The following is a 57,671-nucleotide window of genomic DNA, read 5'->3' on the forward strand; positions in this document are numbered from 1 at the left end:
ACAGCGGCGGCCACATGGGTGGTAACGGTGGCGGCCACACGGGTGGTGGAGCCAGCAGACCTGCTCCTACCCCGCAGAATCATCAACAGACATCAAATGGAGATGGTTCTGTGGATTTGCATTTTTGTGGTACGAGCGACGGGAATGAGTTCACTCCCTGTTAGCTGTAAATAAACAATTGAAAGGACAAAGATGGAGAAGGTGTTGCATAAGACGCTGCGGGCGGTTCTAGCGCTCGTGGCTGCTGTAGCGGCCCTGGCCACCGGAACGATCACCGCTCATGCGGATTCTGGCCCTGGGCTGGTGCATGGGTATTACGTGTCCCCTATCTCCATGGGACCGCACTTTATAAACTCGCGAGGCGCTGCCGTAGGCATAGTCACCATGGATGGGGGCAACCCCGTTTATTGCATTGAATTCGGAGAAGTGTCTCCTCTGCGCATGCGGTGATGATCCCTGAAACGGGAAGGATTGAGCTCTTTTACTTGGACGGATTTCAGAAGCATGACGTTGTCTTTTTGCGGAAATTGAGGAATTGAATGTCGGGCGCTCTAAAGCTATCATCACCCAGAACACCAGGCTTCTGTGCAAGAGCTGCCACCCGATCTGGCACCTCTTCGCAATTCGACAGGACAACGATTTCAACCAGTTCATGCTTCAGAAAGACCGGGACGAGGAGGACAAGGTCAATGACCGTTGAACTCGTACGCGGATTCGCGGGAGCCCCGCATATCGAGGCCAATGACATTGCATCGTTCAACACGGGCATAGTGGGCCCGGGGGATTACGTGCTCAACACCAAGGGGCTGCTCAAGGCAAGTATGAGCAACGCCAACACGTTCGTGCTCGCAAGCGGCGACCTGATCATGCAAGGCCGCCATGTGACCTCGTCTCCTCGACCTCGGCGACTGTTGTTTCCGGCGCCCGGGGGGTGAAGAGGAACGACCTTGCCGTTTGCCGGTACTCAAGAGCGTCCAACGGCGTCGAGACGGCGGAGCTGAAGATCCTCCAGGGGACCGTCACGCAGGGAACGCCAGCCGACCCCGAATATCAGGAGGGTCGCATAATCGAAGGCGCAACCGTCTCGGACATGCCCTTGTACCGTATCCCGATCTCCAGCATCACTCCTGGCGCGCCCATCCCTCTCTACAACCGCATACCCAGCCCGTAATCCACACTGTGCCGGTCACGGTTGTGAACAGCGCCTACGGCGGCATTTTCGCTGTCCGGGCCGGGGCGGTCGCCCAGCTGACCATCAACTGGAGATCGGCGAACGGGGACTCATGGGACTCGGGAGGCATGGGCCACCTGCCTGATGATTGGAGGCCCGCCATGACCGTCATCCATCCATACCAGGGTAGGGACGGGAGCAGCCAGCGGCAGATCACCATTGACACGAACGGTGCCATAAGCTACCAGAATTTCGGCAGCAGTCAGAATACCGGCGGCTTTTCCACCTCCCTCACCTACCTTCTGGCATAGATCGACTGCCAGCAGCTAACGGCCCACCACAGGGGCCGCTTCCGCTGACTTCTTCATCCACGCGGCATGGCTATCTGAACAGGCCGGCTCTACCGTCCCAATGCGATCAGATACGAAATGTTAATGAGAGCGCCCTTGTTGATGGGCTTGTTCATCCTGACGGTTAGACACTTCGCCCCCGGCACATAGTCGCAGGCGATCGCGGATGTTGTCGAGGGGTCCGCCCGATTCGACAGCATGACTGCCATGAACCTGCGGATAAGTGTCTGTTGTTTCGTATCCAGCTAAAACCCACACGGTGGCCACGTCTGAAAGCATGGTTTCCCGTGTGGGTTTTCCTACAGGCTTGAAAGGCAGTATCGCTTATGTTCGACTCGTTGACGGGTGGTCTTATCTCCGACGCGGTGGTGATTGCTCTGTTTGGCCTGATCGTGAAGATCTGGCCGGGAGGGCTCAGTGCTCTGGCCGCATGGCTCTACTCGCACGTCGACCCGGGGCGTCTCCCATATGATTCCGCCGTGAACCGGCGCTGGCGTGAGACCGGCGATCTGCGCAGGCAGACCGCGCAGGTGCAGGACCAGCTCAGGGAGATCCGCAAGGATTCCATCAGGAACACCCTGGCCAGTCTCATGGAGCAGCGTGGCGGCCAGAGCTCGAAGGTTCGCTACGAACTGTCGGAGCTTGAATCCCTGGATGCCCACTGCTGGGTCATGCAGGAGGCGGGGGACTATCTGGCCCAGCGCCACGGGGAGGGGCGGTCATGAGCAGGCGAACCGTCCTGACCGTCCTGGGCGTCGTTGCCTGCCTGTGCCTGGCATCCGCAGCCGTCTTCGGGCTGGCCCTCCTGCTCGGGTGGGCTCTTCGGAGCCTGCTGAGAGTCCTGGTCTTCTTCCTGCTGGCGGCAGTCTGAGTGCCTTCCACTGTTTTTTATTCATGGCCATCCTCAACCGGGGTTGGTCTTTTCCATGCCCGGAGAAGGGCGGAAAGGCGGGTTGTCATGGCCGGCCGGCAAGTGCACGAACACCAGCCGCAGGGGGAGAGCCTGCCACCCGAAGGCGTGCCGGTCGTCTCCTCCGAGGAAGCCGCCCAGGCTCTGGAAGGGGGACGGGACAATGGCTGACCTGTGCGTCCTGATCGAGCGTATGCGCCACGGGGGCAATTACGCGGGCATGTACGGGGAGCTCTTCGACCGTTTGCAGATAGCCATCTGCGACCAGAACCCATACAGATAAAGGAAGTCAAAATAACCAATACGCCAATGCCAGAGCATATGGCCACCTGAGGTGAAGAGTTCTATCATATACGCGATTAGGCGAAGGTAGCAGGGGTGTGAGCTGTCAAGACCGCCGCCCAGGCAGCCCGTGCAGTCATCTCCATCAGTGCGGCCACCATCGGCATGGTCAACTGGCCGCTGGTGGCCGGGACTGCCGCATTGGCCGCGATCGCCAGTGTGCTCACAAGCATCGCCGGCGTGTCAGAGGTGCGTGATAGCCAATAAGTAGCGCGGCGTAGTTCTCGCAAGCTAGAAGTGCCTTAGTACAGGGAAAGTGTAGTTTCCCTTCTGTTCCGGGATACTGGAGCGAGGGGCGATTTTTGCATTCTGGACTGGTGCGGTATGTGTTCAAACGTGAGGTGTTTTCCTCGCTGCATAGATGGCAGATACCGAAGATGCTCTGTCTATTCACACCAAGAAACTTACCATCGGATGCTGTAAAGTTACCTATCCCAAGTAGTCGGTGAGTGTATTGCTGACTTTGCCTTTGAGGGCGTGGTAGGTCATATCGTAGTAGTAGATCATCTGCTTATATACTCAAGTTCCTGGCTGGCCGGGCATTGCTGGAGTCAGGAGCCACGTTAACAAGCTTAAGCCCAATACATTTAGGTTCAGCATTCCCCCGAGTTGGAGGGCACAGAGCAATACCAAGCTCTTATAATGAGGGCATACTAGAAGGAATGACATGTACAAGAAGGCAGAGAAGATATACGAAGCAATAGGGGCAGACCATCGTGCCGCGTCGATTCTGCCTGAGCTGGACTACACCATGCTCCTAGGAGTATCTGTTTACTGTTTCAATCGCTGCCAGACATTTATCATTGAATTATTACGATCCCAAGGCATTGGCCTTGAATGGGCAATACTCACCGACTACACGGCTGGTAAATTATGCCCATACATTGAGCAGCATATTGATGATAAAGAATATGTTAGTCCCAAACTTCTTGGCGATTATAAGGTGCTCTGTGACCAGCGCAATCGAATCATCCACGGTTTCCCCGTAACTGATGAAGAGACGGGGGAACAGAGGTTATCTACTAAAGGAAAAGGCAAATCAGGTAGTCAGTTCCCTATCAACACGCAGTATATGGAGGAGTTTATACGGCGAGTGACCGATTTCGAGTACCGATTAGACGAGGTAAGAACTTTTATGCGTGAGTTTGGAGACTACAAGTTATAAAACAATGCTCTACACTCCAGACGGCATCAGCCAGATACCCAACAAACATTCAGATTACATTCCAGCGCCCTAAGACCGCAAAGCGAGGCTGACCATCTTCCTGCATAAACAACTGGACCAGGCCATCGACCAGGAACACCAACCCGATAGCAACAAACACAAACAAGAACAGTTCAAAGCGCTACACCAACAGATCCGTCAAGACCTCACCACGACACAGCGCCAGAAAAGCGGACATCATCCGACTCGAACGCTAATATCACACTCACAACTCCTGAAGCCGGGCCACCAGATCCGCATGCTGCCTCTCCAGACCGGCAATATCCTCATCAACCCTCCCGATCCGTGCTAGCAGGAGTTCCGGTGTTTCATCCGGCAGGAGGTTGGCGCCCAACTTCTCGGCCAGGATGTCCTTTCGTCTGTCGAGAGAGTGCTGGTATCGCATGGCGGTGTTTACGTCCGCGTGTCCCGCGGCATCCATGAGTTCCCTGATTGTGGCCCCTTCTGCAGCAAGCCAAGTCAACCCGGTATGCCGTAGATCATGGAAACGGAGGTCCGGTCGGCCGGCCTGGTCCCGTGCCTGTGAATACCAGGAGCGTAGTGAATTCGGGTGGATGGGTTTGGTGGGGTCTTCACGTTCTGGGAAAAGCCAAGCGTCCTTCTCAGATCGGACCTGTTCATCCAGGAACTGTTGGAGGAGCGGTAGCAGTTGCGGTGGTATCCGCTCGTCCCTGATGCTGTTGTCGGTCTTGGGAGTATCGGTGAGTCTCTCGTTATCCATGGTCGCCCTGCCTCGTCTGATGTGCAGGGTGCGTGTTTTCGGATCTATGTCGCGGCGTTGGAGGGCGCACACCTCGCCTATGCGCAGTCGGTCCCCGAACACGGCCAGGTAGATGCTCATCCGGTAGCGTTCCGGCATGGCATCATAGATGGCCTTGACCTCTTCCGGCGTGGCCGGGACTGTCTTTGATTTCCTTTCGGGTTTCGGCAGTGACTTAGTGCAGGGGTATGCGGGTATCAGGGGTGGCTCCCCGTGCAGGCCGGGCTGGCTCGCGGTCCGGAGGATGGATTTCAGGGCCTTGTATGCATTGGCCTTCATGGCCTGCTGGTCGGAAGGCATCGAAGCCAGCCACTGATTGATGCCGGCCTGGGTTATGTCGATGAGCCTCGTGTTCCCGAACCAGGCGAGGATGTGGTTCTCGACGTCCTTGCGAAGCCGGTACTTGGTTCCTGCCTTCAGAGATCTCCCTTTGAATGTGCGATTCTCCAGCCACTCGGGGAAGTACTCTCCCAGATTGATCCTCTTTGATTTTGCTTTATGCTGAGTGGTCTGGGGAGGCTCCCATATCCCGATTTGAATTCTCTTCTCGGCATCATTCAGCCAAGCCTGTGCTTCCGCAGCCGCATCCAAGGGGAATGACTTGCTTTGCCTGTTGGTCAGACCGTGCCATTTATCGAAGGCCTATACTGGGGTCGGGTAACTTGCCACTATCCGAGTCGGGTTCTCTTTGCTGGGCCGGTACTTGAGATTGCCGAATCGTCTTATCCTGTCCACCTGTACATCTAAACGACCCATCTCATACCCGATAAAACCAATCAAAACAGCTCTAAACCGATTAGAGTCTTCTGACTGCATGCCAGCAATAAAGCCAATTATCACAACAAAAAAGCCACCCAGGGTTAATTGGATGGCTTGTTTTGGTGGAGCTGCGGGGAATTGAACCCCGGTCCGGTGACCGCACCCTCAGTCTTCTACGTGCGTAGTCTGCTGGCCTTTGTGGCTATCTGTCTGCCCCCGCCTGTGTCGCAGACAACTGGTGGCGGGCATAGCCGCAGAAAAAGTCCCCGAACCGCCCTGTGGCGCAGCAGTTCAGGCAAGTCTTCTTAATGACGCTCAGCATCCCCCCGAAGGCGAAGGGGAGTGAACGGAGCAGCTGCTCACTGGTTAATCCTGGCGCGAAGCTCAGGCAGCGAGAGCGAACTCAGTGCGGTTAGATTTAGCACTTGTTGTTTGCGGGAGGACATTAACGAGCGGACCCCCACGTTCTCGGCACGCTTCCCTGCGACGAACAGGTCACCGTCGAAACCGATCAGCCCCAATCTTGAATTATCAAGCCCCGCTGGTGCCATTACGGACCAGCCTCGTAAGTATACAACAGATGGACGTTGCAGATATTCCGCTTCTCTCTCGGCATTGACCGCGATCCTGGTCAAGCCACAGAGCCTAGTCGACTGGTGGCATAGTCGCTGAAGGCATGCACCTCATCCACATCTTCGTAGAAGGCCTCCCGCTTGGTGTCGTTGAAGAGGAAGATGTTGAAACGGGGCATGTCATCCCCGGCAAAGGGGATGAAGCGCAGGCCATCGCCAGGGTGCACGCCGGCCGAGGTGATCAGGCTGCAGACCAGACCGGATGTGGTCACCATCTTCAGGGTTTCTACGTCGGAGACCTCAACCAGATGACTGACTGGTTTAGACAGGTGAATCAGACGTTCGGCAGCCTGGGCATGGACGAAATCGCGGTTGAGGGTCGTGAAAGGAACGTCCCCGGGAAGCATGGACAGATCCTCGGGGTGCAGACTGGTCATTCCTGCCGTGCCCAACCGTTCGGCCATGGACTGGGTGCAGACCATGCCGAAGGGGAAGGATGTCAGCTTGGTCGTTTCAACGCCATCCACGCTCAAAGACTCGTCGACACTGGCCACCGCCCCGTAGTCCACACGATGGGCCTCTATCTGACTCAGCAACTTTTGAGACCCTATGGTTTCTACGGTCGTGTTCTTGTCTGGTTCGCACTGCTCTTGCCGCCCTTGCCCGGAGCTCAGCAGCGATGAGATGATGGGCGGCAGGCCGATGGTGCGCCGTCGGATCCCATTCCTCGCAGCCAGGGCCTCGGGCAGGGTGTTGATCAGGTCCAGGGCCTGGCCGACGTGGTCCACCACTGTTCTTCCGGATTGGGTGAGCTGTGTGCCGTCGCCAGCACCGAAGCGCTTCCTCTGGACCAGCTTGGTTCCCAGACGCATTTCCAGTCTTCTGATGGCCTGCGAGACCGCAGGTTGGGAGATGCCTGCCTCCAACGCGACATCGGTGAAACTGCCGTACCGGGCCAGCATGGTAAGCAGCTCGAGGTCGCGGACATTATCCATATAGGTCATGAGCCGCTTCCCTTGATTGATGCTCGGATTATTGCTTATCCGTCAACTTTGGCGAAAAACTACTCACTACCACACTATCATCGTCACTTGGACTTGAGAAGATCGACACTTGAAATATTGCCAGGGCCCGACTCATGACTGAGGTCCGGCCGCCACGATCATCGGTTATCAATCGTGTCGGCCGGACCCCAACCTCAATGTCGCAATATGCGAAGGAGCTGGTTTCGCTCAGGCATCGTAGTGCCACTGGGCCTTGGCCACGGCGGCGTCCACATCTTCAATCGGCTCCCGGTTCAGACCCTCTTGGACGGCCTGTGCAGCCACAGCAGCGGCGACCCGATGCGAGATCTCTTTGAGATCGGCCACCGGCGGCAACACGGCGGTGCCAGGCTTGTCCACGTCAATCATGTCGGAGATGGCGTAGGCTGCAGCCAACAGCATTCCCTTGCTGACCAGCCGAGCCTTGGCGACGATGGCTCCGAAGCAGATGCCAGGATACATAAGTGCGTTGTTGCCTTGTCCGATGGAATAGGTGACCCCCTGGTAGTCAACCGGCTTTGAGGGAGTGCCGGTGATGACGAAGCCACGGCCGCGGGTCCAGGCAATCACATCCGCAGCCTTGGCCTCTGCCAGTTCCGTGGGGTTGGAGATGGGACAGATCAGCGGCCGCTCCACGTGCCTGGCCATGGCCTCAACAACATCCCGGTCGAAGGCTCCGGGCCTGGTCGAGGTGCCGATGAGCACCGTGGGTTGGAAGGCGTCGACAACCTGTGCCAGCGAGGTCTTGTCGGTGACCGAGGCGAACTCATCCGGCTTGCGGGCATATCGTGTTTGCCCCTCAGTCAGATCATCCTGATCCTGCTCAATCAAACCCTGACGGTCGAAGAGCAGGACCCTGCTCCGCGCGGTCTCGGGATCCATGCCCTGGCGGATGGTCAGGTCATCCACGATCTGATCAGCGATGCCCACGCCGGCGGTCCCTGCACCGAAGACCATGATCCTGGTGTCCTTGGGGTCGGTTCCGGCGATTTTTCTGGCGGCAATCAGTGCGGCTAGGACGGTCACGCCAGTGCCCTGGATGTCGTCGTTCAGAGTCAGGATCCGGTCCTGATAGCGTTTGAGGACGGGCGCCGCCTCGGGCCTGCCGAAGTCCTCCCAGTGAATCAGGGCCTGCGGGTAGCGTTGCAGGACCTGCTGAACGAAGTCATCGATAAAGTCGTCGTAGCGCTGTCCTCTGACCCTGGCGAAGTGGTTGCCCACATAATCAGGATTGTCCAGGAGGGCCTGACGGTTGGTGCCGACATCCACCATGACCGGAAGAACCCGGGATGGGTCAATGTTGGCGGCGGCGGTGTAGACCGCCAGCTTGCCCGTCAGAATCTCAGCGCCCTGAGCGCCCCAGTCGCCGATGCCAAGAATGCCTTCCGCGTCGGTGCAGACCACCAGGTCGACAGGTCGGTCGCCTGCATATTGGTCCAGGGCGTCGCCGATCCCCTCGGGATGATCAATGGAAATGTAAGCCACGTCGCTGCCCGAATAGAACTCGTCATAGCGTTGGATGGATTGTGCCACGGTGGGGGCGTAGACGATGGGCATGTACTCAGTCAGGTGCTTATCCATGCTCCTGTAGAAGAGCCGGCGGTCGGTGCGGCAGATGCTCATCAGATAGAGCCGCTTGTCCAAGTCGGTGGGTTGGGCCAGGAAGCGGCCGTAAACGATGCGCTCGCGCTGTTCGTCATCTTGCACGGCAGCAGGCAGCAGACCGTCCAGCTTTAGCTCGCGCCGTTGTTCATAGTCGAATCCTAGTCCCCGGTTGGCATAGGAATCGTTGATGGTGTCGAATCCTGTCATGGTCTCACTTGTCCTTCACGATTGGGGCCGGCCGCGTTGCCGGACCTCTGCAAACAGCCTAGAAAAACCTCTTGCCGACCGCCAAATAAGCATCGTCTATATGCTGCCAAGGGCCTATTTACCCTTGTTTGACGGGTCTGGAGGCCCTAGACAGCCGCCAGCTATGGCGCACCCTCATATATGCGGCGCTTATTTGTAGCCTTTGTCCCCTGCCGCATAGCATAAGTCCACATGAGCATGCCGACGAGGAGGCCGGCGGTTTCCGGGCAGATATACGCCGGATCATGAGCGAAGGAGCAATGATGGGTGAAACAGTAAGAACGGGTGAGGGCAGGGGAGACCCCCAGGCAGGGGCTAGCCAGCCTTTCAATACGGGCCAACTGGTCAAGGCTCTCATCTGCGTGGCGGTAGGGCTGGTCATCTTCCTCATACCGCCTCCCCAGGGACTGACTCCCCAGGGCATGCATATGCTAGGAGTCTTTGTGGGCACCATCCTAGGGCTGATTCTGCAGCCTCTGCCTACATCAGCGGTGGCTATCATTGGCATGACCGTGGGGATGCTGACTGGGGCCCTGGACCCCAAGAAGGCAGCTTTCAACGGACTAGGCAGTGCCTCCATCTGGCTGATAGTGGCGGCCTTCTTCATTGCCCAGGGATTTGTCTCCACCGGACTGGGCCGGAGGATCGCTTTGGTCTTTCTTTCCCGATTGGGCAAGTCCAGTCTGGGCATAGCCTACGGGCTCTCGGCCGCCGACCTGGTCCTGGCTCCGGCCACTCCTTCAAACACGGCTCGTCTGGGCGGCATTCTTTTCCCGATCATCACCTCCATCAGCGACGTGCAGGATTCAAAACCGGACACGGACGAGTCCCGGCGACGCATCGGCGCTTACTTGGCGATCACGGCCAACAATGTCAACGCCATTACATCGGCCATGTTCCTGACGGCTATGGCGGCAGGCCCTGTCGTAGGACAGCTGGCGCAGAAATTCCATGTGGACATCGGGTGGGGCACCTGGGCCCTGGCCGGTATCGTGCCCGGCCTGATCTGCCTGATCATCATCCCTGCCTTGATCTATCGCATCTTTCCGCCCACCCTGCGGAACGTTCCTCAGGCTCAGGAGGATGCCAAGGATGAACTCAAGGGACTTGGCCCGCTGAGCATGCACGAGTGGATCATGGCTGTGACCTTCCTGGTCATGCTGGTCCTCTGGGCGACCGGCTCGGTGATCCATATCAATTCCACCACCGTGGCCTTCCTGGGCGTGGCCGTGCTGCTGTGCACCAAGATCATCACCTGGCAGGACATGGTCGCCAACAAGTCCGCCTGGTCCACGCTGATTTTCTTCGGTGTTCTGGTAGGCATGGCTGAACCCCTGAATACCCTTGGCGTCACCACCTGGGCAGGGGAGATCATCGCCGGGCTGGTCAAGGGCATGCCTTGGGTGTTGGTCTTGGTTATTTTGACGGTCTTCTACTTCTTCATCCACTACATGTTCGCTTCTGAGCTGGCCCAGGTGGCGGCCATCTACACGCTCTTCGTCAGCGTGGCCGTGGCTGCCGGGGTACCCGCCATGCCTGCAGCGCTGATGCTGGGATGCGCCAGCGGTCTAATCGGTGCCATGACCCATTACGCCTCCGGACCGGCGGCCTTGATTTACGGTGCCGGATACGTCAAGACCTCTGAGTTCCTGCGTATTGGCCTGATCTGCGGATTGGTGACTGTGGCTATCTTCCTGACCGTGGGCCTGGGCTGGTGGCGGCTCATAGGCATCTGGTAAATCGCGATTCCGCAGATATAAATCTGGCCCCGTCCAGTCGACAGTTCGACAGGGCGGGACCAAATCATGCTCCGAGAGAGAGGTAGGGGATCATTGGCCCTGCTGACCCAGATAGTCGGGGATATGTTCGGGATATTCGGGCCAGGCGCCCTGCTGGGTGCAGACAAAGGCTGCAGTGTTGACGGCAGCCCGGTGAGCCTGAGTCAGGGAGGCCCCCAACAGGCGGTTGATGGCGAAGGTGCCGGAGAAGGCATCACCGGCCCCGACCGTGTCGGCCACGGTGATTTCAGGCGTGGGCAGGTGTGAGGACTGGCCGTCTGCCAGGTAGATTGTGCTGTAGTCGCTGCCGGCGGTCAGCACGATGGTGTCCAGGTGCCACTGGTCCATGAACCAGCGGCAGAGCTCGTCGTCGGTGGCTCCGGGAACGTGGAACATGTCGCGCAGGGTGACCAGCTCCTCGTCGTTGAGCTTGAAGACCGTGGTCATGTCCAGCAGTTCCTGGATCAGATCCTTGCTGTAGAAGGTGCCTCGCAGGTTGATGTCGAAGAAGCGCATGGCATGGCTCTTGGTGTGGCGCAGGACTTGCAGGCAGGTCTCGCGGGACTGGCTGTTGCGCATGCTCAGCGTGCCATAGCAGACGGCATCGGCCTTGCTGGCCAGTCCGGCCAGGTTATCCGTGTACTCCAGATGATCCCAGGCCACATCCGGTTTGAAGACGTACTGGGGGATGCCCTCGGTCAGCTGGACCTCGACGGTGCTGGTGGGGTGGTCGTTGTGCTGCAGCACGGCATCGACGCCGGCCTGGTGAACAGCCTCCTCAAGCTCCCGGCCCAGGTCGTCGCGTCCAACGGCGCTGATGGCATAGCCTTCCGCTCCGTTCTTGGCTGCATGGTAGCTGAAGTTGACCGGTGCGCCACCGGCCCGCTTGCCTGTAGGCAGGACATCCCAGAGGATCTCGCCGATGCTGAGGACCATGGGTTTACTGGTCATGGTGTTCCTTTCCTGATGACGGGTGATGCGCCCGCCTTGTGCTTGTTGATTTCACAGCTGTACGGCCCATGCTGGCCGGGTGCTCCAAAAATTGGTTGGCCGCCACTGCCGCAGCGCCGGTCAGTGTGGCATCGATCGGAAGGCGGGAAAGCAGGATCTGTGTGTGCTCGCGCAGGCCGGGCAGGGCGCGCTGGGAGACTATGTCTCGAACCCGTTTTAGCAGGCGGGTACCAGCGGCGGCCACCATGTCTCCGATGACAATCTGGGCGGGGTTGTAGGCATTGACAATGGTCACGCAGCCATAGCCTACGTAGTCGGCTATCTGATCCACCAGAGCCTGGGCGGCCTGTTGATCGGATCGGGCCTGGTCGAACAGGCTCGCACAGGCCCTGGCGTGGGTCATGGCCTCGACTCCAGGGAAGTGATCCCGCATATCCGGCTGACACATGCGGCGGTGGATGGCTACCGCCGAGCAGTAGCATTCCAGGCAGCCTCTGTTGCCGCACTCGCAGGGCAGACCGTTCAGATCGATGCTGACGTGGCCGATCTCGGTGGCTGCTCCCTGGCTGCCGTCCACCAGGGCGCCCCTGTCGATGACACCCAGCCCTACACCTTCGCCCACGAGAAAGTAGGCCATGCTGGATGCGCTCACGCGGGGGTCGAACAGGCTCTGGGCCAGTGCCCCGGCCCGAGCGTCCTGCTCGATGAAGGTTGGTACGCGGAAGGCCTGTCCGAATTCGTGGATAAAGTCCACGCTTCGCCAGCCGGGCATGCTGGTGACCAGGGCGATGCGTCCGCTCTCGCGCAGATAAGGGCCCGGCACAGCCATGCCTACCGCCACGATGGCGGGGTTCGCCTCAAGTCGTCTTGCCACTCGGGTTCGGACATCGGCTACGGCGTTAGGGATGTCATCGGGGTTGACGGGTGGCAGCTCTTCCGAGTCCAGCAGGCGACCGCTGATGTCGAACAGTCCGATGCTGACCAGGCTGCGGGCGAACTTGACTCCGATGACCTGGTAGCGGTCGGCGTTCAGGGCCAGGCCGATGGATCGACGGCCGCCCTCTGAGTCCATGCTGCCGGTCTCGCTGATCAGGCCCAGATCCAACAGGCGGTTCACAAGCTTACCTACGGCTGCCGGTGTCAGATCAAGGTCCCGGGCCATCTGGGCTCGCGAACTGATGCCTTGCTGGTGCAGGTACTGGACGATGCGTGACTGGTTGAGCTCGGAGAGGGCCTTTGGCGTGCTGGCGTAGGTGCTGCTGCGCATGTCGACCTCCTCCTTGAGTGGTTCCGTCACGCGATCCTCGCGCACTTTATGAACAGCGTTTATATATTAACACTGTTTAATATCTGCTGGCAAACCCCTCCAACTGTTCCAAAACTGTTCAAGGTGCCGAGAAGGGGATTGCCATCTACATCCGTCGAACTGGTCTGTTCAAGAGGCGGGGTTTCGGCTGGTAGCCAAGGTCGAACTATCCAGGCGGGAGTAGTCTGGTCTTCTATCCATCGATGTTGATTAGGTCGGCTATGCACTGGAGATCATAAACGATGGCGGAGGAGTTGTATGCAGGCAACGGATTGGAACCAGGGTTGGCGCTATCGACATTTACATGAGTCAGAAGAACCCTGGAAGCCCGTTGAGCTGCCTCACGATGCCATGCTGGCAGAACCCAGAAGGGCCGATGCTCCGAGCGAGGCTAACAGTGGATGGTTTGTCGGACGCGATTACGAATACCGTAAGCAGGTACGTGCTGACGGTCTTAGGCAGCACGATTCGATGATTCTGGAATTCGAGGGCGTGTACCAACACAGCGAGGTCTGGCTGGATGACCAACGCCTGAGCTTTCACCTTTATGGATACACGGGGTTCTTTGTCGATCTGAGTGGGAAAATCCGACCGGGGGAACCGGGCGTGGTCCGTGTTGTCGCCCGCAACGCCCAGCAGCCCAATTCGCGTTGGTATTCCGGAGCAGGCATCTACCGGCCCGTCACGCTCTGGAGTGCTGGCCCGCAGTATCTGTACCCGGACGGCATCAGGGTCTCTACGCTTGGGGTCAACCCCTGCGCCATCCGGGTCTCATTGCGGGCATCGTCAGGCGGGACTGCGCAGGTTCGCATTGTGTGCAACAACAAGGATGAATCGGGGCCCTTGGCTGAGGTCGCAGCCCCTGTGGATTCCGATGGCAGAGCCCAGGTCGATATCGACCTACCTGGCGCCCAACCATGGAGCCCGGAAAGCCCGACGCTATATGAATGCCAGGCGCTCTTCGTCTCCTCATCGGGCTGTCATGACCAGGCTCAGGCGATATTCGGCATACGAACGGTGGCCTGGGGGGATCAGGGGCTGCTCATCAACGGTGTTCGCAGGATTCTCAAGGGTGCCTGCGTCCACCATGACAACGGGATCCTTGGCGCCTGCGCTTGGCCCGAGGCCGAGGAGCGGAAGGTGAGGTTGCTGAAACGTAATGGCTACAATGCCATTCGCAGCGCCCACAACCCCTGTTCGAAGAGTCTTCTGGCGGCCTGCGACCGTTTGGGCATGCTGGTCCTGGACGAATATGCCGACCAATGGTACATCCACAAGACCATCCACGACTATGCGGGATACCTCCCGAAATGGTGGCGCCGCGATCTGGCTGTTATGGTTGCCAAGGATTTCAACCATCCTTCGGTCATTATGTACTCCATCGGCAACGAGGTCAGCGAAACCGCCCAATCCAAGGGGGTGGAGCTGACCAGGCGCATGGTTAACTTCCTCCATGGTCAGGATGCGAGCCGACCGGTTACCTGCGGGGTCAACATCTTCTTCGACTTCCTGAGTTCGATCGGGCTCGGGGTGTATTCAAGCAAGAAAGCGGCCAAGCAGGTGGCGCACGATGGGTCAAAGAGGAGCGTGTCACTTTCGATTAAGCGTCATGGATCTGTAGGGAGCCGATTCTTCAATGAGATGGCCGGAATCATGGGGGCGGACTTCATGAAGAGAGGTGCCACCCTGCCATCCTGCGACCGCCTGACCCGTGATGCCTTCGCACTTATGGACGTGGCCGGCTACAACTATGGAATCAAACGATATCTTCAAGACCTCCGCAGATACCCCCATCGGCTCATCCTGGGGACGGAGACCTTCTGCAGCGACGCTGACGAGTTCATGCGTCTGGCCTCCCATTGCCCGCGCCTGATCGGAGACTTCGTCTGGGCAGGTATGGATTATCTGGGCGAAGTCGGCGTGGGCGCTTGGGAGTATCGACAGGAAGCTCCACGGTTCAGTGGGCTGGGCTGGTTGACCGCTGGTTCCGGCCGTCTGGATCTGACGGGCAGACCGCTGGGCGAAGCCTTGTATACGCGGGTGGCGTTAGGGGGCGAGACCGGGCCTTATCTGGCTGTCCGCCCCGTCAATCATTCGGGGGAGAGGCATTCTCCCGGCGCCTGGAAGATGACAGATGCCCTTGACTCATGGTCTTGGGACGGCTGTGAGGGCAGGACCGCCCAGGTTGAGGTCTATGCCCGCGCTCATGAGGTTGTGCTGATGCTGAATGGTCGTTGCCTTGGCCGCTCGCGTTGGCGGGGTAGCACTCGATTCCGTTTCTCCTGCCCTTATGAACACGGCCTGCTGGAGGCGTTGGCCTACGACAGCTCGGGCAGGTTGATTGGACGGAGTCGGCTGCGGTCAGCCGCTCCTCAGACCATGGTCAAGCTGGAGGCCGATCGGAGCACCGTTCGCCCGGGAGGGTTGTGCTTCGTGAGGGCAAGATATACCGACCAGCAGGGCATTGACAAACCCATGACATCTGGAGATTTGACTGCTCAGGTAGAGGGTGGCCGACTGCTGGCCTTCGGGTGTGCTGCCCCATACAATCCCGAAGGGTTTTTGACCGGGCATACGCGCACCTATTACGGCCAAGCTTTGGCAGTGGTGCAGGCGGATCGGTCAGTAGGTTCAGACGGCTCGGACGTACCCAAGCAGCTTGAACTCAAGGTTTCCGACAGTCATCGCAAGGCTGCTTTGCGCCTTCCAATCCGCAGGTGACGTGATCGCCATCTATATAATTCAACGAATTGACAAAATCGACCCGTCCCTCTACTCTTATTGTTCAGGAGGCAGGAACTGGTTTCCTCCCCTGTGAAGGCTGCAAAGGCAAATGCATTAGGCAAAGGAGCATTATGGGTCTGTGGGACGTTGACAAGATCGAATACGTAGGTCGCCAAGGTGTCAAGGAGGGCCTGGGCTTCCGTTACTACGACAAGAACAAGGTGGTGGTCGGCAAGCCCATGAAGGACTGGCTGCGCTTCGCTGTGGCCTGGTGGCACACCTTCAACCAGGGCCTGGTGGATCCCTTCGGCGATCCCACCGCGCAGAGGCCCTACTACCGCTACACCGATCCCATGGATCAGGCGCTGGCCAAGGTGGATTACGCCTTCGAGCTCTTCACCAAGCTAGGGGTCGAGTTCTTCTGCTTCCATGACCGTGACCTGGCTCCCGAGGGCGACACCCTGCGCGAGACCGACGCCAATCTTGACAAGGTGATTGATCGCATCGAGGCCGCCATGAAGGACACGGGCGTCAAGCTGCTCTGGAACACCTCGTCGCTCTTCACCAACCCCCGTTTCGAGGCTGGCGCCGGCACCTCGCCCTTCGCTGACATCTATGCATACTCCGCAGGCCAGCTCAAGCACAGCCTGGAGATCGGCAAGCGGTTGGGTGCCGAGAACTACGTCTTCTGGGGCGGCCGCGAGGGCTATGAATCCCTCTGGAACACCCGCATGAAGGAGGAGCAGGACCATATGGCCGCCCTCTTCCACATGTGCGTGGACTACGCCAAGGAGATCGGCTTCGACGCGCAGTTCCTGATCGAGCCCAAGCCCAAGGAGCCCACACTCCATCAGTACGACTACGACGCGGCCACCACCATCAACTTCCTGCGCACCTATGACCTGCAGGATAACTTCAAGCTCAACATCGAGGGCAACCACGCCAACCTGGCCATGCATACCTATCAGCATGAGGTCCGCGTGGCCCGCGAGGCCGGATTCCTGGGGTCCTTGGATGCCAACCAGGGCGACAAACTGATCGGCTGGGACATGGACGAGTTCCCCTCGGACCTCTACGATGCCACCGCCGTCATGTGGGAGGTGCTGGCCAATGGCAGCATCGGGCCCCGCGGAGGCCTGAACTTCGACGCAAAGCCGCGCCGTTCCTCCTTCCTGCCGGAGGACCTCTTCAGGACCCACATCGTGGGCATGGACACCTACGCCGCCGGTCTGCTGGTCGCGGCAAAGATGCATGAGGACGGTTACATTGAGCAGCTGCAGCAGGAGCGCTACTCCTCCTTCGATTCCGGCATCGGCGCCACGGTTGAGGACGGCACGGCCACGCTGGCCTCCCTGGAGGAGTACAGCCTTGACAAGCCGCAGGCCGAACTGATCGCCGCCGACAAGTCCGACCATCTTGAAGTGGTCAAGGCCACCATCAACAACTACATTGTGGAGGCTCTGGCTCAGGCCTGAGCTTTAGCTAAGCATCGCTCAACCCTGTATGACGGAATTCGCACCGTCGTGCAGGGTTTTCTTATGCGCTTTCGGCTATCCGGGATTGCTGTATGTCATGGTTAGAAGACACTCGGATATGTCTGCGAAAAAAAAGCGGGGATTTTCTGATCTGAGTAATGTCTGAGGCTTGAGGAATAGCCATTCCTGGAGAATTAGTACTCTGATTTTCTAAGCGACTTTTCTGTATTTTTGAGGATCTTTATGGCTCTTGTGTGGTAAGCGGCTATACTAAAACTAAATCGCTTTAGTAGATCATCGAAGAACTACTGCGAACAACATGGAGGTTGTTGATGTCGAATGAGGCAAAGGGCAGGCCGGACAACAATCACGAAAGTGACGAACCAGGACCTATTTTGGCCGGTTATTACCGCGCGTGGCATGATAACTGTGGAGAACCAAAAGGGGACTCAATTTCGCTTGGCGATGTGCCCGCAGACCTGGATCTTGTGTCCATCATCACCAATGGAGAAGTCGATGATGATTTCTGGGTTGCTCTGCCGGTCTACATTGAAAAACTCCACGCGCAGGGCACAAAGGTAGTCCGAACCTTGTTTTTGGACTGCCTCTATCGGGATGCCTACGAGGATTGCGGCAAAGTTCACACTTTCACCCGGCTTTGCGAAGAAAGCAGCGGACCAGAAAGCCGTGCCGACGAGATAATCGCCAACTACCTAAAGCCCTTTGACTACAACGGCCTAGTGATTGATGTTGATCATGAACCTGAGTCCGATCAAATGGCTGTCGTAGCTGCGGTGTTTCACGCTTTGGCGAGAAAGTGGGGACCGAGTTCAGCATCCTCACGCCTCATGATTTTCGATCAGGATATTCTTCTGCCTCAGACCAGTCTGATTGCTCAGGTCTATCATGATTGCTCCTATTTATTTTGCCGACACCTATGGCATGGATGTTCGTCGTATTCAGGGACTTTTCGAGCAGGTCCGCGACTTTGTCCCTGCTTCAAAATTTGTCACTGGTTTTTCATTCTATGAAGAAGGAGGCCCTCGATGGGGTGATGTCACGTATCCGATTGAAGGAAGCAGGGTCAAAGACCTCCTATCATGGCATCCGGCTGGTTTGAACCGCACAGGAGGACTTTTCGCCTATGCAATAGATCGCGATGGGGTTGCCCAAGGTGACGATCGGTTGAGGCGAACCGATTATAAAATCATGCACTATGTAAAAGAACAATTAGAGAACAAAGAGTCTCTCATGAATAAACTGGGGAAAATATCAGTCATGTTGCTGGCTGCGGTTACCAGCGTCGGGATTTTATCGTCGTGTGGCTCTTCCGAATCGGATAAGAAAACAGTCAAGTTTGCCTACCAGGCCACCGGAGACACCAGTGCTATAAGCAAGTGGATGAAAGACGTTAAAGCTCAGTTTGAGTCTGAGAACAAAGGCGCCACTTTGAAGCTGGAGCCTATCAAATCGAACGGGGATGACTATGGCAGCAAGCTGGCCTTGATGAGCAAATCCGAAAAAACCGCTCCAGACCTCATGATCCTTGACACGGAAATGATCCGTCCCTATGTAGCAGCTGGTTACCTCAAGCCCATTGATGACCAACTGAAAGGGTGGAAGGATTGGTCGCAGTATTTTGATAGTTCGAAGAACGCTGGCAAAGCCGATGATGGAATAATTTATGCAGTGCCCTTGGGCACTGACACCAGGGGCATCTGGTATAACAAAGACATTCTCGAGAAGGCCGGCCTGAGTGACAACTGGCAGCCTAAATCCTGGGATGATGTGATTGATGCAGCGACGAAGATCAAGAAAACGCAGCCTGACGTAGTACCGATGAACCTCTATGCCGGCCGTCCTCTGGGAGAGGTCTCCGTCATGCAAGGCTTCGATATGCTTCTTTACGGCACCAAGGGTGGCACACTGTACAACACCAAGGCTCAAAAGTGGGTCACTGGTTCCAAGCAATTCAAAGACTCCCTCCAGTTCATCTAGGATATTTACAGCAAGGGTCTGGCACCCACGCCCCAGCAGGCTCTGGATCCTCAGCTTGGTGACGAGGTCGGGGAACAGTGGATGCCTCAGTCGAAACTTGGCATGTCAATCGAGGGCAACTGGCTGGCTTCATCGTGGATGCCAGGCGGCGACAGCGAATGGACTGACCGGCAGAAGCATATTGGCTGGTGTGGTTTCCCAACTCAGAACGGGCAGAAGCCTGGCCTGATTTCAATGTCTGGCGGTTGGGGCCTGGCGCTGTCCAGCCATACGCAGAATCCTGATCTTGCTTTTAAAGCGCTCAAAGTTTTCCAAAACGAGAAACACGCTGCAGCGTACGACACAATCTCTGGATCAATCGCAGTGCGCAAGGATGTAGAGCAAGATAAGAAATACTTGGGATCCAATCCCACTATCAAGTTCTTCACGGATTTGGCCAAGTACAGTCAGTACAGGCCTGCAAATTCCCAGTACAAAGAGGTTTCCGACCAGGTCGCCATAGCCACGGAAAGTGTATTGACCGGCCAGAAGTCAGTCAAGGATGCAGCAGCTGAATACGATTCTGCAATAGTCAAAACTGTAGGTGCCGATCATGCAGAAGCCGCGAAGTAACCGAATTCCATTCGCTGGTTTTCTTTCGTGACTGAAAGAAGAAAATGAATAGCAGTAAAAGAAAGAAAATGATAAACGCTGAGCACTACACCCCAATTCTGCCAGCAGCGGCGATGATGGTGCTTTTCCTGCTTGGCCCAATCATATGGTCCTTGTATGCCTCGCTGACCGACTATTCTATGGTTGGTTCAACAACTGTCAACCCACACTTTGTCGGTCTGAAGAACTATGTGGCGCTCTTCACGGATCCTGTTTTTCCCAAGTCCCTCTGGCTGACCATTCTTTTGATCCTGGCCTCGGCGCTAATTGGACAGAACATACTGGGCATGGTATTGGCTCTGCTCAGTCAAAAAGCGCCCAGAAGACTGACAAAGGTCGTGGACTCAATAGTGGTTCTGGCCTGGGTCATTCCGGACATTGTCGGGTGCTACTGCGCCTACGCGCTCTTTGCTGGCGGAGGCACCCTTGACGCTCTGGGCAAGGCGGTGGGTGCCGATTGGTCGGCTCTCCTCTACTACCATCCAATGACCATCGTCATCATTGTGAACGTCTGGCGAGGCACTGCCTTTTCAATGCTCATCTATCAAGCCGCTCTGAACGACATCTCCAAGGATGTAATCGAAGCTGCCGAGATAGACGGCGCGAACGCCTGGCAGTCTTTTTTCAGAATCAAGCTGCCTATTATGAGGCACTCGATTCTTACCAATTTGATGTTGATCACCCTGCAGACACTCTCCGTCTTCAGCATCATCATTGTCTTGACTGGCGGGGGGCCTGGCACGAATTCGAGCACCCTTCCCGTTCTTGCCTACTTGGAGGCTTTCAACTTCTCGAAGTTGGGATATGGAACAGCCATCTCGGTGATATTGGTCGTCGTGGGCGCCCTCTTCTCGGTGCTCTATATCAAGCTGCTAAGGACAAATGATGAAGACTGAAGCTGCTCTTGATCCACGGATGAACGCGCCGCACAGGTACGACTGGATGAAGCTGGTCGCTGCGATACTGACAGCCTTGATAGGTTTTCTTTTCGCTGCGCCCATGCTCTGGCTGCTGGTCGCCTCCTTCAACGCGCATGCAACCCTGTCTTCGTTCAACTTGGGTTTTTCCCTCCAGAACTTTGCGAAGGTATTCAACATGCAGACCTTCGGGTTGCCTATCGTCAACTCGCTGATCATCAGCATTGGCACATCGGTCCTAGTGGTGACTTTTTCGGTCCTGGCAGCCTATCCTCTCTCCAGATTCCGTTCAAAGACCACCAACCGGACCGTTAACGCCATCCTCTTCGCCAGTTGTTTGCCAATTACAGCCATGATGGTCCCTGTTTACGGGATATTCGTCCAGCTTCACTTGATCGATTCACTGACCGGGACTGTCCTTTTCATGACTGCCTGCGGATTGCCGCAGGGCATCTTCATGATGAAGAATTTCATGGATTCAGTGCCGGTTACCTTGGAGGAAGCCGCTTGGGTGGATGGAGCCACGAGGATGCAGGCCCTGTTCCATGTGGTCGTGCCTCTGATGGTTCCATCGCTTCTGGTCATCTTTATATCGGAATTCGCTGGGAACTGGGGGAACTTCTTCGTTCCCTTCATGCTTCTGATGTCTCCGGATAAAGAACCGGCAGCCGTCAGCATTTACACCTTCTTCGGGCAGCATGGCACAGTTGTCTACGGCCAGCTGGCAGCTTTCTCGCTGCTGTATTCAATACCCATTCTGATTATTTACGAAGTTACGAATAGATACATTGGCAACCAAACCCTGCTTGCCGGTGCAGTCAAGGAATAGAAGAAGCGTCGATGCTGCGGAGAGGAGGGAATCGACATTTTATTTGCTTCAGTTAAAGAAAAACAAGTTTGAAAAGAGATCAACCATGAGAATCCGGAGAATGATAACGGCATCAATGGCCATTCTGGCCTTGGCAGGAACGTCCGCAATAGGAGCCACTGCTGCCTGGGCCGAATCTGATGCTCAAGGGAAGACCCATGAGATGACTGTTGCCTATTTCAGGGCCTGGAGAGATACGCATTCGGATCCGACTGTCAACTTCAACTCGATGTCGGATCTGCCCAAGCAGGTGGACATAGCTATCGCCTTTCCCAACCCGGAGACGACTCAGGCCTTCTGGGACACTCTTCCTGGGCAGATTGAGTCACTGCACAAGCAGGGCACAAAAGTGATCAGGAGTCTGGATATCAGCCTCTTCTATAAGGATGATTTCAACGACCCTCATGACCATCAGTCTCTTTCGCCCATGGAAAGCAATGCAGAGGGGTACGCCAAACGCGCCAGCGAGCTCAAGAGGTCCTATCTTTACTTCCCTGGACTTGACGGCTTTGTTGTCAACGCAGAGGCGAGCATGACCCCCACCGACGTTCAACGGGCCAAGGGGGTTCTCAGGGCCATGTCGAGCTACTACGGGCCCAAGTCACCTGAGCCGAGTTCCATCTTTGCTTACAACACCAACAAGCCTGGGACCAACAGCCTCTATAGGGGAGTGTGCGACGTGATCTCTTACGTATTCGCCGATGCCTACGGGCGTTCGGTCGGAGCCCTCCAGCGGGACTGGGAGACCTACAAGGGCACGATCAAGAGCAGACAGTACATTCCTGGTTTCTCCTTCTATGAAGAGCGAGGCGGATGGTGATATGACACCGAAGAGCCGATGTCAACCAGCAGAGCCATGCAGTACGCTCTTTGGGAGCCTGATGACGGGGCCGATGGCAGACAAAAAGGCGGTGTTTTTGAGTATGCCGTCGATAGAGATGGAGTGCGTCGTGGCGACGACAAGCTTCAACCTACGACCTTCGAATGGACCAAGGCCCTTTCAGCGGCTATGAACAAGCAGTGACGGTCATCTGAAGATCGAGGGTCCTTCTGCCTTCCGGCACCTGGACCCTCTTTTATAGCTGCCAATTCGCGAACAGTGAACAAGAGCCCATTTTCAGAATCTGCGAAATAAGGCTGAAAGTGTCCTCGGAGGTTGCAAGTCTTCATGGGCCAAGGGGTTTGCTCAAAGCGTGTGCTGGTGGCAAAACGTTGTGATAGCGCCTTTCGTCAGGAATTCATCCTAATGGAATGTGGGCTTGTGCCGAATTTTCGAACTTGTGAACAGAAACACGCTATTTTTTGGGGCGAGATCTTTGGGTATTGGATAGGGTACAATTGAACTAAACCGCTTTAGTAGAGTTGCGAAGTGGGCCTAAGAGGAGGTTGTGAGGATGCAGCTGAAGATAGAACGCGTGCTTGACAAGTGCGACCGTGTCGTGCGTCAACGCGTGCTACCGAAGATTGAGCGGCCTGTGGGCCAGGTCCAAGTCCGCTCTTTCGTCATTTCCGGGGAGCCAATACCGTCATCGGAGTTCTTCGGAAAATTACAGAGCAAGAGCGTGGACTTCCAGCCTCTCTCCCTGGGAGATACTTGGGGCACGACCTGGGGGACCACCTGGATGGAGGTGACTGGCCGAGTTGATGCCGACTGGGCCGCCAAGGGCCCGATCGAGCTGGTGGTCGATCTGGGCTGGCATCCTGATGCGCCTGGTGGTCATTTTGAGGCCCAGGCCTATCGTTCGGATGGTTCGATCATCAAGGCTGTGAATCCCAGGAACCGGTGGATTCCGTTGGACGGGACTGATTTGGACGGGGATCCGACCCGTGACGAGGCTTCGGTCATCAAGCCTGACGGAACCTTCACCGTCTATCTGGAGGCTGCCTGCAATCCTCTCCTGCTTGGCACCCCCGCATTCGTGGAGACGCAGCTGGGGGAGGGGGCGACCGGCCGTGCCGATGAGCCTAATGTCCTCAAGCAGATGGATGTCTGCCATTTTGACCATGAGGCGTGGAACTACTGCATGGATCTTGAGGTCGCTGCCCAGCTGATCCGCGAATGCGACCAGAGCCAGCCGCGTTACTGGCGTCTGGGCAAGGCCCTGCAGCGTTCGCTCAATATTTACGATGAGCGTGACCTGGCCACGCTCGCGCCGGCCCGGCAGGCCCTGGCCGGCGTGCTGGCGGTGCCGGCGGCCCCCAGCGCCCTGGATCATGCGGCAGTGGGCCATTCCCATATCGACTCCGCCTGGCTTTGGCCCAAGCGGGAGACCAGACGCAAGGTGGCGCGGACTGTTTCGAACATGCTCGCCCTGATGGAGCGCGATCCTCAATTCATCTATGCCATGAGCTCGCCCCAGCAGTATGCATGGCTGGAGGAGGATCATCCCGATCTCTTCGCCCGCGTCAAGCATCGCATCCAAGAAGGCAGGTTCATCCCCGTCGGAGGGATGTGGGTGGAGTCTGACGGCATGCTGCCCTCAGGGGAGTCGCTGACCCGTCAGTTCACCTATGGCAAGCGGTACTACCGGGAGCATCTAGGGGTGGATACAACCGTGGTCTGGGAGCCGGACAGCTTCGGCTACACGGGTCAGTTCCCGCAGATTGCCCGCCGTGCAGGAATGACATCCTTCCTTTCGCAGAAGATCTCCTGGAATGATACGACCAAATTCCCGCATCATACCTTTGATTGGCAGGGCATTGACGGCACGGCTATTTTCACGCATTTCCCTCCCATGGATACCTATGCCTCAAGCATGACGGCCCGCGAGCTCAACCACTCCGAAGAAAACTACCAGGACAAGGACATCTCGACCAGGGCCCTGGTGCTGTTCGGCTATGGCGATGGCGGTGGCGGCACCACCAGGGAGATGCTGGGACGCTATGAGCGCCTGCATGACGTGGAGGGATCGGCCAAGGTGCGGTATCAGGCTCCTGCAGACTTCTTCCGTCAGTCCGAGGAAGAGATCCGCGCGGAGGCTGGTTCCGAAATGCCCGTCTGGAAGGGCGAGCTCTATCTGGAGCTGCACCGCAAGACCCTGACCTCCCAGCAGGATATGAAGCGGGGCTGCCGGCAGGAGGAGGCCATGCTGCGCACGGTCGAATACCTCTGCGCCTACGCCGGCTTGGTCGATGACTCGTACACCTACCCCCGTCAGGAGCTGGACCAAATCTGGCGCACGTTGCTGCTCAACCAGTTCCATGACATTCTTCCAGGGTCCGCCATCTCCTGGGTCCATAGGCTGGCCAGGGAGGACTACCACAGGGACATCGCCCGTCTGGAGCAGATCGGCGATGAGGCTGCCCGCGTCATAGCCTCCGTCCGGCCGCAGGCACCCATGGTGTCTGATGCCAGGCTGGTACCCATGGACGGCAGGAGCCAGACGGCTTGGGAACCCGTCGGACCAGTACAGGCCCAGGAAGGCCCCGAGGGTATCAAGCCTGTTCAAGTCAGCCAAGAAGGCGACGGATTCGTCATGGATAACGGACTTATCCGGGCCGTCGTCGGCTCGGATGGCGAGGTTCATTCCATTCTTGACAGGACTTCTGGTAGGGATCTGGTCCCGCAAGGCTCCTCGGTCGGCGGATACGAGCTCTTCAAGGACGAGCCCTACATGTGGGATGCCTGGGATCTGGAGCGTGATGCTCTGCTGACCGCTTCTCCGGTCGATGACCCAGTCACCATTGAGGTCTTGGATACCGGTGTTCGGGTATCGCGCCGGCATGGCGAAACCACAATCGTCACCACGATCGGGCTGACTCCCGGCGGCAGGCAGTTGGACTTCACTGCTGATGTGGACTGGCATCAGGATGAGCAGCTGCTCAAGGTGGACATCCCCGTCGCCGTTCAGGCCAGGTATGCGCAATTCGAGTGCCAGTACGGCTTCATCGATAGGCCCATCCAGAAGAACAACGCCGCTGAAGAGGCCCAGTTCGAGAGCTGCACACATCGATTCGTCAGAATCAGCGACGACGACCTTGCTGTTGGCGTGGTCAACGCTTCGACATACGGCGGCGACACCACACCGATCCACTACGACGAGAAGGCTGGCAAAGAGGCAGGAACCTTGGTCAGACTGACCCTCCTTTCCGCCCCGGTCTTTCCCGATCCGCATACCGACAGGGGCAAGCACAGCTTTGCCTGGTCCATCGTCCCCGGGGACACCCAGGCTGACATTCTGCAAGCAGCCTATGCCCTCAACGCTCCGGTCTTCCACCATGGACTGCCTGCCGTTGAGCCGCTGGCTGGTGTCGAGGATATTCAGGGCACCACCGTCATCGACTGGATCAAGACGGCTGATGACGACAGCGGTGATGTGATTGTCAGGGTCTATAACCCGGATTCTTCGCCCTCCAAGGCCAGGCTGCACACAGGGTCCGTCCTTCAGGGGGCGACCGTGAAGGAGACCAACTCTCTGGAGGACGGTCCTGTGCCCGAGGGTGTGCGACCAGGCCTGTGCTCCGAGCAGGGGGCGCAAGCCGATGGGGCCCTGTTGGATCTGGTTCCCTTCCAATTCACCACCTTGAGACTCTCCAGGCGCTGAATCGCCTGACCATGGGTGTCTGTCCGGCCGGTTCGTTCGTCAATTTGGATCGGCCGGAAGCTCCACAAAGAAGTGAGTAGTAAAAACAGAAAGGAAGCTCCGATGAGAGCACTGAAGAAGGTAGCAGTACTGATCTGCGCGACTGCCATGGCTGGTTCGCTGGCGGCGTGCGGTGGAAGCAACAGCAGTTCAGGCGGGTCGAAGGACGGCAAGCCGTCGGGCGAGATCTCCTTCCAGACCTGGAATCTGAAGAACGACAAGTACACGCCGTACTTCAAAAACCTGATTTCGGCCTACGAGAAGTCGCATCCCGGCACCACCATCAAGTGGATCGACCAGCCCTCGGACAACTATGAACAGAAGCTGTCCGCCGACGCAGCAGCCAATTCCCTGCCCGACATCATCGATGCCGGTCCCTCCCTGATGTACGGTCTGGCCAAGGCCGGGGCCCTGATGAACATCAGCAAGGAAGCTCCGAAGGCCCAAAACAACTATTACAAGAACGCCTGGGATGCGGTGACCTTCAAGGGCAAGGACATCGAGGAAGGTGCCTACGGCTTCCCCTGGTACGTCAACGATGGACCCACCTATTACAACACCGAGCTCATGCAGAAGTGCGGGCTGGATCCCAATAAGCTGCCGGTGACCTGGGATGACTACTTCTCCCAGGCGGACACCATGGTCAAGAGCGGCTGCGGGGCCTATATGTCCACCATGCTGGGTGGTGCTGTCGATGACTATGCGTCGGCTGGCATCCCCATTATGAACAAGGACCACACCAAGTACATCTTCAATTCCCCCAAGGCCGTCAAGCACCTGCAGCGCTTCGTCGACCTGTTCAACAAGAAGGGAATTCCGCCGGAGGCCCTGAGCGCACAGTGGTCTCAGCAGGGCGAGTTCTTCCAGAAGGGCTCCATCGTGGCCATGGGCGGCAGCGCCTACTCGGCGGCGGACTTCAAGCAGAACTCTCCTGACCTCTACAAGCATCTGGCTGTGGGCACCAAGATCAGCGATGAGGGCAAGTCCGCCAGCCTGGCCTATGAGATGCTGGCCGTCAACGCCCAGACCAAGAACAAGACGCTCGCCCTGGACTTCGTCCAATATGTGACCAATGCCAAGAACCAGCTGGCATTCGCCAAGAAGTCCAACACCTTCCCCTCCAGCAAGGGCGGTCTTGATGATCCCTACTACGCCAACATCGACACCAGTGATGTTCAAGGCAAGGCGCTGAAGGTCACTCTGAACTCCGTAAAGACCGGGTACTCAAGCCGTCCTGCCGAGTTCACCGATGCCAATGGCAAGGACTACCTGCAACAGCAGGCTGCTCTGGCTCTGCAAGGCAAGCAGACCGCTAAGGAGTCCTTGGACAAGGCCGTCAAGTACGCCAACGAGAAGCTGCAGTAACTATGAGCCGCGTTGACTCTTCCGCCGTCCGGCCGAAGGCTTCTGCCCTCGGCCGGCCCGGCGGGTCTCAAGCCGGGGGACAAGGCGGCAAGGGGACCCATTGGACCACAACCCTGGCCCCCTACCTGTTCGTCTTCCCGGCCTTTGCCATCGTCTTTATATTCGTCATCGTTGCTGCGCTGAATACCTGCCGGCTGGCCTTTACCGATTCCACGCTGCTGCGACCGGGCAAGTTCATCGGCATCCAGAACTTCGTAGCGATCGTGCATGACGACTATTTCTGGACCGCGCTGCTCAACTCCACCCTGTACGTGGTCTGCGTGGTCCCCTTTATGGTGATTCTTCCATTGATTTTGGCCAACCTGGTCAAGGGGAACTCCAGGATCATGGGGTTCTTCAGAACCTCCTTCTATACTCCCGTGGTCATGTCGGCCGTGGTGGTGGGAATGATCTGGACCAACCTGCTGGATCCCAAGGGGCTGGTCAACTCGGTTCTGGAGTCCCTACACATCATCCACAGCCCGATCCCATTCCTCAGTGATCGCTGGCTGATACTGTTCACATCCATGTTCGTCACCATCTGGCTGGGACTGGGATACTACATGGTCATCTATCTGACCGCCTTGGCCAACATTGACGCCTCCCTGTACGAGGCAGCCTCGCTGGATGGGGCCGGCCCGGTAAGGCAATTCCTCTATGTCACCATTCCAGGAGTGAGATCCACCATCGTGCTGATCATGATGCTGTCCACCATCGCGGCCTTCCGCGTGTTCAACGAGATCTACGTGCTCACCAATGGCACGGCTGGTCCCGGCGGTGAAGACATCACCATGTCCATGCTCATCCAGAAGGAGGGCACCGGTATCCAGGCCAGGACTGGCTATGCCAGCGCGCTGTCGCTGATTGTCCTGGTTGTGGTCGGAGCCATGCTGATTCTGCAACAGATCATCCAGAAGCGGGGGGAGGACTCATGAAAAGCGGTCACTCCAAAGTCACAGTCGGCAAGGTCGTCCAGTACCTTGTGCTCATACTGGTCTTCATCCTGCTGGTGGGGCCCTTCGTCTGGGAGCTGTCGCTCTCCTTCAAGGGCAAGGGCGACAACGTCTATGCGGTTCCGCCCTATATCATTCCGAAGACACCCACCTGGGATAATTACCTATCCGTCTTCAGGCAGGTTCCGGTCTTCCGGTACATGCTGAATACGGTGATCGTTGCCATCCTTTCGATCGGTGGCAACGTGATCTTCTCGACCATGGCCGGATATGCGCTGGGCCGGCTCAAGTGGCGCGGGCGCAATCTGCTCTTCACGATTTTCATGGGCACCATGGTCATCCCCGTCGAGGGTGTGGTCATCTCCCAGTTCCTGATCGTCAGAAGTGTCGGCCTGCAGAACACCCTGTTGGCTGTTGCCCTGCCAGGCATGGTGGGCGCCGTGAACATTCTGCTCATGACCAATGCCTTCAAGAGCATCCCGGACGAGCTTGAGGAGGCGGCCGAGGTGGACGGTGCCAATCTTTGGCAGCGGTTCTACAGGATTTGCGTGCCTCAGGTCAAAGGCACCATGACCGTCGTCGGCATCTTCGCCTTTGTGGGCGCCTGGAATGATTTCCTCTGGCCCCTGATCGTCATCTCCGACGAGTCAAACTACACGCTCACACTGGGCATGAACCGACTCAAGGGCATGTTCATTTCGGATCCCAGATTGATAGCAGCGGGGGCCCTGGTCTCCCTGATACCGATTCTGGTCTTCTTCGCCTGCTTCCAACGCTACTTCTTCCGTGGTCTGGAACAGGGTGGCATCAAGGAATAGCATCATCATGAAATTTGGAGTCAATTACACCCCCTCCCACAACTGGTTCTATTTCTGGCTGCATCCGGATTGGGATGCTGTCGCCAAAGACCTTGACGACATTGCTTCCATTGGGCTGGATCATATCCGCATCTTCCCGTTGTGGACGCTGCTCCAGCCCAACAGGACCTGGATCAACGGCGCCGCCCTGGACGACCTGAGGCATATGGCCGCCCTGGCGGATGAGCGAGGGTTGGATGTCTATTCGGATGTGATTCAAGGGCACATGTCCAGTTTTGATTTCGTGCCCTCATGGCTGGTCTCATGGCACGAAACCAATATGTTTACGGATCCGGACGCTATTCAGGCGCAGGCCCGACTGGTCGCTTCGGTTTATGAAGCGTTGGCGGATCTGCCCCATTTCCGTGGTCTGACCATTGGCAACGAATGCAACCAGTTCACAGATCGTGTCCATCCGCGTCGAATGCCCGCCACCTCCAAGGAGGCTGAAAACTGGCTGCTGGAGCTGCTGACCCCCTTGAAGGAGAGGGCGGCCCAGGAAGGCCGTGTGCTCCTGCATTCCGAAAACGATGCGACCTGGTATCAGGACGGCCACGCCTTTCTGCCAAGATATGTGTCCAACATCGGAGACATGACCTGCATTCATTCCTGGGTTTTCAACGGCGCCGCCCAGGAGTCCGGCCCCCTGGCCGAGGAAAGCACGCGGCACGCCGAGTACCTGGTGGAACTGTCGAAGGCCTTTGCCGGTCAGCCACATCGGCGGGTTTGGCTGCAGGAGGTCGGTGCCCCGCTCAATGTGATGGACGCAGGACAGGCCGCTGACTTTTGCAGGTCTTCGGTGGAACATGCCCTCGATTGCAGCGACATGTTCGGCATCACCTGGTGGTGTTCGCATGACGTTGACCAGCAATTCGGTGATTTCCCACCCTTTGAGCATCAGTTGGGTCTGTTTGACCAAGAGAGGCACCTGAAGCCCATAGGACAGGCTTTCGCCCAGGCGGTGAAGGACTACTCCGGCAAGGAGGGTTCTCAGCCCAGGTCCACGGCTCTTGTCGTGGGTGTGGATGAGCATGGTGATCCCTTGCTCAGATCTGCCTGTGCGCCCGGCGGGTCCATCTTCAACAAGTGGATGGAACTCAGCCATCAAGGTGCAAGGCCGACACTGGTCACCTCCCTGCACGCGGCGGATAGCAGCTGGCTGCAGGACAGGGGTATCAGCGAGTGCATCGCCGTCAAGCCTGTCGGCGGAAGCTCCTATAGCGCCGTATCTGACCCCTCCCTCCTGCCAGAGAAGTCCTGACCGCTGCACTCTGGCCCACCATATTCGGATTTAGTTTCCTTCGGAGACTATATGTGAACGATAACAGGGTCCTTGATCTCAAACATGGTCGTCTGCAACCGTATGCGTTGTAAGCCACTGTTTTGTGCGGATGAGGGTCTAAGTTAAGGTTAAAGGCCGATGTTCATATACGCCTAAAGCGTGTGGCAGGCAGTTTTGTTTGATGAGTCGGTCGAGCCGGATTACGGGCGTCGACGAGGATGGTTGGTATGAGGTGGCGCATGGGCGACGAGTCCGCTGGCGGAGAAACAGAAGCCAGAACGGATCACAAGGAGATGGACGATGCCAGGGTCAGCCTCAAGGACATAGCCAACGAACTGGGGATATCCCAGACCGCAGTCTCCTTCGCTATCAATGACAAGCCCGGAGTCTCCATCCAGACCAAGCGCAGGGTTCGCGAAGCGGCGGCCAGAATGGGTTGGAAACCTGCATATGCCGCTCAGGCCTTGGGCAGTTCCAAGACTATGACAGTGGGTTTCGCCCCGGCCAGGTCCATGGATGCCTTCCAGACCGAAGGATTCATGCTGCATTTCATGGCCGGTATCCATGCCTCTCTGAGCAGGTCGGGCTACGGCCTGCTCTTCCGCCCTTGCGCCACCCTGGATGAGGAGCTGGACACCTATCGTGACTGGGCCAGACGCAAGCGGGTCGATGGGGTGGTGCTGGTGGATCTTCTCTCCGATGATCCCAGGCCTCGGCTCCTGCACAATCTGGGTCTGCCCGCAGTCTTGGCCGGAGGACCTGATTCAGATAACTACCTGCCCTCGCTGTCCATCGACGATTCCCGAACCATGACGACGATCATGGATCATCTGAGTTCGCGCGGGCATGCCCGGATCGCCTACTTGTCGGGGGATAAGAACCTTGACTACAGCCGTGCCCGTGTCTCTTCCTTCAAAGAGTTCGTCCGCAGTAAGAACCTGGGGGAGCCGAAAGTGGAGTTCACGGACTTCACGCCTGACAAGGCCGCCGCCTTTACGCTTCGTCTGTCATCGGGGAAGAATCCATATACGGCTTTTATCTACGAGAACGAGATCATGGCTGCGGCAAGCCTGCGAGCGATGCTGGAAAGCAGGACGACATCCATGGCAGGGCAAGGGTCCGATGAGAAGACCGCTGCTCCTGCGTCGGCCTACATGGGTCTGCCAGCCATGGTCAGCTTCGAGGACAGCTTCATCTGCCAGAGTACCTATCCCTCCATCACGTCGGTCCATCGTGATGCCGGACTCTACGGCACCAAGGTGGCCAACCTGCTTCTGAGGATCTTCCGAGGGGAGCATGTGGGGGGTAACCGCCGCATCCTTACCCCCAAGCTGGTCATCCGTGAGAGCACGGCGCGTCCGGTGCAATGAGGACTGTGACAACCTCCGGGAATTCTGTGCCATGGCCCCGCTATCATGGTCGCATGTGAGCGTAAACAATTACGCCTGTGAAACGTCTGCTGCCATGGCCACCGAGGAGGATGGAATAGTCATGTTCATACCACGTTATTACGAGGATCCAGCCACGCTGCATGTGGGGACCGAGCCCAACCGTGCATACTGCGTGCCAGCCGGCGCCCCCATGGACACGCGTGGTGACCTGCGCAGGCGTTCCGATCGCTACCTGGACCTGGATGGGGACTGGGATTTTCGCTATTATGCCAGCATCGACCAGCTGGACGCCGAGGTCCAATCCGCGGTCGAGGCCGAGGATCCGGTCTTCTTTGAAGCCGACTACAGCCCTTCCAAGGATGCGGGCCGAGGGGTGTACAAGCCCATCCATGTGCCGGGAGTCTGGCAGACCCATGGCTATGACAATCCCCAATATACCAACGTGCGCTATCCTTTCCCCTTTGATCCGCCCAGGGTGCCTGCCGACAATCCCTGCGGCATCTACCTGCGCGCCTTCGACTACGATCCCGATCCCTCAGCGCCTCGGGCCCTGCTCAATTTCGAGGGGGTGGATTCCTGCTTCTATCTCTGGGTCAATGGGGATCTGATCGGCTATAGCCAGGTCTCGCACGCCACCAGCGAATTCGACGTGACCGACCATCTGCAGCGGGGCCGTAACCAGCTGGCCGTTCTGGTGCTCAAGTGGTGTGATGGGAGCTATCTGGAGGACCAGGACAAGTTCCGCATGAGTGGCATCTTCCGCGATGTCTACATCCTGCGTCGGCCCAAGGCACGTCTGCGTGACTGGTTCGTCCACACTGACCTCGATAAGGACATGAGCCATGCCAGTGTGACCTTGGATCTGGATCCGACCAGGGTATCGGGCCAGGATGATGCCGCTTTGGACATCCAGGCTCTGCTGACCGACCCTGACGGTGTGGAGGTGGCACGGGCCGAGCTGACGGGTTGCAAGGAGCCTGCGCAATTTGCTATGGAGGTTGGCCATCCTCGTCTCTGGAATGCCGAGGATCCTGAACTTTACCGGCTGACCTTGTCGACCAGGGCCACCTCTACCGGCTCCAGCGACTCGGATGAGGTCATCACCGAGTACATCGGCCTGCGTACCGTCAGCGTGGACGGCCAGGTGGTCAAGGTCAACGGCAGGCCTATCAAGATCCACGGGGTCAATCGCCATGACGGGGATCCGCGTACCGGCTTTGCCATCGATCAGAAGCAGATCATGCGTGACCTGACCCTGATGAAGGAGCACAACGTCAACGCCATCCGCACCTCCCATTACCCCAACAGCCCTCAGTATTACGCCCTCTACGACCAGCTGGGCTTCTACCTGATTGCCGAGGCCGACCTGGAGGCCCATGGCATCGAGGCACTCTACCACGGTCCGGACTGGAAGGAACCCGATTACTGGAATGGTCGCATCGCCGACGAGCCGATCTTTACCAAGGCCATTGTGGACCGGGTCCAGCGCAGCCTTGAACGGGACAAGAACCATCCCTCCATCCTGATCTGGTCCATGGGCAACGAGAGCGGATACGGCTGTGGCATCGAGGCGGCTCTGGCCTGGACCAAGTCTCGGGACCCCTCCCGTCTGACCCACTACGAGTCGGCCATCCACGGTTCGCCCCGGAAGGATCTTGACTACAGCAATCTGGACATCACCTCGCGAATGTATCCCTCCATCAAACAAATCGAAAACTACTTCACGCCTGAGGGTCCTCACGGCATCAGCAGCCACGGGGATGACGGAGACGGGGGACGAAAGCCTTACTTCCTCTGCGAATACTGCCATGCCATGGGACTGGGGCCCGGGGATCTGGAGGACTACTTCCGTGTTATTCAGGCCCATCCGGGGCTCCTGGGCGGCTGCATCTGGGAGTGGGCCGACCACGCCATCGACCAGGGCAGGGACCGCAAGGGCCGTCGAATCTATGCCTACGGGGGAGACCACGGCGAGTACCCTCATGATGCCAACTTCTGCATGGACGGCCTGGTCTACCCCGACCGGCGGCCCCACACCGGCCTCAGGGAGTTCAAGAACGTCTTCCGTCCGGCCCGTCTGGTCGGCTACGATCCCCAGACCCGGCTGCTCACCCTGCATAACTACCTGGACTTCACTTACCTGGATGAATGCCTGAGCCTGAAGTGGACCCTTCTGTGTGATGGGGAGCCTGTGGCCTCCGGGAAGCCTGAACTGGATCGTGGGACCGGCCTGCACATCGCCCCCCATGTTGAGGGCACCGTGGGCCTGCCCGCCATGGATCCGCCCGAGCACGGCCGCCTGACCCTGCTTGTGGAGTACGTCCTGGCCAAGGCCGATCCAGTGCTTTCACAAGGGTATCCGCTGGGCTTCGATCAGCTTGAAGCCGCAGACATGGGGATGCCTGAACGTCCCAACGGCGTGGCCAGGGTCATCAGTGCCGACCCCGGCAGTGGGTCCCGGGGCGCCCACCGTCCGGTGGTCAGGCAGACGGATGCCCGCTTCGACGTGGAGGGGGCTGATTGGCGCTACGTCTTCAACCGCCGAACCGGCATGGTGGAATCCATGAGCATCGACAACCGTTCCCTGCTGGACGCCCCTATGGAGGTCAACCTCTGGCGGGCGCCCACCGACAACGATGCCATCATCAAGAATGAATGGCGCAAGGCCGAATATGATCGGGCTGGTACCAGGGCCCTCTCCAGCCAGTTGCAGACCGATCAGGACAGGGGATTGACCACAATCGAGGCTGAACTGTCCTTGGTGGCACCCTTTATTCAACCCATGGGCAGCATCCTCGCCACCTGGACCCTCAGTGACCAGGGTGGGCTGGACCTGAAGATGGAGCTGCATCGGGATCCCGAGTTTCCCTATCTGCCCAGGTTTGGTCTGCGGCTCTTCCTGCCCAAGAGCCTGCAGCGGGTCACCTACTGCGGCTATGGGCCCTACGAGAGCTACTGGGACATGCACCGTGCCAGCCACTATGGCGTTTTCCATGGCACCGCATCAGGCATGGTCGAGCACTACCTGCGTCCTCAGGAGAACGGCTCCCATTATGGCTGCGATTACGTCCTGGTGGAGGATGACCGCTCCCTGCTGCAGGCGGCGGGGGATGGGCCCATCAGCTTCAACTGCTCCCCTTACACGCAGGAGGAGTTGACCGCCAAGAGGCACGACCATGAGCTGGAGGAATGCGGCTCAACCGTGCTCTGCCTGGACTATGCCACAAGCGGCATAGGCTCCAACAGCTGCGGACCTGAGCTGGATCCCGCCTATCGCCTGGATGAAACCGATCTGGTCTTCGGACTGCATCTGCGGGTGCGTTCCAAGTGACTCAGGCTGGCGGGGCCTTTCATCCCCGCCAGCGCAGGTACTGCTGGTAGACCTGCTCGCAGGGGGCTCCCGTCAGCGTGGTCTCGATGTCCACGGGCCAGGCGGGAGGCTCCTCTTCTCCGGTCAGAGCCCAGGCTGCCTGGCGGGCCGCACCGATGGCCACGTACTCGTCCGGCCGGGGCAACTGCACATCCATGCCCAGAATTCCTGGGGCATAGGCTCTGACTGCTGGGGACTTGGCGCCGCCGCCGACCAGAAGGATCCTGGAGACCGTGGTGCCCAGTCGTTTCAGCAGTTCCAGACAGTCACGCTGGGAGCAGAGCAGGCCCTCCACGAATGCTCTGGCCAGGTTGGTGCGGGTTGTGTTGGCCAGGGTCAGCCCCTCCATCCTGGCGTGGGCATCTGGGCGGTTGGGGGTGCGCTCGCCGTCGAAGTAGGGAATCAGGGTGATGCCCTCGGCCCCTGGCGAGGACTTCTCCGCCAGTTTGGCCAGACCGTCATAATCCGTCCCCAAGGCGGCCAGGCCCGCGTCCAGGATGCGTGAAGCATTGATGGTGCAGGCCAGGGGCAGCCAGTGGCCGGCAGCATCCGCAAATCCGGTTACCGAGGCGCTCATGTCGTAGGCGGGAACTGGGCTGACCGCTGCAGCAACCCCCGAGGTTCCCAGGGAGATGGAAACATCGCCCACCTGCATGGCCAGGCCCAGGGCCGTCATGGCGTTGTCGGCTCCGCCCGGTGCGATGATGCAGCCACCGGGTACATCTCTGCCAGCGACGCGGGGGTCGGCCTTGGCTCCGACCTGGTGGGGGCCAAGAACCTTAGGCAGGATCACACGCTTAGCCATGCCGTCGGGCAGGGCCATGGCCAGCAGGTCACGACGGTAGCGGTCCGTGGCGGGGTCGTAGTAGCCGGTTCCTGAGGCATCGGAGCGATCGGTGAAGAGATTTTCCAGCCCGGGTTCGGTCCCCGGGTCAGCTGTGGGGCCATGGCCGGCGATGACCCAGCTCAGCCAGTCATGGGGGAGGCATATGGCTGCGATGGTTCTGGCATTATCCGGCTCCACCCGGCTGACCCAGGCTACCTTGGTGATGGTCAGCGAGGCTACCGGGGAGGATCCTACAGCCCGTACCCAGGCTTGTCTGCCGCGCGTGGCCAGGTCCTGGTCCGAGTTCGGGTCCTTGTTTGGCCCATCGTTTTCAGTCTGGGAGATTTCAGCCTCGCCGGTCTTGGACTTGGCTAGTCGGATGATGAGATCTTCGGCATCAGGAGCCGAACGTGTATCGTTCCATAGCAGGGCATCCCTGATCACCTGCCCCCGGCGGTCCAGCAATACCATGCCGTGCTGCTGGCCGCCTACGCTGATGGCGGAGACATCGTTCAGACCTCCCGCCTTGGCCGAAGCCTCCTGAAAGGCCTCCCACCAGGCCATGGGATCGACGCTGGTGCCTGCCGGGTGCGGAGCCTTGCCGAAGCGGACCAGCCGACCGGTCCGGGCCTCGGTGACCCTCACCTTGCAGGACTGGGTCGATGTGTCCACTCCCGCCACCAGGATCTCATTCATGTCAGCCTCCTTGCTTGTCACGCTCTGGTCATTGGAGTACTCCATAATGATATCCCAATTATTAAGTCGATGAACTAAATGGGTGTGGTGACTCTGGATGACCCTTCAATTGCTGACCTGCCGTCAAGCTGGAACGTAAAATGTAGAAGATAGCATAAGATTCTTCGGGTCTGTGTCTGTTCATGAAAGGTTGTTGAATCGTGACTGCCCTGCGCTCCATCAATCAGGATGATCTGAGGAACCACAACCTCTCGGTCATCATCGACACCATCCTGCGGTCGTCCACCTCGCTCAGCAGGGCGGATCTGGCCAAGTCCACGGGGCTGACCAAGGCCACTATGTCGCTCCTGGCTGGGCTTCTGCTCAGGAACCGGGTGGTGCGCGAGGAGGAGCCTGACTCTGCGCAGAGCAGCCATGGTCGGCCCAGCACTCCGTTGTCCATCGCCCATGGACGCTGGGCGGGTCTGGGCCTGCAGATCAACACGGATGGCTATGGCTGTCTGGCCATGGATCTGGACGGGACCCTGATCGATTCAGCTTGGGTCAAGGACGATATGCATGAGGCGGAGCCCGATCAGGTTTTTGCCAAACTGGAGAAGCTGACCAAGCCCATCGAGCGCAAGTTGTCTCGTCGGCGCTACCGCACTGTGGGTTCGGGCCTCGCATTGCCCGGCCTGGTCGGCGGCGGTGACACCCTGCTCATGGCCCGGAATCTTGGATGGGAGCGTCTGGATCTGAAGGAGTTTCCTTTGGTTCGTCGCCTGGCTCCAAAGGCGGGCAACGAGGCGCGTCTGGCTGCACTGGCGCAGATTCCCGGCTACGCAGCCCAGCGTCCTGCAGACGGGCACGACAGTCCGCTATCGCCCACAGACTCTTTCGTCTACATCTCCACTGACATCGGCATCGGTGGGGCTGTAGTCCGTCGCGGGACCGTGGAGACCGGTGACCACGGATTCGCCGGCGAATTGGGACATGCCTCGGTGGATCTGAACGGCCCTACCTGCCGTTGCGGCCGCCGCGGATGTCTGGAGACCTACGCCGGGCGCAGGGCTCTGGTGGAGGCGGCTGGCATCGCCGCAGGAACCGAAGCAGTCACGCCCAAGGCCATGGAGGAACTGTACCGACGCTGGCAGCGCGGAGATGCCAAGGCTGTGGATGCCATCGACCGGGGACTCGATGCCATGATCTCGGTCATCGCCACAGCCATCAACATCGTCGACGTGGACACGGTCATTCTGGGAGGGTTCTGGTCGCACTTCGGGGGGAACCTGGCGCAGCGTTTGCAGGACCGCCTCAATCAGCTGACCCTGGGCCGAGCAGCCGTGGACATCCGCGTGCTCATCCCGTCCCAGCCCGACTATCCGGCACTCAGGGGGGCAGCGCTGGTAGGATTGCGTTGCTTCATCGATGATCCTTTGGCTTTCTTCGAAGACTGATCCGCCTACAGCATCAAGGTGACTTTTACAACGATTCACACGATGGTCCGCGAATGTTATGAACCGGCCAGGTGGTTGGCTCAGCAGTGGTCCAATTGCCAGTTTGTGGTGCTTCCGAGTCAGCGGGCAGCTGTTTGCCGCCGACCCTGAAGTATGCGTGGGCATTGTCGGTATACAGGCGTTACGGACAGGTCCAGGCGCGCGGCATCCGTACCAAGCTCGTCTGGGTCGGCGGTCCTAGGGAAGTCCGAGACATCGAATACCGCACCAAGCTGGCCCGTCATGCCTTCGTCAAGGGCCCACGGTTGCTGGACAGGCGCGGGCCTGCAGATCAAGACCGAGGGGTGCGGTTGCCGGGCCATGAATCTGGGCGGTGCCCTGATCGACGCTGTCTAAGTGTATGATGAACGTGGACGAGAGGCCCAGCTCGCCCGGGTTCATTGACAATCCTCCCTGCTTCATTGAAGACTGAACCATGGTCTCCTGGGGTCACTGCGGAAACCGGTCATTCGCCGATGGCCCGGGCGATGATTCGGGTCGACTGCTCGAAATGGGTACCGGCGGTTTGGAGGCCGGTGGCCAGGCAGCCCACCAATGCTGTGCAGAGGACGATGGCCGCCCACCAGGACCATTGGATGCCCATCCGTGCATGCCCCAGGTATACGAAGAGGTTGAAGGCTGTACCTCCTGTGCAGATCAGGGTGACGATGAAGGAGAGCAGGGTTGCGGTCACCATGGTGATGGCCCCATCAAGGCTGCCCAGGATTCGTAACTGCCCCACCTCGGCCCCGGAGACATAGGTCAGGGCCAGGTCCAGGCTCCGTCCCCTGGATGTGATCAGCAGTCCGGATATGACCCCGGCCAAGGTGATGACCAGAGCGGGTCCGAGCATAGCCGCCAGGGAGACCAGCATCTGTCCGTTCGAGCTGCTGTCGTCACTGGTGCCTGGGGGTGCGAACAAGGCCATGGAGTTCCTTAGGGTGAGGAGTATGCCGGAAAAGGACATGAGCAGGGAGAGACCTGCTGCCATGGGGATGATGGTGGCGCCCTGCCGTTGGATCCTGCCGACGGCCTGCTGACGGGCCAGCCTCCAGGTGGGCGAGCGGAGAGGGACCAGGTTGGTCCACCCTCGGGTCACGAGGGGCAGGATGTAGGGTGACCAGGCGGCCAGGGTGAAGATCAGCAGGAACAAGGCTCCCATGGACGTTCCTAAGAACAGGTTCATTCTGCCCTGGATTGCCTTGCTGCCCATGAAGTTCGCCAGCTCGGTCCGGCTGGCCTGTCCGGAGGTCAGTCCAGGAATGGCCAGCAGGCAAAGAACTCCGGCGAGGAAGACACCCCCCAGGAAGGTTCGGAAGGTGCCTGCCTTCCTAGGGGGACTCTGAGACTGTCTGAGGGCTTCCATGGGTCGGATCCTGCCCAGGGAATGGACGGTCATGACGGTGCCGATGAGGGTGGCGGCCCCGCTGATGATGAGTCCGGTGCGCAGGGAGAAGGGGAGATTCACATTCCTGTAGGGAAGGGCCATGCCAAAGGAATTGGTTATCAGGGCACAGATGATCGGGGCGACCAGGGGTGTCAGGAAGCAGGAGACGACGGCGGCCATGACGAAGAGGATCAGGATGGTCAGGATGTTCATGGCCAGAAGCTGCCAAGGCATGGCACCCTGAAGGACCAGGAGGGCCAGTTGATGCCTGCGCTGGTCCAGTGCGCTACTGATGACCCAGAGCAGGACGAGGACTGCGGCCACGACGGTGAATACCATGGGAACGCTCGTGGCGCTGGAAGCCATATCGTCGGCATTGCGACCGTGGTAGTCCATGTCGATGACCGCGTGGACAGCGAATATGGAACAGAGCATGGTCTGTGCCGCAATCATGGACAGGCAGACGCCCACCCATACCAAGGGGGCGGCTTTGAGTTCCGATAGGCTTCTTCTCAATTCAGGCCACTGCATTCCCGGGATTGGGCTCCAGTCGCCCGTCCCTTACCTCGACTATGCGGTCGCAGTGGTCAGCCACCTCCGCACTGTGCGTCACCAGGATCACGGTCTTCCCGGACCGTCTGGCCAGGTCGGAAAGAATAGTGATGACCTTGGTGCCGGATTGCTGGTCCAAGGCCCCGGTCGGCTCATCGGCGAAGACGATGTCGGCGTCCGAAAGAAGGACCCGTGCCAAGGCCACCCGCTGCTGCTCTCCGCCTGAGAGGAGGGTGACGCTTCTCTTCTTTTGCTCCGCTAGGCCGAAATAGCGCAGGAGGTCATCGGCCTTCTTCCTCGGCAGGAGGGATCCCCGCAGGGTGAAGGGCAGCGCAAGATTCTCCTCCACGGTCATGCTGGTAATCAGGTTGTAGGACTGAAAGACGAAACCCAGATGCTTGCGTCTGAACCGGGTCAGGGAGGCAACCCGTATGTGGGTGATCTCCTTTCCCAGAAGTGATACGCTCCCCTCAGTCACCTCCTCCAGACCCGCCAGGCAGTAGAGGAGGGAGGATTTCCCGCTTCCTGAGGGCCCGACTATCCCCGTGACCTGGCCAGGCCAGGCCTGGAAATCAATATGGTCGAGGATGGTCAGAGTGTCGCCTTTCCTGGGGGAGACCACCAGGGAAATCCCGTTGGCGACCACGGAAGGTCCGCCAGAATGGTCCGCCGGCTTATCGACTCCGGACTCTTGTGCATGCATGAGGGAGGGTTCGTCTGGTTCATGGTCTGGGATGCCCATCTTTTTTTCAAATTGGATCGAATGGCTCATGCTTCCATGCAAGCATGAAACCTGATTGGATGGTATCGGTGAACCCCCTGATTCTCCCCTGAAAAATCCCTGAGGGTCAGTGACTAAGCCTTGGGGGCCGTTTATACGATGGTTTTTCCTGACCGCTAAAAACGAAGAGGGCATGGGCATCGCCGCAGCGCAGACGCTCCTGATAGGAGCGGACCCTGGCCAAGCGTTCTATGGTGCTTTGAGCCAGTGGCGAGGGGAGGTGATCCGGACTGAACCAGCCCACCGCGAGACTCTCCTCGTCGCCCACGAAGGGGTCGGCATTGCCGCTTTGGTCAGGTCTGCAGATGAAGAGATGGTCCATGTACATGGTCTGGTCGCCGTTGGCGTAGGTGATGATTTCCTGGGATGAGGTGACCGCCGCCAGGTCTGTGACGACCACGTCCACCCCGGTCTCCTCCCTGACTTCGCGAGCTGCGGTGTCGGCCGGATCCTCGCCGGGCTCGTTGATCCCGTAGACCAGGGCCCACTGGCCGGTGTCAGAGCGTTGGCCCAGCAGGATACGGCCCCGGTCATCGCTTACGAAGGCCGTCACGCCATTCAGCCAGAGCAGGTCATGGCCGACGGACCGGCGCAGCCTGAGCACGAAATCCGGGGTAGTCATGCATCAGTCTCGGTCCGGGTCGACGTCGGCAGCCCGTTGGGCCATCCAGGACTCCACGTCCTCCACGGTCTTGGGGATGCCTGCTGACAGCCACTCTGGCCCCTGATCGGTCATCAGCACGTCGTCCTCCACACGCACCCCGATGCCCCGGAACTCCGGGGGCACCAGCAGGTCGTTCTCCTTGAAGTAGAGTCCGGGTTCGATGGTGAAGATCATCCCGGGGGTGATGGGGGCGCCCTGATATGATTCGTATCGGGCTTCGGCGCAGTCATGCACGTCCAGACCCAGGTGGTGGGCACAGCCGCAGGCGTGCCAGCGGCGGTGCTGCTGGCCCTGGGGGGAGAGGGATTCCTCCACGCTGACCTTGAGGATGCCCCACTCGTGCAGGGTCTGGGCCAGGACCCGCATGACAGCATGGTGGATGTCCGAATAGGTGGCTCCGGGCCTGGCGGCTTCAAAGCCGGCCTGCTGGGCCTTGAGCACGGTCTGGTATATACGTTTCTGCAGGGGGCTGAAGGTGCCGCCTACGGGGAAGGTGCGGGTGATGTCGGCTGTGTAGAGGCTGTTGACCTCCACGCCGGCGTCGATCAGGAGCAGGTCGCCCTTCTGGACTGTTCCGTCGTTGCGCATCCAGTGCAGGATGGGGGCATGCTTGCCCGAGGCGATGATGGACCCGTAGCCCACGTCGTTGCCCTTCTCTCGGGCGTTGGCGTTGAAGACGCCCTCCAGCATCCGTTCGGAGCGGGGGCGGCCCACCACCTGTGGCAGGCGGGTCAGAATCCGGTCGAACCCCTCCTTGGTGGCGGCGATGGCCTTGCGCATCTCGCCCACCTCATAGTCGTCCTTGATCATCCGGGCCTCGGAGGTGAACTCTTCAAGCTTGTCATCGGCTTCCTCATTGCGGTCCGGACCGCCGATGCCGTTGGCTTTGCGGGCGGCCTCCACCTGGTTCAAGACCTCTTGGTCAGCGGTGCGGATCACACGCAGCTTGACCGCACCCTGGTCCGGCCCCAGATCCTTGGCGATGGCGTCGGAGAAGGAAGCGATGTCCTTGGTGGGGATGCCAGTCATGATGGCCAGCTCCCGCAGCCCGGCCCGGGGACCCACCCAATACTCCCCGTACTGGGCGGACCGGTAGTAGTCGCGGGTGGACTGATCGGCCCGGGGATGGACGAAGAGCTCAGGGGTATGGGTCACGCCCTTGGCGGCCTCCGGACTGTCGGGGTCCACTGGGTCCAGGACCAGGATGGCGCCGGGTTCGTAGTCTTCGCCCAGGCCCGTGTAGTAGGCGAAGGTGGTGTCTGGACGGAAGGCGTAGTCGTTGTCGTTGTTTCGGGTCTTGTATGATCCGGCGGGGATGACCAGACGTTCGCCGGGGAAGCGCCGACCCAGCTCGCGAAGGCGGCGCTTGGTGTATTTGCTGGACTCCAGCGGCTCGATCTGCGGCTCCTGGGCCTGCCAGCCGGTGGTCATGAACTTTTGGAAAGAGGGGGAATTGGGGCGCAGGGTGCGGTTGTTCACCCGGTCGTCCATGTTCTGCTCATCCACATCCACGTTCTTTGGATCGGTGTCTCCTTGCAGATGCTCCTGTGCGGATGCAGTCACGTCCAGCCTCCTTGAAATTCCGGTTCTGCCTATGTTGCTTCCATGGTAGTGCGTTCGGCCGATGTGGCAGTCGGCTGTTTCGGCCTTCAATCGGGGTCGGTCGCGCATAGAATAGGCGGGAAGCATCTACAGCCAGCAGGAGGCGCAGGCAGAATATGTCATTCGAACACCCCAACAGCAAGGGTCAGAATATTCGCGATGTCGAGCGGGCCATCATGGCGCGTCCCGCCGAGCATGACAGCCCCAATCTGGACCTGGACAGGATGGGGATGATGCTGGACCTGCTGGGTCACCCCGAGCACAGCTTCAGGGTCATTCACGTTACCGGTACCAACGGCAAGGGGTCCACGGCGCGGATGGCCGAGGCTCTGGTGCGGGCCTACGGTCTGCGCACCGGGCTCTATACCTCGCCCCACCTGGAGCGGATCAACGAGCGGATCGCCATCGACGGCAAGGAGCTCTCAGACGAGGACTTCGTAGACCTCTACCAGCAGATCGAGGATTTCATCGCCATGGTGGATGACCGCTTCGCCCAGCAGGGCAGGGCTCCCATGTGCTTCTTCGAGGTCCTGACCGCCATGGCTGTCTGGGCCTTCGCCGACGCCCCGGTGGACGTGGCCATCGTCGAGGTGGGGATGGGCGGCCGTTGGGATGCCACCAACGTCCTCGATGGCGATGCCGCCATCATCGGGCCGGTGGACATGGACCATATGCAGTGGCTGGGGGATACGGTCGAGCAGATTGCAGGGGAGAAGGCCGGGATCATCAAGCCCAAGTCCACGGTCATCGTCGGCGCCCAGCCGCATGAGGAGGCTGTCATGCCCATCATCGAGCAGGCCGTGCGCGAGCAGGGCTCCCCCACCTTGCTGAGGGACGGCAACGAGCTGGAGGTCGTTTCCCGTATGCCTGCGGTGGGCGGCCAGGTGGCTACGCTGCGCACGCCTCAGGGACTCTACAAGGATGTGCCCATCGATAAGTTCGGAGAGCACCAGGCCCACAATGCCCTGGCAGCCCTGGCCGCGGCTGAGACGGTCATCCCTGTCAACGGGGCCCTGGACCAGGATCTGGTGGCCGAAGCCTTGAGTCAGGTGCGCATCCCCGGACGGATCGAGCAGGTGCGTACCTCGCCCACCATCATCATCGATGGCGGGCACAACCTGAACGCGGCCCAGTCTCTGCGCTCGGCCATCGAGGAGAACTACGACTTCAAGCAGCTGGTGGGTGTGATTTCCATGATGGCCGACAAGCAGGTGGAGGACTATCTGGGCCTGTTGGAACCCGTGCTGGACAGCGTTGTGGTCACCGAAAACTCCTGGAAGGGTCGGGTCATGCCCGCCGAAGATCTGGAACGGGTCGCCGTGCGGGTCTTCGGGCCCGACAGGGTGGTCCGTCGCGACCGGATGCCCGATGCCATCCAGACGGCCGTCGACATGGTCGACAGCGAGGACCAGACCGGCGTGGGCTATGGTCGGGGAGTGCTGATCTGCGGCAGCTTCGTCACCGCCGGCGACGCCCGTACCCTGCTGGCCGAGCATCCCAATCCCGATCTGGCCAAACCTAAGGCGGAGCGCGCCTGATGTATCTCAAGGAGCTGACCCTCAAGGGCTTCAAGTCCTTCGCCTCGGCCACCACCCTGCGCTTCGAGCCGGGCATCACCGCTGTGGTGGGCCCCAACGGATCAGGCAAATCCAACATCGTCGACGCCCTGGCGTGGGTCATGGGCGAGCAGGGGGCCAAGAGTTTGCGCGGCGGATCCATGGAGGACGTGATTTTCGCCGGCACCTCCTCCAGGCCGCCGCTGGGCCGGGCTCAGGTCACCCTGACCATCGACAACACTGATCGGACCTTGGACATCGACTACACCGAGGTGACCATCAGCCGGACCATCTACCGCAACGGCGGGTCCGAATACGCCATCAACGGGTCCGACTGCCGTCTGCTGGACATCCAGGAGCTGCTCAGCGACACCGGGCTGGGCCAGCAGATGCACGTGATCGTCGGCCAGGGTCGGCTGGATGCCATCCTGCGGGCTGATCCGGCCGGCCATCGCGCCTTCATCGAGGAGGCGGCCGGCATCCTCAAGCACCGCAAGCGCAAGGAACGGGCCCTGCACAAGCTGGCCAACACCGAGGCCAACCTGTCCCGTCTGGATGACCTGATCGGCGAGATTCATCGGCAGCTGGGGCCTCTGGGTCGCCAGGCCAAGGTCTCCCGCCGAGCCGACATGATCCAGGTCAGCCTGCGGGATGCCCAGGCCCGCATCCATGCCGACGATGCTCTGACCTCGCAGAGGAAGCTAGAGAACCTGCGCTCGCAGATGGCAGAGACTCGGGGGCAGCTGGCTCGCGGGCAGGAGGATCTGACCAGGGTCAAGCTGCGCATCGAGCAGCTGGAGGGGCTGGACCGACAGTCCAGCCCGGCTCTGGAGGCTGTCAACCAGCAGTGGAACGACCTGACCAAGCTGGGTGAGCGAGCCGGTTCCTTGGCATCATTGGCCAGGGAGCGCAGCCGTTCGTTGGAGGCCGGCATGGTGGCCGACCAGGGGCAGGACCCCGAGGTGCTCAGACGGCGGGCCGACGAGCTCAAGGGTCAGGCCGACCAGGAAGAGGCCCAGGTTGGAGCCGATCGGATCGCCCTGGATGGCCGCGTTCAAGCCCGTGCGGATCTGGAGCGACGGCTGGCTGCTCACCGGCAGACCATGACTGAGCTGCGGCAGGCGGCCAGAAAGCGGCAGGCTCGGTTGGGCGATCTGGCCCAGTTGGTGGCCAAGGAGGAATCGGCCCTGGAACTTTCCAGGCAGCGCGAGCGTGACCTGTCCCGCCAGCAGGATCAGCTTAGGGAAGGCCTGGAGCGTGCCAGGAACCGGGTGCGGGACCTGGACAGCCAGGAGGAAGGTTCTGACCAGGATGGCAGACAGGCCCTGGATCAGGCAGGTCAGGTCAGGGATCAGGCCCGAAGCAGGCTCAACGACCTCCAGGAGCGCGAACGCCGTATTCAATCCGATGCCATATCGGCCCAGGTCAAGGCCGATGCCCTGGCGGACACGCTGGACCATCGTGGCGCCGGCGAGGCCCTGTCCCAGGCGGGGGATCCTGCCCTGCTGGGTGTACTGACCGACTTCGTCCGAGTGGAGGATGGCTGGGAGGAGCCCCTGGCCCATGCCTTGCACGACTATGCCTCGGCCCTGGTGGCCAAGAATGACCGGGCGGTCGACCAGACCCTGGATCGGGCCCGCCAAGATCGTCTGGGACGCGCCGCGTTGATTTCGGCATCAGGCACGCTCAAGGGGGCAGACATACGACCCGGCGATGGCCCCTGGCGGTCGGCCGCCGACCTGGTGGATCTGCGGGAGCATCCTGCCGATCCTGACCAGGCCCAGGGAGTGTTGACGGCTGTCCGCAGTCTGCTGGCCTTTACAGCTGCCGTCGATGACGCCGATCAGGCCCGGCTTGCTCTGGAGGACGGGTGGCAGCAGGCGTTGACCTGCCAAGGCGACCTCTACGACCGCGTTGGTGCTGTAGGCGGATCCGCTCCGGCCACCAGTGACCTGGCGTTGACTGCACGCAGGGATAAGGCCCTGGCGCAGGTGGAGGCCCTCCAGGATGAATCCCGGACGCTGCAGCCGCAGATGGATGCGGCCCGTGCCGCCCTTGAGCAGGCTGAGCAGCAGCTGCAGGAGGCGCGCAACCAGTGCACCGAGGCCCGGATCAAGGCCGAGCAGGCAGCCCGGGAGCTGGCAGCGGCCTGCAAGGAATCGGATCGGGCCCAGGCCGGGGTCAAGGATCTGGACGACCGGCTGGCCCAGGTGCGCGACCAGGTACGCACCCACGAACTCAAACTGGAAGATCTGAAAGCCGGCCTGGCCCGTGCCCAGGAGGATGGGGATTCTGACTCGGATGATCCGGAGGGCATGGAAGACCGGCAGCATGAATTGGAGACGGCCCTGGACCAGGCCCGCACCGCCGAGATGGAGGCCAAGCTGACCTGGACGGAGGGCGACCGGCGGCATGCCTCCCTGCTGCGGCAGATTGATCTGCTGCGGGATCAGGCCGACCAGGCCGAACGCCATCGTCAGCGGATAGGTGAGGAAAACCGTCGTCGCAAGGCCGGCATGGCCTCCCTGGGGCTGATCGCGCTCAGGGCCGACCTGCTGGCCCAGCTGATCAAGGGGAGGATGGAGCATGCGGCCCGCCGCCGGGACCAACTCAGGGCCAAGGCTTCGGCCCACGACAAGGAGCTGACCGATCTGCGGGACAGCAGGGAGAATCTGGAGCCCAAGGTGGCCGGTCTGCGCCAGGATGAGCATGGTCTGGATCTGGAGCGTGAGCGCCTGGCCGGCGAAGATGGTCGCCTACGTCAGCGCATCCAGGATGACCTGGGCATGGAGCCTGAGGAGCTGATCCGCGAATACGGCCCCGATCGTCCGGTGCCCGTCCTGGATGACGAGGGCAATCCGGTGCCCATGGACCAGGAGGCGACGGAGGAAGACGGCGATTCGTCAACCTTCAAAACGGTGCCCTACCAGCGCAGTGAGCAGGAGAAGCGGCTGGCCAAGGCCAAGCGGGATCTGGCTGCCCTGGGTAAGGTCAACCCGCTGGCCACCGAGGAATACGAGGCCCTGGAGTCCCGCAACCGCTACCTGCACGAGCAGCGTCAGGATGTGATCGGGTCCCGGGACGATCTGATGGCCTTGGTCAAGGATCTGGATTCGACCATGGTCACGGTCTTCAAGGAGGCCTTCGACGACACCGCCCAAGCCTTCGAACGCATCTTCGCCACCCTCTTCCCAGGCGGGCGCGGGCGGCTGCGGCTGGAGGACCCGGACGACCTGCTGACCACAGGGGTCCTGGTCGAGGCCAGCCCGGCAGGTAAGAAGGTCCGTCGGCTCTCTCTGCTCTCGGGCGGGGAGCGGTCGCTGACAGCCCTGGCCCTGCTCCTGGCCATCTTCACGGCCCGGCCCAGCCCCTTCTACGTCATGGACGAGGTCGAGGCCGCCCTGGACGATGTGAACCTGACCAGGCTGCTCAAGGCCTTCGAACAGCTGCGGGAGCATGCCCAGCTGATCATCATCACCCACCAGCAGCGGACCATGGGCATCGCCGACGCCCTCTACGGGGTCACCATGCGGGGGGACGGGGTGACAGCCGTCATCTCCCAGCGGCTGAAGGATCCGAATCGTTCCGGCCGCGAAGAGCCCGAGCCCGATCAAGGGTGACCTCTGCCAAAACGGCTTGGGAGTCCACGATGGGCAGCTGCGGCATGGGGTAGACCTCGTTGAGCACTGAGAGCTCGGTGCAGCCCAGCAGGACCGAGTCACAGTGGTAGTCATTCAGGAAGGCGTCGAGAACGCCCAGGTAGCGGTCCTTGTCCAGTCGCCCTTCCTTGACGTCGTCGTAGATCAGCGCGCTCACACGGTCCTGCAGGGCCTGGTCCGGGTCCACCAGCTGGTAACCGGCGCTGTCGGCCGGGCCCTGGTAGATGGCGGCATGGCGGGACCCCTCGGTGCCCATGTACCCCATGCGCGGATGGGTTTTCGCCGGATAGTGCCGATCAGCCCAGTCGATGGTGGCCTGGGGCATGTCCAAAATAGGGACCGGGGTCAGGGCCTGGAGCCTGGGCAGAATCTGATGGGCGGTGTTGCAGGCCATGACCATGAAGGAGGCGCCCATGGCTGTGGCCTGGCGCACGTCCTCGGCCAGGTAGGGGAAGGGATCATTCTTGCTACGGCCAAGGATGAACTCGGTGCGGTCGGGCACGGTGGCGTGGTTGAAGACCACATAGTCCAAAAAGTCCTGGTCCCTGTGCGCCCCGGTCATCCGGTCCAGCACCCGCACGAAGCTTTCGGTGGCCAGTGTGCCCATGCCGCCCAGGACGACGAAGAAGTTCCTCATGCCAGTGTCCTCTTGTCGCGGAAGTAGCGCCGGTAACGACGCCGATAGATGGAAAACATGTGTCGAATCAGCAGCCAGCGCTTGAAACTGCGGTCCTTGCTGTACTCCAGGGTGGTGCCCCAGTCCCCGCGGCGAATCATGGCCACGGCCTGTCGCTTGTCCTCGGATTCGGCGCAGTATTTGCGGAAGATGTCCTTGGGGATCTCCATCCAGAGGCGATGCCCCCGGCCGAAGACGGTGTGTCCGTTGAAGGGGGTGTCCAGAACCAGGTCGTCCACAAAGTAGCGGGCCAGGTTGAAGCCGTTCAGGGTGACCACATAGCTGCTGCGGCCCTGTCGCAGATTAATCTCGAAGAGCTTGTAGATGCCGTCGCGGGGGTCGTACTTCATGTCGAAGTTGGCCACCCCGCTGTACTTGATGTCCTCAAGGAAGGCCTTGATACGGTCGAAGATGTCCTGGTTGTAGTCGGGGATGATGGCCGCGTAGTTGCCTACGGCCTCGGGGGTGGGGTCCTCCAGCAGGGGATGGCCCAGGAACATCATGCGCACCCGGTGGTGACGGTCCACGTAGGCATTGAGCACCCTCATGTTGTCATCGCCCCCGGGCACGAAGTCTTGGATGACCATCTGCGAGGTGTACCCGGCCTGGTAGGACCTGCGGATCATGGTGTCCAGCTCCTCAGGGTTGCTGAAGATGAAGGCCTTCTTCCTGCCGGGGAAGTCGATTCCCAGCCACTCGTCGCTGTCCGCAGGCTTCATGGCCACCGGGTAGTCGAAGGGCAGGTTGCGGTGGCGGCCGGCTTTCACATCATCGGCATCCACAGAAACAGTCTTCGGGTGGGGCAGGTCGTAGCGGTCGCAGAGTTGGTAGAAGGAGGATTTGAGCGAGAGGGACCGGTTCAGTTCCTGGTCGATGGCGTTGAAGACGAACTGTCCGCGCAGGGGATCGCCGAACTTGTCCAGCAGGTTGGCGTAGGAGTCCCCGCAGGGCAGCAAAAGCAAGGTGGCACTTGGGTGGTCCCGGTGATAAGCGTAGGCCCACTCGTTCAGGGTGGACACGAAGACCTCGGGATTGGTGAAGTCGTCTACCAGGTGCAGGTCCAGGATCTTGCTGTACTTGGTGGGGGAGAGCTGGTAGTGGCCGAATGCGGTGGAGACCAGGCCGTATGCCTCGTGGAAGGCTCGCGCCATCCCGTAGGAGTTGATGTCGGTGCCCAGTATGACCGGTTGGAATTCTTTCATGTGTCCGAAACCACCTACCATGTGCTCGTGCGCCCCACCCTGCCGTGGAGCATTCAGCTTTCCATCTTAGAAACCTGTCGGGATCGTCAGACCGTGGCTGCGCCGGTGGCTCCCAGGTCATAGCTTTTTGTGCCCAGAAGGCGCGCCACTACGTGGTCATCGCCCTCATAAGGCACGTGGCCGCCGTCTTTCTTGAACCAACGTTCCTCACCCTTGCCGATGACCAGAGTGACCCGCAGACGGTCACCTGGCAGGCCCGGATCTCCCAAGGCCTGTTTGATGGCCTGGACCCTGTCCGGTTCGATGCTGGCATCCAGGTTTGGATTGGTCACGAAGCCCAGCATCTGTCGGTCCACTTGGTCCGAGCTCTCCCCAACCTCGTCGTCGGCGGTCAGGATCAGCCGGTCGACGCGGTCCTGGGCGGCGCTGACTATGCCCTCCCTGCGGTCGATGGCCTTGCCGCCAGCGGAACCGGAGACCAGGGTGATGAGGGGCTTGCACTCGCCGTAGCGCTCGTCCACAAAATCCAGCAGGGCTGTGACCGAGGCCTTGTTGTGGGCGTAGTCGACGTAGACTACGCGGTTGTCGGCCTTGAAGCGTTCCATCCTGCCAGCGATCCTGACGTTCTCCATGGCCCGGAGGGCGCAGGCATCAGGCTCTAGACCCAGACTGGTTAGCATGGCCAGGGCAGCGGTCGCGTTCAGAGCGTTGAAATCCCCGTCCATCGACAGGCTGACCGGCCTCATGGCTCCGCCGGAGGGTCCTATCAGGTAGTCGCCTACCTTCCCGGGAGCCTTGCGAGCCAGGAAGTCGGCCTGCCGGGTTCCATCGCCGAATGTCGTCACCGGAACGCTGGCGGCGCGGGCATCTTGAAAGATCAGGTCGGCTCCGCGAGCATCGGCTCCCAGAACCAGCTGCCGGCTGTTGTAGGTTATGCGGCGCTTGCAGTAGAAGTAATCCTCGAAGCTGGGGTGCTCGATGGGGCTGATATGGTCGGGGGAGATGTTCAGGAATGCCCCCAAGTCGAATGTCAGCCCGTAGACTCGGTCCACCTTGTAGGCCTGGGAGGAGACCTCCATGACCAGGTAGCGCATGCCGGCGTCTGCCGCCTGGCGCATCATCCGAAAGAGGTCCAGCGACTCGGGAGTGGTCAGCTCGGATTCCTGATAGTGCCGACCGTCCAGGCAGTTGTCCACCGAGGAAAGCAGGGCGGCGCGACCTTCGGAGAGCCTGGACAGCATGGCCTGCAGGAAGTAAGCGGTGGTGGTCTTGCCCTTGGTTCCGGTGATTCCCACCAGTGTCAACTGTTCCTGGGGATACTCATAAAAGGCAGCGGCCAGCAGGCTCATGGATTTGCGCACGTCGTTGACGATGATCCCCGGGGCCTTGGTGCGGGCGGACAGGTCCTGCTGGGCCACATAGGCCTTCGGCCCCTCGGGATCGCAAGCATCCAGATATTCGGGTAGGAAGCGGCCCTTGCAGAAGAGCAGACTGCCTGGTCCAGCCTGGCGGGTGTCGTAGGTGATGTCGGTGAAGGGCTTGGACGACTGGGTGTCTTCTGGAGCATTCAAGGTCCACTGGTCACCCCGAATCACCTCGCGCAGTTGACTATGTTCGCGCAGCAGCTCCAAAGTTGAAGCCATCGTCAGTCCCATGCCGGCTTCCCCCCTGTCTGTATGTGTGTCACTGCAGCTGGTTCCGCCCCGATTGGTGATCCCGATCGAGACCGGATACAAGTCTAAACCGCCGCAAGGCCAAGGCAGGAGGATCCGACGACTCCTTGACTGAATGGACAAAAGCAGGGAGCGCATCGGTCTTGGAGCTGAGCCTCAGAGCCAGGAGTCGGTGACCGGGCGGCGGCCCTGGGAAATCAGGTGCTGGTTGAACCGTTCCCGCCACTTGGCCTGCGCCTGCCGCTGCCAGTCCATAAGGGAGTCCATGGTGATTCGGGCCACCTGGGGGAAAAGGGCGGTCATGGGCTTGATCAGGTCCACGGCCGCCACCGTATCCGCCATGGCATTGTGGAAGTTCCCATGGGGGATGACGCCGTAGTACTCGCTGGTCAGCCCCAGAGTGCGGCGGCCCGGCCGATGGGAGATCTCCCTGTCCAGGACCAGAGGGTCCACCACCAGCAGATCGCCCTCGCTTATGGGCTTGACCGAACCCGCGCACCAGCGGGCGATGTCCCCGTCCAGCATCTGCACGTCGAAGGGGGCGTTGTAGGCCAGCAGAGGGATGCGTTTGTCCTGGGCGCGGGCAATGAATCCCGCCATCTGCTCGGTGGCCAGCTCAGGCTCCATGCCCTCGGCGGCCAGCTGCTGATCAGTGAACCCGTTGACCCGACTGGCCCCCTTGCTGATATGCCGGTGCGGATTGACTATCCAAGTGGCTACTGCATCCCCTGAGTAGCCCTTGGTCGGGTCGCGCAGAACCAGGCTGGCCGAAACAATGCCATCCTTGCCCGGCCTGGTGCCCGTGGTCTCGGTGTCGAACCCCAGAAGCCAGGAGTCCCCCAGGCGAGTCGACCCCTCTTGCTGCGGGGCGGACTGAAGCGCCTGCTCCATGCTTGGATACTCGGTGTTTTCCATAAGCGTGATTTCTCCTCAGTCATTATGGTAACCGAGGACCGACCGGGTCGGAACAGCAACGGGCGAGGGGGGATGGCACAATAGGGGGTGTGGCAGATACCAGCGAGCTCGAAAGCAGAAAACGTCAATTCGAGGCCCTGGCCATGCCTGCGGTGGATGTGCTTTACCGACAGGCCATGCGCCTGACCAACAACCCCGACGACGCCCAGGATCTGGTCCAGGACACTTTCGAGCGCGGCTTCAAGGCCTTCGACCGCTTCCAGCCCGGCAGCAACTTCGAAGCCTGGATGACCACCATCGAGCGCAACGCCTATTTCAACCAGTACCACAAGGCCAAGCGGCGCCCCCAGAGGGCCAACGACTCTACCGGCGAGTACAACGACTGGGACATCTATTCAGCCTCGGAGCATGGGTCCGAGGGGCTCAAATCCGCCGAGCAGGAATACATGGAGACCTTCGCCCCTGAGGAGATCATGGCCGCCTTGGACCGGCTCAGTCCGGAACGCCGGCGGGTCTTCATCGACGCCGCCATCGACGGCAAGAGCTACCAGCAGGTGGCCGACGAGGAGGGCATCAAGATCGGCACGGTCATGAGCCGGCTGAACCGGGCGCGCTCGCAGCTGCGTCAGGAGCTGGAGCGGTATGCCCAGGAGCGTGGCTACCAGCAGGGGCGTGGGGCTGCGGGCAAGCCCTCAGCGGAACAACATGGCGCTGGTGCTGCCAGGCCTAGTATAAAAAAAGAGATCAGCAGCAAGGGGCACTGAGGGCCTCCGAAGATCGGATACCAGGAAGCGGGCAGGAGCATGGACGGACGCGTGGAGATGAGTCACTACGCCTACGATGACGGCGTCACCGTCAGAGTGTCCCACGCCAGCCTGCGCATCTATCAGGATGCCTCCTGCGTGGATCCCAGCGACAGCTTCGACCCGGAATCATGCTGCGACGATCGGGAGCGCATGGTCATCGAGGAGCTGCGCCGGTATCTGCGCCCCGAATGCGCACCGGACTGTCTGCTGGATCGGCTCAAGCACATGTTCGATCAAATGGATGAACTGGAGCAGGGGACACCGAATCGCAATACAGACAAGTAGATCCAGCCGGTTTCTTGCCAGAGCAGAGGTTCTGTCCACCCACCCAGGCTCTTGCAGAAATCATGGTCATGCGTATGCAGCCATGGTTTTTTACGTATATATGCAAAACCCCGGCACCGTTGGTGCCGGGGCAGACGATCAGGTGTTCGGCCTCTTGCCGTGGTTGGCGGCCTTCTTGCGGCGATCCCTGCGCTTGCGTCCGCGCATGCCCATGATTGGACTCCTTTGCTACTGATGAACCTATAAGCCTTGCCGATTATCGCACACCGGGCTGACCTTTGTCGACCGGCCAGACAGCTCAGACCTTTTGTGCCCGGTATCCCACCTGGGTGGTGTAGACGGCGGCAGGCTGAAGAATCACCAGATTCCGGCCTGTCCGAAAAGCGTTGGCGTAGGCGGTCATGGGCTCCACGGCAACGCCGGCCGGACGCATGCCAGCGTCGAAGCCGGTCCCGGTGCATACCTGCCATGAAGTGATGGTCTCATCGCCCCAGAGCTGAATGCGGATGCCGTCCGGCCGGGTGAACCAGGCCGAGCAGGTGCCGTCATCGTCCCGCTCCACATCGGTCCAGGCATCGTCGAAGTCCGCATCCTCGCCCAGCACAGAACCCTGGCGCAGATCGGTTCGTCCCTGGACGGGTTCGGTGCCGGTGGGCAGCAGCCTGTCCGGATCGACCACCACGTGAGTGCGGCAGGGGATGGACAGGGTGCAGGGGGCGTTGTCCTTCTGGACCTGGTCCCCGACGCCCCGCTTGCCATTGGCCAGCCAGGGGTGGATGCCGAAGGCCCAGGGTGCAGCCTCGTCGCCTAGGTTCAGGGCCCGGGTGGTCATGGTCAGCCCCTGGTCGTCCAAGGCGTAGGTGACGCTGACCACCACGTCGAAGGGGTATCCGGCCATGTCGGGCACCCGCCAGGAGAGGCTGACGGAGTCCTCGGACAGAACCTGCAGGTGCCAGTAGGCCCGGTAGCCGTATCCGTGAATAGCGGTGTTCCGGTCATGCTCGTCAATGGGCAAGGTGTAGGTGTGGCCTTGGAATTCGTAGGTGCCGTCCTCAATCCGGTTAGGGAAGGGGACCAGCACGTTCCCGTTGCTGCAGGGTACGGTTCCATCCGAGTCAAAGGAGGCCAGCAGGTCCTTTCCCTGGTATTTCAGAACCCGCAGTATGGCACCCAGCTCCGTCACCACCGCTTCGTAGTCCCCGTGACGGATGCTGTACTGCTGTCCTGTCCGGGGCAGGGCCCCGCCCATCATTTCGTTCGTATGCATGCTCCCACTTCCATAGTGCCGTTGATGCTTGGTACGCCACCATCCTAGCGCCTCAGTGGTCTTGGCTTCTTGGTGAAAGAGTGGCGTATGGACTACCGGGGGCTGTCCAGGCTTTCTACCATGGACCTGCAGCGTCCGGAACCGTCCGGATTGACATCGATAAGGAGCGGCAGTGGCAGGATTTCGGACCACCGTGTGCGGACAGCCGACCCTGCAGGGGCATGGGCGGGTCATCCTTGCTGATCCGCGCGGATTCTGCGCGGGGGTGGACCGAGCCATCCAGACTGTGCAGACCATCCTGGATGCAGACAACCCCCGCCAGGATCAGGGTTTGCCTCCGGTATACGTGCGCCGGCAGATAGTCCATAATCGGCATGTGGTTGAAGACCTGTCACGGCGGGGGGCCGTGTTTGTGGATGAGCTGGACCAGATTCCCGACCAGGCCGTTCGTGCCGGAGTGCCCGTGGTCTTCTCGGCCCATGGAATCGCCCCCTCGGTCGTCAAGGAGGCCCGGCGGCGGGGGATGCGCGTGGTCGATGCCTCATGCCCTCTGGTCAGCAAGGTCCACCGGGAGGTCCAGCGCTTCGTTCGCGACGGCTACTCGATCATCTACATAGGCCACCGTGGGCACGACGAGGCTGTGGGAGTCATGGGGGAGGCCCCGGACCGGGTTCACCTGGTCGAGCATGAGGCTGATATTAAGGCCTTGGATTTTGGGCCCGACACCCCGCTGGTCATGCTGACCCAGACCACCCTGAGCCTTGATGAGACCGCCGACCTGGCTGCAGCCCTGCGTCGACGCTTCCCCTGGATGGAGGAGCCGCCGGGTTCCGACATCTGCTATGCCACTCAGAACAGGCAGCAGGCTGTCAAGCTGGTGGCCGGTCAGGCGGACTGCATGGTTGTGGTGGGCTCGGCCAATTCCTCCAATTCGGTGCGTCTGGTCGAGGTGGCCCGTCAGGCTCTGGAGACGCGGTTTCCTGGTCAAGGCGGGCAGAGGGCCCACCGGGTCGACGATGCCGGCGAACTGGACCCGACTTGGCTGCAGGACATGGATTCGGTCGGGCTCACTTCGGGTGCTTCGGTTCCCGAAGACCTGGTTCAGGGGGTGCTGGAGACTCTGGCTTCCCGAGGGTTTTCCCAGGTGACCCGAGCCCGGGCGGTCGACGAGCATATGCGCTTCGTCCTGCCTGCCGCCTTGCGCTCCGCCCGGGCAACCAGGAAAGTTCCACAGCCGCAGGGCCAAGCCCAGCGCTAAAAACTCTCAGTCGGCGGCTAGAGGTGCGGTTTTGGCTTTGAGGACACGTATCAGATCCCTCGGGTCCAGCCCCAGGCTGATGCCGCGCTTGCCGCCGGAGACCATGATGGTGTCAAACTCTATAGCGCCCTGGTCCAGCACTGTCAGGTGCTGGGTGCGTTGCCCGAAGGGCGAAATGCCGCCCAGGACGTATCCGCTCTCTCGCTCGGCCTGGGCTTTGTCGGCCATGCGGGCCTTCTTGGCGCCCACGGCTGCTGCCAGGTGTTTGAGGTTCAGATGGCCAGTAACTGGAACAATGCCGATAACCCGTTCCTTGCCCGTGTCGGCCATCAGGGTCTTGTAAACTGTGCGCGGGTCCAGGCCCAGCTTTTTGGCGGCCTCGATGCCGTACCCCTGGTCCATGTGGTCGGCGTTGTGATGGTACTCATGGATGGTGAAGGGGACTCCCAGACGCTCCAGCTGGGCCATGGCCGGGGTCGCGGCATCCGAGTCCGGCCGCTTCTTCTTGCTCATGACTCCATGTTAAGGTACTGACCGTTTAGGTAGGCTGAGGGGGTGTTTTTGGCGCCCTTGCGTGGAAAGGATAGTCCATGACCGCTGTCAATGCCTGGCTGCTTGATGCGGTGACTGGTGGCTGGGGGCTGGCTGTGCTGTTCCTGGCCGCCTTCCTGGATGCGCTGATCATTCCCATACCCACGGAACTCATGGTTCTGGCTACGGCTTCGGCCTTTCGAGCCTCGGGACGACCCCTGCCCGTCCTGGTCTTTCTGGTATGCGCCCTGGCCTTTGCGGGCGGCGATGCTTGCGCTTATGAGCTGGGGCGGCTAGTCCCGCTGAACCGTCTGGCCGTCTTCCGCGGTGCCGCAGGCAAGGCTGTGGCTTCATGGGCACACCGGGCCC

The 57,671-nt window shown here is 59.9% G+C and carries 49 protein-coding genes and 1 other RNA gene (1 of these 50 running past the window's edge); 32 read left to right on the forward strand and 18 right to left on the reverse strand.

Annotation, left to right across the window (positions count from 1 at the left end):
* Window positions 1-192 precede the first annotated feature (192 nt).
* From J3T93_RS09225 to J3T93_RS09260, 8 genes are all read left to right on the forward strand, one after another.
* Window positions 193-450 carry a hypothetical protein gene (locus J3T93_RS09225; RefSeq protein WP_267431431.1) on the forward strand — a complete coding sequence of 86 codons (258 nt, stop codon included), beginning with the start codon at window positions 193-195 and terminating at the stop codon, window positions 448-450.
* Window positions 451-689: 239 nt separating this feature from the next.
* Window positions 690-935, forward strand: coding sequence for a hypothetical protein (locus J3T93_RS09230; RefSeq protein WP_267431432.1), 246 nt, complete (start codon window positions 690-692; stop codon window positions 933-935).
* Window positions 936-1,179: 244 nt separating this feature from the next.
* The gene (locus J3T93_RS09235) at window positions 1,180-1,482 is read left to right on the forward strand and encodes a hypothetical protein (protein WP_267431433.1); all 303 of its coding nucleotides are present in this window, start codon (window positions 1,180-1,182) and stop codon (window positions 1,480-1,482) included.
* A 365-nt stretch (window positions 1,483-1,847) separates the two neighbouring features.
* On the forward strand, window positions 1,848-2,246 hold the full coding sequence (locus J3T93_RS09240; RefSeq protein WP_267431434.1) for a hypothetical protein: 399 nt from the start codon (window positions 1,848-1,850) through the stop codon (window positions 2,244-2,246).
* Window positions 2,243-2,392 carry a hypothetical protein gene (locus tag J3T93_RS09245; RefSeq protein WP_267401261.1) on the forward strand — a complete coding sequence of 50 codons (150 nt, stop codon included), beginning with the start codon at window positions 2,243-2,245 and terminating at the stop codon, window positions 2,390-2,392. The genes J3T93_RS09240 and J3T93_RS09245 overlap by 4 nt, the downstream gene beginning before the upstream one ends.
* A gap of 87 nt (window positions 2,393-2,479) precedes the next feature.
* On the forward strand, window positions 2,480-2,602 hold the full coding sequence (locus J3T93_RS09250) for a hypothetical protein (RefSeq protein WP_267431435.1): 123 nt from the start codon (window positions 2,480-2,482) through the stop codon (window positions 2,600-2,602).
* Between the two features lie 270 nt (window positions 2,603-2,872).
* The gene (locus tag J3T93_RS10075) at window positions 2,873-2,980 is read left to right on the forward strand and encodes a holin (RefSeq protein WP_416378858.1); all 108 of its coding nucleotides are present in this window, start codon (window positions 2,873-2,875) and stop codon (window positions 2,978-2,980) included.
* Window positions 2,981-3,440: 460 nt separating this feature from the next.
* Complete coding sequence (locus J3T93_RS09260; protein WP_267431437.1) at window positions 3,441-3,938, forward strand: hypothetical protein; 498 nt, start codon at window positions 3,441-3,443, stop codon at window positions 3,936-3,938.
* A 265-nt stretch (window positions 3,939-4,203) separates the two neighbouring features.
* Here J3T93_RS09260 and J3T93_RS09265 read toward each other — a convergent pair whose 3' ends face one another.
* From J3T93_RS09265 to J3T93_RS09280, 4 genes are all read right to left on the reverse strand, one after another.
* A complete protein-coding gene (locus tag J3T93_RS09265) occupies window positions 4,204-5,349 on the reverse strand; it encodes a tyrosine-type recombinase/integrase (RefSeq protein WP_267431438.1) in 1,146 nt (381 codons plus the stop codon).
* Window positions 5,350-5,637: 288 nt separating this feature from the next.
* Window positions 5,638-6,036: a transfer-messenger RNA gene (gene ssrA / locus J3T93_RS09270) on the reverse strand.
* A gap of 112 nt (window positions 6,037-6,148) precedes the next feature.
* On the reverse strand, window positions 6,149-7,093 hold the full coding sequence (locus J3T93_RS09275) for a LysR family transcriptional regulator (RefSeq protein ID WP_267431439.1): 945 nt from the start codon (window positions 7,091-7,093) through the stop codon (window positions 6,149-6,151).
* Between the two features lie 228 nt (window positions 7,094-7,321).
* Window positions 7,322-8,944, reverse strand: coding sequence for an NAD-dependent malic enzyme (locus tag J3T93_RS09280; protein WP_220237074.1), 1,623 nt, complete (start codon window positions 8,942-8,944; stop codon window positions 7,322-7,324).
* A gap of 284 nt (window positions 8,945-9,228) precedes the next feature.
* Between J3T93_RS09280 and J3T93_RS09285 the strand changes: the two genes are divergently transcribed.
* Entirely contained in the window at window positions 9,229-10,722 is a 1,494-nt protein-coding gene (locus J3T93_RS09285; protein WP_267431440.1) for a DASS family sodium-coupled anion symporter, read from the forward strand.
* A 90-nt stretch (window positions 10,723-10,812) separates the two neighbouring features.
* On the opposite strand, the gene J3T93_RS09290 is transcribed toward J3T93_RS09285, so the two are convergent.
* Window positions 10,813-11,712 carry a carbohydrate kinase family protein gene (locus J3T93_RS09290; RefSeq protein WP_267431441.1) on the reverse strand — a complete coding sequence of 300 codons (900 nt, stop codon included), beginning with the start codon at window positions 11,710-11,712 and terminating at the stop codon, window positions 10,813-10,815.
* Window positions 11,702-12,979 (reverse strand): ROK family transcriptional regulator, encoded by a 1,278-nt coding sequence (locus J3T93_RS09295; RefSeq protein WP_267431475.1) that lies wholly within the window; start codon window positions 12,977-12,979, stop codon window positions 11,702-11,704. The genes J3T93_RS09290 and J3T93_RS09295 overlap by 11 nt, the downstream gene beginning before the upstream one ends.
* 297 nt (window positions 12,980-13,276) lie before the next feature.
* Here J3T93_RS09295 and J3T93_RS09300 point away from each other — a divergent pair, with 297 nt between their 5' ends.
* The 16 genes from J3T93_RS09300 (at window position 13,277) to J3T93_RS09375 (ending at window position 35,452) form a co-directional block, all read left to right on the forward strand.
* Complete coding sequence (locus tag J3T93_RS09300) at window positions 13,277-15,739, forward strand: glycoside hydrolase family 2 TIM barrel-domain containing protein (protein WP_267431442.1); 2,463 nt, start codon at window positions 13,277-13,279, stop codon at window positions 15,737-15,739.
* Between the two features lie 134 nt (window positions 15,740-15,873).
* The gene (gene xylA / locus J3T93_RS09305) at window positions 15,874-17,217 is read left to right on the forward strand and encodes a xylose isomerase (RefSeq protein WP_267431443.1); all 1,344 of its coding nucleotides are present in this window, start codon (window positions 15,874-15,876) and stop codon (window positions 17,215-17,217) included.
* Between the two features lie 332 nt (window positions 17,218-17,549).
* Window positions 17,550-18,248: a hypothetical protein gene (locus J3T93_RS09310; protein WP_267431444.1), complete on the forward strand. Its 699-nt coding sequence runs from the start codon at window positions 17,550-17,552 to the stop codon at window positions 18,246-18,248.
* Between the two features lie 370 nt (window positions 18,249-18,618).
* Window positions 18,619-19,215 carry an extracellular solute-binding protein gene (locus J3T93_RS09315; protein WP_267431476.1) on the forward strand — a complete coding sequence of 199 codons (597 nt, stop codon included), beginning with the start codon at window positions 18,619-18,621 and terminating at the stop codon, window positions 19,213-19,215.
* An 81-nt stretch (window positions 19,216-19,296) separates the two neighbouring features.
* Window positions 19,297-19,827: an extracellular solute-binding protein gene (locus J3T93_RS09320; protein ID WP_267431445.1), complete on the forward strand. Its 531-nt coding sequence runs from the start codon at window positions 19,297-19,299 to the stop codon at window positions 19,825-19,827.
* Window positions 19,828-19,871: 44 nt separating this feature from the next.
* Entirely contained in the window at window positions 19,872-20,762 is an 891-nt protein-coding gene (locus J3T93_RS09325) for a carbohydrate ABC transporter permease (protein WP_267431446.1), read from the forward strand.
* Window positions 20,749-21,612, forward strand: coding sequence for a carbohydrate ABC transporter permease (locus J3T93_RS09330; protein WP_267431447.1), 864 nt, complete (start codon window positions 20,749-20,751; stop codon window positions 21,610-21,612). Before J3T93_RS09325 ends, J3T93_RS09330 begins: the two co-directional genes overlap by 14 nt.
* A gap of 100 nt (window positions 21,613-21,712) precedes the next feature.
* Window positions 21,713-22,471 carry a hypothetical protein gene (locus tag J3T93_RS09335; RefSeq protein WP_267431448.1) on the forward strand — a complete coding sequence of 253 codons (759 nt, stop codon included), beginning with the start codon at window positions 21,713-21,715 and terminating at the stop codon, window positions 22,469-22,471.
* A gap of 18 nt (window positions 22,472-22,489) precedes the next feature.
* On the forward strand, window positions 22,490-22,675 hold the full coding sequence (locus tag J3T93_RS09340) for a hypothetical protein (RefSeq protein ID WP_267431449.1): 186 nt from the start codon (window positions 22,490-22,492) through the stop codon (window positions 22,673-22,675).
* Between the two features lie 370 nt (window positions 22,676-23,045).
* Window positions 23,046-26,195, forward strand: a complete 3,150-nt coding sequence (locus J3T93_RS09345; RefSeq protein ID WP_267431450.1) for an alpha-mannosidase — start codon at window positions 23,046-23,048, stop codon at window positions 26,193-26,195.
* Between the two features lie 102 nt (window positions 26,196-26,297).
* Entirely contained in the window at window positions 26,298-27,599 is a 1,302-nt protein-coding gene (locus tag J3T93_RS09350) for an ABC transporter substrate-binding protein (protein ID WP_024627197.1), read from the forward strand.
* A 2-nt stretch (window positions 27,600-27,601) separates the two neighbouring features.
* On the forward strand, window positions 27,602-28,573 hold the full coding sequence (locus J3T93_RS09355; RefSeq protein WP_024627196.1) for a carbohydrate ABC transporter permease: 972 nt from the start codon (window positions 27,602-27,604) through the stop codon (window positions 28,571-28,573).
* The gene (locus J3T93_RS09360; RefSeq protein WP_024627195.1) at window positions 28,570-29,409 is read left to right on the forward strand and encodes a carbohydrate ABC transporter permease; all 840 of its coding nucleotides are present in this window, start codon (window positions 28,570-28,572) and stop codon (window positions 29,407-29,409) included. Before J3T93_RS09355 ends, J3T93_RS09360 begins: the two co-directional genes overlap by 4 nt.
* A gap of 7 nt (window positions 29,410-29,416) precedes the next feature.
* On the forward strand, window positions 29,417-30,709 hold the full coding sequence (locus J3T93_RS09365; protein ID WP_267431451.1) for a glycoside hydrolase 5 family protein: 1,293 nt from the start codon (window positions 29,417-29,419) through the stop codon (window positions 30,707-30,709).
* Window positions 30,710-31,023: 314 nt separating this feature from the next.
* Window positions 31,024-32,100, forward strand: coding sequence for a LacI family DNA-binding transcriptional regulator (locus J3T93_RS09370; RefSeq protein WP_267431477.1), 1,077 nt, complete (start codon window positions 31,024-31,026; stop codon window positions 32,098-32,100).
* A 55-nt stretch (window positions 32,101-32,155) separates the two neighbouring features.
* Entirely contained in the window at window positions 32,156-35,452 is a 3,297-nt protein-coding gene (locus tag J3T93_RS09375; RefSeq protein WP_416378853.1) for a glycoside hydrolase family 2 TIM barrel-domain containing protein, read from the forward strand.
* A gap of 19 nt (window positions 35,453-35,471) precedes the next feature.
* Here J3T93_RS09375 and J3T93_RS09380 read toward each other — a convergent pair whose 3' ends face one another.
* Complete coding sequence (locus tag J3T93_RS09380; protein ID WP_267431452.1) at window positions 35,472-37,013, reverse strand: xylulokinase; 1,542 nt, start codon at window positions 37,011-37,013, stop codon at window positions 35,472-35,474.
* Window positions 37,014-37,213: 200 nt separating this feature from the next.
* On the opposite strand from J3T93_RS09380, the gene J3T93_RS09385 reads away from it, so the two are divergent.
* Window positions 37,214-38,449: an ROK family protein gene (locus J3T93_RS09385; protein WP_267431453.1), complete on the forward strand. Its 1,236-nt coding sequence runs from the start codon at window positions 37,214-37,216 to the stop codon at window positions 38,447-38,449.
* A 505-nt stretch (window positions 38,450-38,954) separates the two neighbouring features.
* On the opposite strand, the gene J3T93_RS09390 is transcribed toward J3T93_RS09385, so the two are convergent.
* The 4 genes from J3T93_RS09390 to J3T93_RS09405 all read right to left on the reverse strand — a co-directional run bounded on the left by J3T93_RS09390 (window position 38,955) and on the right by J3T93_RS09405 (window position 43,435).
* Window positions 38,955-40,406: an FtsX-like permease family protein gene (locus J3T93_RS09390; protein ID WP_267431454.1), complete on the reverse strand. Its 1,452-nt coding sequence runs from the start codon at window positions 40,404-40,406 to the stop codon at window positions 38,955-38,957.
* Window positions 40,393-41,199, reverse strand: a complete 807-nt coding sequence (locus tag J3T93_RS09395) for an ABC transporter ATP-binding protein (RefSeq protein ID WP_267431455.1) — start codon at window positions 41,197-41,199, stop codon at window positions 40,393-40,395. The genes J3T93_RS09390 and J3T93_RS09395 overlap by 14 nt, the downstream gene beginning before the upstream one ends.
* Before the next feature lie 76 nt (window positions 41,200-41,275).
* Entirely contained in the window at window positions 41,276-41,830 is a 555-nt protein-coding gene (locus J3T93_RS09400; RefSeq protein ID WP_267431456.1) for an NUDIX hydrolase, read from the reverse strand.
* A 3-nt stretch (window positions 41,831-41,833) separates the two neighbouring features.
* Window positions 41,834-43,435 (reverse strand): aminopeptidase P family protein, encoded by a 1,602-nt coding sequence (locus J3T93_RS09405; RefSeq protein WP_416378854.1) that lies wholly within the window; start codon window positions 43,433-43,435, stop codon window positions 41,834-41,836.
* A gap of 155 nt (window positions 43,436-43,590) precedes the next feature.
* Here J3T93_RS09405 and J3T93_RS09410 point away from each other — a divergent pair, with 155 nt between their 5' ends.
* Both J3T93_RS09410 and smc read left to right on the forward strand, forming a co-directional pair.
* Window positions 43,591-45,012: a bifunctional folylpolyglutamate synthase/dihydrofolate synthase gene (locus J3T93_RS09410; protein ID WP_267431457.1), complete on the forward strand. Its 1,422-nt coding sequence runs from the start codon at window positions 43,591-43,593 to the stop codon at window positions 45,010-45,012.
* Window positions 45,012-48,650, forward strand: a complete 3,639-nt coding sequence (gene smc, locus J3T93_RS09415) for a chromosome segregation protein SMC (protein ID WP_267431458.1) — start codon at window positions 45,012-45,014, stop codon at window positions 48,648-48,650. The genes J3T93_RS09410 and smc overlap by 1 nt, the downstream gene beginning before the upstream one ends.
* Here smc and J3T93_RS09420 read toward each other — a convergent pair.
* The 4 genes from J3T93_RS09420 to J3T93_RS09435 all read right to left on the reverse strand — a co-directional run bounded on the left by J3T93_RS09420 (window position 48,583) and on the right by J3T93_RS09435 (window position 53,155).
* On the reverse strand, window positions 48,583-49,326 hold the full coding sequence (locus J3T93_RS09420) for an aspartate/glutamate racemase family protein (protein WP_267431459.1): 744 nt from the start codon (window positions 49,324-49,326) through the stop codon (window positions 48,583-48,585). The genes smc and J3T93_RS09420 overlap by 68 nt on opposite strands.
* The gene (locus J3T93_RS09425) at window positions 49,323-50,567 is read right to left on the reverse strand and encodes a carboxylate--amine ligase (protein WP_267431460.1); all 1,245 of its coding nucleotides are present in this window, start codon (window positions 50,565-50,567) and stop codon (window positions 49,323-49,325) included. The genes J3T93_RS09420 and J3T93_RS09425 overlap by 4 nt, the downstream gene beginning before the upstream one ends.
* An 86-nt stretch (window positions 50,568-50,653) precedes the next feature.
* Window positions 50,654-52,222 (reverse strand): Mur ligase family protein, encoded by a 1,569-nt coding sequence (locus J3T93_RS09430; RefSeq protein WP_267401222.1) that lies wholly within the window; start codon window positions 52,220-52,222, stop codon window positions 50,654-50,656.
* 174 nt (window positions 52,223-52,396) lie between these two features.
* Window positions 52,397-53,155 (reverse strand): exonuclease domain-containing protein, encoded by a 759-nt coding sequence (locus J3T93_RS09435; RefSeq protein WP_267431461.1) that lies wholly within the window; start codon window positions 53,153-53,155, stop codon window positions 52,397-52,399.
* Window positions 53,156-53,298: 143 nt separating this feature from the next.
* Between J3T93_RS09435 and J3T93_RS09440 the strand changes: the two genes are divergently transcribed.
* Both J3T93_RS09440 and J3T93_RS09445 read left to right on the forward strand, forming a co-directional pair.
* Complete coding sequence (locus J3T93_RS09440; protein WP_220237384.1) at window positions 53,299-53,919, forward strand: sigma-70 family RNA polymerase sigma factor; 621 nt, start codon at window positions 53,299-53,301, stop codon at window positions 53,917-53,919.
* A 39-nt stretch (window positions 53,920-53,958) separates the two neighbouring features.
* A complete protein-coding gene (locus tag J3T93_RS09445) occupies window positions 53,959-54,246 on the forward strand; it encodes a hypothetical protein (protein WP_267431462.1) in 288 nt (95 codons plus the stop codon).
* Between the two features lie 138 nt (window positions 54,247-54,384).
* On the opposite strand, the gene J3T93_RS10080 is transcribed toward J3T93_RS09445, so the two are convergent.
* A complete protein-coding gene (locus J3T93_RS10080) occupies window positions 54,385-54,459 on the reverse strand; it encodes a 50S ribosomal protein bL37 (RefSeq protein WP_099327425.1) in 75 nt (24 codons plus the stop codon).
* An 85-nt stretch (window positions 54,460-54,544) separates the two neighbouring features.
* On the reverse strand, window positions 54,545-55,513 hold the full coding sequence (locus tag J3T93_RS09450; RefSeq protein ID WP_267431463.1) for an aldose 1-epimerase family protein: 969 nt from the start codon (window positions 55,511-55,513) through the stop codon (window positions 54,545-54,547).
* 172 nt (window positions 55,514-55,685) lie between these two features.
* Here J3T93_RS09450 and J3T93_RS09455 point away from each other — a divergent pair, with 172 nt between their 5' ends.
* On the forward strand, window positions 55,686-56,771 hold the full coding sequence (locus J3T93_RS09455) for a 4-hydroxy-3-methylbut-2-enyl diphosphate reductase (protein WP_267431464.1): 1,086 nt from the start codon (window positions 55,686-55,688) through the stop codon (window positions 56,769-56,771).
* 6 nt (window positions 56,772-56,777) lie between these two features.
* Here J3T93_RS09455 and ybaK read toward each other — a convergent pair whose 3' ends face one another.
* Window positions 56,778-57,284 (reverse strand): Cys-tRNA(Pro) deacylase, encoded by a 507-nt coding sequence (gene ybaK, locus J3T93_RS09460; RefSeq protein WP_267431465.1) that lies wholly within the window; start codon window positions 57,282-57,284, stop codon window positions 56,778-56,780.
* A 77-nt stretch (window positions 57,285-57,361) separates the two neighbouring features.
* Here ybaK and J3T93_RS09465 point away from each other — a divergent pair, with 77 nt between their 5' ends.
* Window positions 57,362-57,671, forward strand: the 5' portion of a protein-coding gene (locus tag J3T93_RS09465; RefSeq protein ID WP_220237103.1) for a DedA family protein. Its footprint extends 287 nt past the window's final position; only the first 310 of its 597 coding nucleotides appear in the window; its start codon is at window positions 57,362-57,364; the stop codon falls past the right edge of the window.

The sequence above is a fragment of the Bifidobacterium sp. B4111 genome, from assembly GCF_026537235.1.
GTDB lineage: Bacteria > Actinomycetota > Actinomycetes > Actinomycetales > Bifidobacteriaceae > Bombiscardovia.

Coding starts and splice junctions, on each gene's coding strand:
- J3T93_RS09225 (WP_267431431.1), top strand. CDS start 193: ATGGAGAAGGTGTTGCATAAGACGCTGCGGGCGGTTCTAGCGCTCGTG.
- J3T93_RS09230 (WP_267431432.1), top strand. CDS start 690: ATGACCGTTGAACTCGTACGCGGATTCGCGGGAGCCCCGCATATCGAG.
- J3T93_RS09240 (WP_267431434.1), top strand. CDS start 1,848: ATGTTCGACTCGTTGACGGGTGGTCTTATCTCCGACGCGGTGGTGATT.
- J3T93_RS09245 (WP_267401261.1), top strand. CDS start 2,243: ATGAGCAGGCGAACCGTCCTGACCGTCCTGGGCGTCGTTGCCTGCCTG.
- J3T93_RS09250 (WP_267431435.1), top strand. CDS start 2,480: ATGGCCGGCCGGCAAGTGCACGAACACCAGCCGCAGGGGGAGAGCCTG.
- J3T93_RS09260 (WP_267431437.1), top strand. CDS start 3,441: ATGTACAAGAAGGCAGAGAAGATATACGAAGCAATAGGGGCAGACCAT.
- J3T93_RS09275 (WP_267431439.1), bottom strand. CDS start 7,093: ATGACCTATATGGATAATGTCCGCGACCTCGAGCTGCTTACCATGCTG.
- J3T93_RS09280 (WP_220237074.1), bottom strand. CDS start 8,944: ATGACAGGATTCGACACCATCAACGATTCCTATGCCAACCGGGGACTA.
- J3T93_RS09285 (WP_267431440.1), top strand. CDS start 9,229: ATGAGCGAAGGAGCAATGATGGGTGAAACAGTAAGAACGGGTGAGGGC.
- J3T93_RS09290 (WP_267431441.1), bottom strand. CDS start 11,712: ATGACCAGTAAACCCATGGTCCTCAGCATCGGCGAGATCCTCTGGGAT.
- J3T93_RS09295 (WP_267431475.1), bottom strand. CDS start 12,979: ATGCGCAGCAGCACCTACGCCAGCACGCCAAAGGCCCTCTCCGAGCTC.
- J3T93_RS09300 (WP_267431442.1), top strand. CDS start 13,277: ATGCAGGCAACGGATTGGAACCAGGGTTGGCGCTATCGACATTTACAT.
- xylA (WP_267431443.1), top strand. CDS start 15,874: ATGGGTCTGTGGGACGTTGACAAGATCGAATACGTAGGTCGCCAAGGT.
- J3T93_RS09310 (WP_267431444.1), top strand. CDS start 17,550: ATGTCGAATGAGGCAAAGGGCAGGCCGGACAACAATCACGAAAGTGAC.
- J3T93_RS09315 (WP_267431476.1), top strand. CDS start 18,619: ATGAAAGACGTTAAAGCTCAGTTTGAGTCTGAGAACAAAGGCGCCACT.
- J3T93_RS09320 (WP_267431445.1), top strand. CDS start 19,297: ATGCCTCAGTCGAAACTTGGCATGTCAATCGAGGGCAACTGGCTGGCT.
- J3T93_RS09325 (WP_267431446.1), top strand. CDS start 19,872: ATGAATAGCAGTAAAAGAAAGAAAATGATAAACGCTGAGCACTACACC.
- J3T93_RS09330 (WP_267431447.1), top strand. CDS start 20,749: ATGATGAAGACTGAAGCTGCTCTTGATCCACGGATGAACGCGCCGCAC.
- J3T93_RS09335 (WP_267431448.1), top strand. CDS start 21,713: ATGATAACGGCATCAATGGCCATTCTGGCCTTGGCAGGAACGTCCGCA.
- J3T93_RS09340 (WP_267431449.1), top strand. CDS start 22,490: ATGTCAACCAGCAGAGCCATGCAGTACGCTCTTTGGGAGCCTGATGAC.
- J3T93_RS09345 (WP_267431450.1), top strand. CDS start 23,046: ATGCAGCTGAAGATAGAACGCGTGCTTGACAAGTGCGACCGTGTCGTG.
- J3T93_RS09350 (WP_024627197.1), top strand. CDS start 26,298: ATGAGAGCACTGAAGAAGGTAGCAGTACTGATCTGCGCGACTGCCATG.
- J3T93_RS09355 (WP_024627196.1), top strand. CDS start 27,602: ATGAGCCGCGTTGACTCTTCCGCCGTCCGGCCGAAGGCTTCTGCCCTC.
- J3T93_RS09360 (WP_024627195.1), top strand. CDS start 28,570: ATGAAAAGCGGTCACTCCAAAGTCACAGTCGGCAAGGTCGTCCAGTAC.
- J3T93_RS09365 (WP_267431451.1), top strand. CDS start 29,417: ATGAAATTTGGAGTCAATTACACCCCCTCCCACAACTGGTTCTATTTC.
- J3T93_RS09370 (WP_267431477.1), top strand. CDS start 31,024: ATGGACGATGCCAGGGTCAGCCTCAAGGACATAGCCAACGAACTGGGG.
- J3T93_RS09380 (WP_267431452.1), bottom strand. CDS start 37,013: ATGAATGAGATCCTGGTGGCGGGAGTGGACACATCGACCCAGTCCTGC.
- J3T93_RS09390 (WP_267431454.1), bottom strand. CDS start 40,406: ATGCAGTGGCCTGAATTGAGAAGAAGCCTATCGGAACTCAAAGCCGCC.
- J3T93_RS09395 (WP_267431455.1), bottom strand. CDS start 41,199: ATGAGCCATTCGATCCAATTTGAAAAAAAGATGGGCATCCCAGACCAT.
- J3T93_RS09400 (WP_267431456.1), bottom strand. CDS start 41,830: ATGACTACCCCGGATTTCGTGCTCAGGCTGCGCCGGTCCGTCGGCCAT.
- J3T93_RS09410 (WP_267431457.1), top strand. CDS start 43,591: ATGTCATTCGAACACCCCAACAGCAAGGGTCAGAATATTCGCGATGTC.
- smc (WP_267431458.1), top strand. CDS start 45,012: ATGTATCTCAAGGAGCTGACCCTCAAGGGCTTCAAGTCCTTCGCCTCG.
- J3T93_RS09420 (WP_267431459.1), bottom strand. CDS start 49,326: ATGAGGAACTTCTTCGTCGTCCTGGGCGGCATGGGCACACTGGCCACC.
- J3T93_RS09425 (WP_267431460.1), bottom strand. CDS start 50,567: ATGAAAGAATTCCAACCGGTCATACTGGGCACCGACATCAACTCCTAC.
- J3T93_RS09430 (WP_267401222.1), bottom strand. CDS start 52,222: ATGGGACTGACGATGGCTTCAACTTTGGAGCTGCTGCGCGAACATAGT.
- J3T93_RS09435 (WP_267431461.1), bottom strand. CDS start 53,155: ATGGAAAACACCGAGTATCCAAGCATGGAGCAGGCGCTTCAGTCCGCC.
- J3T93_RS09440 (WP_220237384.1), top strand. CDS start 53,299: ATGCCTGCGGTGGATGTGCTTTACCGACAGGCCATGCGCCTGACCAAC.
- J3T93_RS09445 (WP_267431462.1), top strand. CDS start 53,959: ATGGACGGACGCGTGGAGATGAGTCACTACGCCTACGATGACGGCGTC.
- J3T93_RS09450 (WP_267431463.1), bottom strand. CDS start 55,513: ATGCATACGAACGAAATGATGGGCGGGGCCCTGCCCCGGACAGGACAG.
- ybaK (WP_267431465.1), bottom strand. CDS start 57,284: ATGAGCAAGAAGAAGCGGCCGGACTCGGATGCCGCGACCCCGGCCATG.